At 69.7% G+C, this 54,803-nt stretch carries 55 protein-coding genes and 2 pseudogenes (2 of these 57 cut by a window edge); 31 read left to right on the top strand and 26 right to left on the bottom strand.

The window, feature by feature from the left end; all coding sequences use genetic code 11:
* The 4 genes from C461_RS12860 to C461_RS12845 all read right to left on the bottom strand — a co-directional run.
* A protein-coding gene (locus tag C461_RS12860; RefSeq protein WP_008001908.1) for a carbon starvation CstA family protein crosses the window boundary here: on the bottom strand, positions 1-1,187 show its 5' portion. Its footprint begins 667 nt before the window's first position; 1,187 of the gene's 1,854 nt are visible here — the first part of the coding sequence; the start codon lies at positions 1,185-1,187; its stop codon lies beyond the left edge, outside the window.
* Positions 1,188-1,413: 226 nt separating this feature from the next.
* Complete coding sequence (locus C461_RS12855; RefSeq protein ID WP_008001906.1) at positions 1,414-2,421, bottom strand: ArsA family ATPase; 1,008 nt, start codon at positions 2,419-2,421, stop codon at positions 1,414-1,416.
* The gene (locus C461_RS12850; protein ID WP_008001904.1) at positions 2,421-2,717 is read right to left on the bottom strand and encodes a hypothetical protein; all 297 of its coding nucleotides are present in this window, start codon (positions 2,715-2,717) and stop codon (positions 2,421-2,423) included. The genes C461_RS12855 and C461_RS12850 overlap by 1 nt, the downstream gene beginning before the upstream one ends.
* Before the next feature lie 91 nt (positions 2,718-2,808).
* The gene (locus tag C461_RS12845) at positions 2,809-3,012 is read right to left on the bottom strand and encodes a hypothetical protein (RefSeq protein ID WP_008001902.1); all 204 of its coding nucleotides are present in this window, start codon (positions 3,010-3,012) and stop codon (positions 2,809-2,811) included.
* A gap of 97 nt (positions 3,013-3,109) precedes the next feature.
* Here C461_RS12845 and C461_RS12840 point away from each other — a divergent pair, with 97 nt between their 5' ends.
* Positions 3,110-4,405 carry a CobW family GTP-binding protein gene (locus C461_RS12840; RefSeq protein WP_008001900.1) on the top strand — a complete coding sequence of 432 codons (1,296 nt, stop codon included), beginning with the start codon at positions 3,110-3,112 and terminating at the stop codon, positions 4,403-4,405.
* A 12-nt stretch (positions 4,406-4,417) separates the two neighbouring features.
* Here C461_RS12840 and C461_RS12835 read toward each other — a convergent pair whose 3' ends face one another.
* Complete coding sequence (locus C461_RS12835) at positions 4,418-4,744, bottom strand: hypothetical protein (protein WP_008001898.1); 327 nt, start codon at positions 4,742-4,744, stop codon at positions 4,418-4,420.
* Between the two features lie 58 nt (positions 4,745-4,802).
* Here C461_RS12835 and C461_RS12830 point away from each other — a divergent pair, with 58 nt between their 5' ends.
* From C461_RS12830 to thrC, 4 genes are all read left to right on the top strand, one after another.
* Positions 4,803-5,018 carry a hypothetical protein gene (locus tag C461_RS12830; RefSeq protein WP_008001896.1) on the top strand — a complete coding sequence of 72 codons (216 nt, stop codon included), beginning with the start codon at positions 4,803-4,805 and terminating at the stop codon, positions 5,016-5,018.
* A gap of 163 nt (positions 5,019-5,181) precedes the next feature.
* Positions 5,182-5,859 (top strand): uracil phosphoribosyltransferase, encoded by a 678-nt coding sequence (upp, locus tag C461_RS12825; protein WP_008001894.1) that lies wholly within the window; start codon positions 5,182-5,184, stop codon positions 5,857-5,859.
* 49 nt (positions 5,860-5,908) lie between these two features.
* The gene (locus C461_RS12820; protein WP_008001893.1) at positions 5,909-6,121 is read left to right on the top strand and encodes a DUF7569 family protein; all 213 of its coding nucleotides are present in this window, start codon (positions 5,909-5,911) and stop codon (positions 6,119-6,121) included.
* Between the two features lie 133 nt (positions 6,122-6,254).
* Complete coding sequence (gene thrC / locus C461_RS12815) at positions 6,255-7,538, top strand: threonine synthase (RefSeq protein ID WP_008001891.1); 1,284 nt, start codon at positions 6,255-6,257, stop codon at positions 7,536-7,538.
* Between the two features lie 14 nt (positions 7,539-7,552).
* Here the strand turns inward: thrC and C461_RS12810 are convergent, their stop codons facing one another.
* The 3 genes from C461_RS12810 to serA form a co-directional block, all read right to left on the bottom strand.
* Positions 7,553-8,869 (bottom strand): hydroxyacid-oxoacid transhydrogenase, encoded by a 1,317-nt coding sequence (locus C461_RS12810; protein WP_008001889.1) that lies wholly within the window; start codon positions 8,867-8,869, stop codon positions 7,553-7,555.
* Positions 8,866-9,672 (bottom strand): N-acyl homoserine lactonase family protein, encoded by an 807-nt coding sequence (locus C461_RS12805; RefSeq protein WP_008001888.1) that lies wholly within the window; start codon positions 9,670-9,672, stop codon positions 8,866-8,868. Before C461_RS12805 ends, C461_RS12810 begins: the two co-directional genes overlap by 4 nt.
* A 184-nt stretch (positions 9,673-9,856) precedes the next feature.
* Complete coding sequence (gene serA / locus C461_RS12800) at positions 9,857-11,461, bottom strand: phosphoglycerate dehydrogenase (protein WP_008001886.1); 1,605 nt, start codon at positions 11,459-11,461, stop codon at positions 9,857-9,859.
* Positions 11,462-11,656: 195 nt separating this feature from the next.
* Between serA and C461_RS12795 the strand changes: the two genes are divergently transcribed.
* Positions 11,657-12,949: a hemolysin family protein gene (locus C461_RS12795; protein ID WP_008001885.1), complete on the top strand. Its 1,293-nt coding sequence runs from the start codon at positions 11,657-11,659 to the stop codon at positions 12,947-12,949.
* Positions 12,950-13,035: 86 nt separating this feature from the next.
* On the opposite strand, the gene thpR is transcribed toward C461_RS12795, so the two are convergent.
* Both thpR and C461_RS12785 read right to left on the bottom strand, forming a co-directional pair.
* The gene (thpR, locus tag C461_RS12790; protein WP_008001884.1) at positions 13,036-13,647 is read right to left on the bottom strand and encodes an RNA 2',3'-cyclic phosphodiesterase; all 612 of its coding nucleotides are present in this window, start codon (positions 13,645-13,647) and stop codon (positions 13,036-13,038) included.
* A gap of 268 nt (positions 13,648-13,915) precedes the next feature.
* A pseudogene (locus C461_RS12785) lies at positions 13,916-15,803 on the bottom strand (excinuclease ABC subunit C).
* Positions 15,804-15,952: 149 nt separating this feature from the next.
* Here C461_RS12785 and C461_RS12780 point away from each other — a divergent pair.
* Both C461_RS12780 and C461_RS12775 read left to right on the top strand, forming a co-directional pair.
* Positions 15,953-17,587 carry a methyl-accepting chemotaxis protein gene (locus tag C461_RS12780; RefSeq protein WP_008001883.1) on the top strand — a complete coding sequence of 545 codons (1,635 nt, stop codon included), beginning with the start codon at positions 15,953-15,955 and terminating at the stop codon, positions 17,585-17,587.
* 56 nt (positions 17,588-17,643) lie between these two features.
* Positions 17,644-19,041, top strand: coding sequence for a cytochrome P450 (locus C461_RS12775; RefSeq protein WP_008001882.1), 1,398 nt, complete (start codon positions 17,644-17,646; stop codon positions 19,039-19,041).
* Positions 19,042-19,084: 43 nt separating this feature from the next.
* On the opposite strand, the gene C461_RS12770 is transcribed toward C461_RS12775, so the two are convergent.
* Together C461_RS12770 and C461_RS12765 are read right to left on the bottom strand one after the other, a co-directional pair.
* Entirely contained in the window at positions 19,085-19,708 is a 624-nt protein-coding gene (locus C461_RS12770) for a 2'-5' RNA ligase family protein (protein ID WP_008001881.1), read from the bottom strand.
* Entirely contained in the window at positions 19,701-19,898 is a 198-nt protein-coding gene (locus C461_RS12765; RefSeq protein WP_008001880.1) for a hypothetical protein, read from the bottom strand. The genes C461_RS12770 and C461_RS12765 overlap by 8 nt, the downstream gene beginning before the upstream one ends.
* A gap of 159 nt (positions 19,899-20,057) precedes the next feature.
* On the opposite strand from C461_RS12765, the gene serB reads away from it, so the two are divergent.
* The 5 genes from serB to C461_RS12740 all read left to right on the top strand — a co-directional run bounded on the left by serB (position 20,058) and on the right by C461_RS12740 (position 23,689).
* Positions 20,058-20,705, top strand: coding sequence for a phosphoserine phosphatase SerB (gene serB, locus C461_RS12760; protein WP_008001879.1), 648 nt, complete (start codon positions 20,058-20,060; stop codon positions 20,703-20,705).
* A gap of 112 nt (positions 20,706-20,817) precedes the next feature.
* The gene (locus tag C461_RS12755) at positions 20,818-21,621 is read left to right on the top strand and encodes a lycopene cyclase domain-containing protein (protein WP_008001878.1); all 804 of its coding nucleotides are present in this window, start codon (positions 20,818-20,820) and stop codon (positions 21,619-21,621) included.
* Complete coding sequence (locus C461_RS12750) at positions 21,614-22,663, top strand: Brp/Blh family beta-carotene 15,15'-dioxygenase (protein WP_008001877.1); 1,050 nt, start codon at positions 21,614-21,616, stop codon at positions 22,661-22,663. Before C461_RS12755 ends, C461_RS12750 begins: the two co-directional genes overlap by 8 nt.
* 58 nt (positions 22,664-22,721) lie before the next feature.
* Complete coding sequence (locus C461_RS12745; RefSeq protein WP_008001875.1) at positions 22,722-23,417, top strand: GNAT family N-acetyltransferase; 696 nt, start codon at positions 22,722-22,724, stop codon at positions 23,415-23,417.
* On the top strand, positions 23,414-23,689 hold the full coding sequence (locus tag C461_RS12740) for a DUF7861 family protein (protein WP_008001873.1): 276 nt from the start codon (positions 23,414-23,416) through the stop codon (positions 23,687-23,689). Before C461_RS12745 ends, C461_RS12740 begins: the two co-directional genes overlap by 4 nt.
* 61 nt (positions 23,690-23,750) lie before the next feature.
* Here the strand turns inward: C461_RS12740 and C461_RS12735 are convergent, their stop codons facing one another.
* Positions 23,751-24,641, bottom strand: a complete 891-nt coding sequence (locus tag C461_RS12735) for a YkgJ family cysteine cluster protein (protein ID WP_008001871.1) — start codon at positions 24,639-24,641, stop codon at positions 23,751-23,753.
* A 99-nt stretch (positions 24,642-24,740) separates the two neighbouring features.
* Entirely contained in the window at positions 24,741-25,337 is a 597-nt protein-coding gene (gene hisB, locus C461_RS12730; RefSeq protein ID WP_008001869.1) for an imidazoleglycerol-phosphate dehydratase HisB, read from the bottom strand.
* Between the two features lie 86 nt (positions 25,338-25,423).
* Here hisB and C461_RS12725 point away from each other — a divergent pair, with 86 nt between their 5' ends.
* Positions 25,424-26,875 (top strand): APC family permease, encoded by a 1,452-nt coding sequence (locus tag C461_RS12725; RefSeq protein ID WP_008001867.1) that lies wholly within the window; start codon positions 25,424-25,426, stop codon positions 26,873-26,875.
* A 2-nt stretch (positions 26,876-26,877) separates the two neighbouring features.
* Positions 26,878-27,741 carry a hypothetical protein gene (locus C461_RS12720; protein ID WP_008001865.1) on the top strand — a complete coding sequence of 288 codons (864 nt, stop codon included), beginning with the start codon at positions 26,878-26,880 and terminating at the stop codon, positions 27,739-27,741.
* Between the two features lie 24 nt (positions 27,742-27,765).
* Here C461_RS12720 and hisA read toward each other — a convergent pair.
* Positions 27,766-28,507 (bottom strand): annotated as a pseudogene (gene hisA, locus C461_RS12715) (1-(5-phosphoribosyl)-5-[(5-phosphoribosylamino)methylideneamino]imidazole-4-carboxamide isomerase).
* A 131-nt stretch (positions 28,508-28,638) separates the two neighbouring features.
* On the opposite strand from hisA, the gene C461_RS12710 reads away from it, so the two are divergent.
* From C461_RS12710 to C461_RS12690, 5 genes are all read left to right on the top strand, one after another.
* Complete coding sequence (locus C461_RS12710; RefSeq protein ID WP_008001861.1) at positions 28,639-29,934, top strand: thiamine ABC transporter substrate-binding protein; 1,296 nt, start codon at positions 28,639-28,641, stop codon at positions 29,932-29,934.
* Positions 29,935-29,943: 9 nt separating this feature from the next.
* Entirely contained in the window at positions 29,944-31,746 is a 1,803-nt protein-coding gene (locus C461_RS12705) for an ABC transporter permease (RefSeq protein WP_008001860.1), read from the top strand.
* Positions 31,727-32,998 carry an ABC transporter ATP-binding protein gene (locus C461_RS12700; protein ID WP_008001859.1) on the top strand — a complete coding sequence of 424 codons (1,272 nt, stop codon included), beginning with the start codon at positions 31,727-31,729 and terminating at the stop codon, positions 32,996-32,998. The genes C461_RS12705 and C461_RS12700 overlap by 20 nt, the downstream gene beginning before the upstream one ends.
* Before the next feature lie 344 nt (positions 32,999-33,342).
* Positions 33,343-33,603, top strand: coding sequence for a DUF7561 family protein (locus C461_RS12695; protein ID WP_008001858.1), 261 nt, complete (start codon positions 33,343-33,345; stop codon positions 33,601-33,603).
* Positions 33,604-33,925: 322 nt separating this feature from the next.
* Positions 33,926-35,038: a pyridoxal-phosphate-dependent aminotransferase family protein gene (locus C461_RS12690; protein ID WP_008001857.1), complete on the top strand. Its 1,113-nt coding sequence runs from the start codon at positions 33,926-33,928 to the stop codon at positions 35,036-35,038.
* Between the two features lie 117 nt (positions 35,039-35,155).
* On the opposite strand, the gene C461_RS12685 is transcribed toward C461_RS12690, so the two are convergent.
* The 4 genes from C461_RS12685 to mdh form a co-directional block, all read right to left on the bottom strand.
* On the bottom strand, positions 35,156-35,467 hold the full coding sequence (locus C461_RS12685) for a hypothetical protein (RefSeq protein ID WP_008001856.1): 312 nt from the start codon (positions 35,465-35,467) through the stop codon (positions 35,156-35,158).
* Between the two features lie 10 nt (positions 35,468-35,477).
* Positions 35,478-35,777, bottom strand: a complete 300-nt coding sequence (locus C461_RS12680) for a DUF424 domain-containing protein (RefSeq protein ID WP_008001855.1) — start codon at positions 35,775-35,777, stop codon at positions 35,478-35,480.
* Positions 35,778-36,695, bottom strand: coding sequence for a tetratricopeptide repeat protein (locus C461_RS12675; protein WP_008001854.1), 918 nt, complete (start codon positions 36,693-36,695; stop codon positions 35,778-35,780). It abuts the gene before it with no gap.
* A 243-nt stretch (positions 36,696-36,938) separates the two neighbouring features.
* A complete protein-coding gene (gene mdh, locus C461_RS12670; protein WP_008001853.1) occupies positions 36,939-37,853 on the bottom strand; it encodes a malate dehydrogenase in 915 nt (304 codons plus the stop codon).
* 121 nt (positions 37,854-37,974) lie between these two features.
* Between mdh and C461_RS12665 the strand changes: the two genes are divergently transcribed.
* The 3 genes from C461_RS12665 to C461_RS12655 all read left to right on the top strand — a co-directional run bounded on the left by C461_RS12665 (position 37,975) and on the right by C461_RS12655 (position 42,038).
* Positions 37,975-38,568 carry a DUF7474 family protein gene (locus C461_RS12665; RefSeq protein ID WP_008001850.1) on the top strand — a complete coding sequence of 198 codons (594 nt, stop codon included), beginning with the start codon at positions 37,975-37,977 and terminating at the stop codon, positions 38,566-38,568.
* A gap of 122 nt (positions 38,569-38,690) precedes the next feature.
* Positions 38,691-40,070, top strand: coding sequence for an MFS transporter (locus tag C461_RS12660; protein WP_008001847.1), 1,380 nt, complete (start codon positions 38,691-38,693; stop codon positions 40,068-40,070).
* A gap of 42 nt (positions 40,071-40,112) precedes the next feature.
* The gene (locus C461_RS12655; protein WP_008001845.1) at positions 40,113-42,038 is read left to right on the top strand and encodes a histidine kinase N-terminal 7TM domain-containing protein; all 1,926 of its coding nucleotides are present in this window, start codon (positions 40,113-40,115) and stop codon (positions 42,036-42,038) included.
* 50 nt (positions 42,039-42,088) lie between these two features.
* Here the strand turns inward: C461_RS12655 and C461_RS12650 are convergent, their stop codons facing one another.
* The 3 genes from C461_RS12650 to C461_RS12640 form a co-directional block, all read right to left on the bottom strand.
* Complete coding sequence (locus C461_RS12650; protein ID WP_008001843.1) at positions 42,089-42,832, bottom strand: DNA polymerase sliding clamp; 744 nt, start codon at positions 42,830-42,832, stop codon at positions 42,089-42,091.
* Between the two features lie 61 nt (positions 42,833-42,893).
* Positions 42,894-43,274 (bottom strand): hypothetical protein, encoded by a 381-nt coding sequence (locus C461_RS12645; protein ID WP_008001841.1) that lies wholly within the window; start codon positions 43,272-43,274, stop codon positions 42,894-42,896.
* 160 nt (positions 43,275-43,434) lie between these two features.
* The gene (locus tag C461_RS12640) at positions 43,435-44,814 is read right to left on the bottom strand and encodes a phosphoglucomutase/phosphomannomutase family protein (protein WP_008001839.1); all 1,380 of its coding nucleotides are present in this window, start codon (positions 44,812-44,814) and stop codon (positions 43,435-43,437) included.
* A gap of 153 nt (positions 44,815-44,967) precedes the next feature.
* Between C461_RS12640 and C461_RS12635 the strand changes: the two genes are divergently transcribed.
* From C461_RS12635 to C461_RS12625, 3 genes are all read left to right on the top strand, one after another.
* Positions 44,968-45,501, top strand: a complete 534-nt coding sequence (locus tag C461_RS12635; protein ID WP_008001837.1) for an NADPH-dependent FMN reductase — start codon at positions 44,968-44,970, stop codon at positions 45,499-45,501.
* Positions 45,502-45,606: 105 nt separating this feature from the next.
* Positions 45,607-46,179 (top strand): magnesium transporter, encoded by a 573-nt coding sequence (locus tag C461_RS12630; RefSeq protein ID WP_008001836.1) that lies wholly within the window; start codon positions 45,607-45,609, stop codon positions 46,177-46,179.
* A gap of 88 nt (positions 46,180-46,267) precedes the next feature.
* A complete protein-coding gene (locus C461_RS12625; protein ID WP_008001834.1) occupies positions 46,268-46,849 on the top strand; it encodes a magnesium transporter in 582 nt (193 codons plus the stop codon).
* 18 nt (positions 46,850-46,867) lie between these two features.
* Here the strand turns inward: C461_RS12625 and C461_RS12620 are convergent, their stop codons facing one another.
* Both C461_RS12620 and C461_RS12615 read right to left on the bottom strand, forming a co-directional pair.
* Positions 46,868-48,076, bottom strand: a complete 1,209-nt coding sequence (locus C461_RS12620; RefSeq protein ID WP_008001831.1) for a potassium channel family protein — start codon at positions 48,074-48,076, stop codon at positions 46,868-46,870.
* Positions 48,077-48,178: 102 nt separating this feature from the next.
* Entirely contained in the window at positions 48,179-49,246 is a 1,068-nt protein-coding gene (locus C461_RS12615) for a phosphotransferase family protein (protein WP_008001829.1), read from the bottom strand.
* Between the two features lie 245 nt (positions 49,247-49,491).
* Between C461_RS12615 and C461_RS12610 the strand changes: the two genes are divergently transcribed.
* Positions 49,492-50,712 carry an acyl-CoA dehydrogenase family protein gene (locus C461_RS12610; protein ID WP_008001828.1) on the top strand — a complete coding sequence of 407 codons (1,221 nt, stop codon included), beginning with the start codon at positions 49,492-49,494 and terminating at the stop codon, positions 50,710-50,712.
* An 87-nt stretch (positions 50,713-50,799) separates the two neighbouring features.
* Here C461_RS12610 and C461_RS12605 read toward each other — a convergent pair whose 3' ends face one another.
* Positions 50,800-51,324 (bottom strand): winged helix-turn-helix domain-containing protein, encoded by a 525-nt coding sequence (locus C461_RS12605; protein WP_008001827.1) that lies wholly within the window; start codon positions 51,322-51,324, stop codon positions 50,800-50,802.
* A 137-nt stretch (positions 51,325-51,461) separates the two neighbouring features.
* Here C461_RS12605 and hjc point away from each other — a divergent pair, with 137 nt between their 5' ends.
* Positions 51,462-51,983 (top strand): Holliday junction resolvase Hjc, encoded by a 522-nt coding sequence (hjc, locus tag C461_RS12600; protein ID WP_008001826.1) that lies wholly within the window; start codon positions 51,462-51,464, stop codon positions 51,981-51,983.
* Positions 51,984-52,056: 73 nt separating this feature from the next.
* The gene (gene rio1, locus C461_RS12595) at positions 52,057-53,001 is read left to right on the top strand and encodes a serine/threonine-protein kinase Rio1 (protein WP_008001825.1); all 945 of its coding nucleotides are present in this window, start codon (positions 52,057-52,059) and stop codon (positions 52,999-53,001) included.
* Positions 53,002-53,033: 32 nt separating this feature from the next.
* Here the strand turns inward: rio1 and C461_RS12590 are convergent, their stop codons facing one another.
* The gene (locus tag C461_RS12590) at positions 53,034-53,555 is read right to left on the bottom strand and encodes a GNAT family N-acetyltransferase (RefSeq protein WP_049906646.1); all 522 of its coding nucleotides are present in this window, start codon (positions 53,553-53,555) and stop codon (positions 53,034-53,036) included.
* Between the two features lie 159 nt (positions 53,556-53,714).
* Here C461_RS12590 and C461_RS12585 point away from each other — a divergent pair, with 159 nt between their 5' ends.
* Both C461_RS12585 and thsA read left to right on the top strand, forming a co-directional pair.
* Positions 53,715-54,257 (top strand): KH domain-containing protein, encoded by a 543-nt coding sequence (locus C461_RS12585; RefSeq protein WP_008001823.1) that lies wholly within the window; start codon positions 53,715-53,717, stop codon positions 54,255-54,257.
* A 276-nt stretch (positions 54,258-54,533) separates the two neighbouring features.
* Positions 54,534-54,803: the 5' portion of a thermosome subunit alpha gene (gene thsA, locus C461_RS12580; protein ID WP_080506295.1), read on the top strand. Its footprint extends 1,380 nt past the window's final position; only the first 270 of its 1,650 coding nucleotides appear in the window; its start codon is at positions 54,534-54,536; its stop codon lies off the right edge, out of view.

Below are 54,803 nucleotides of genomic sequence, written 5' to 3'. Positions count from 1 at the left end.
CCGCCCGCCTCGACGACGGTCGCGCCGAGTCCGGCGACCGCCAGCGTCGACAGCGCGAGCGCGGCGAGCAGTCCCTCACCGAGCATCCCACCGTAGCCGATCAGCCGGGCGTCGCTCTCTTTGTTCAGCTGCTTCGACGTCGTTCCCGAGGAGACGAGCGAGTGGAACCCGCTTATCGTCCCGCACGCGATGGTGACGAAAAGCAGCGGGAACAGCGGCCAGAGCCCGGCCGCTTCGAGCCCCCAGAAGCCCTGGAACGCGCCGAGCGAGGAGTCGACGACGAGCGGCTGGGAGGACGTCGCGAAGATCGTTCCCACGATGATCGCGATGATACCGCCGCCGACGCCCGCGTACAGCAGGAACGACGAGAGGTAGTCGCGCGGTTGGAGCAGCACCCACACGGGGAGCGCGCTCGCGATCCCGCCGTACACCATGATAAGCGGCACCCACGCCATCACGTTCGGCGAGAGCGCGCCGGGTACCCACTCGCCGGCGCCGAGCCCGAGCGTCTCCGCGAGGACGAGCGTCCCCGCCGGGTAATCGCCCGGGAACAGCGCGAACGGGTACTGGATCCCGACCCAGACGCCGGCGAACACGCCGGCGACGAAGAGGACCGTTCCCGGGATGAAGGGACCGTTGAGCTGGTACAGGTACACGCCGAAGGCGAGCGCCAACAGGATGTACACGAAGCTCGCGGTCGTCACCTGCGGATACGCGTTGAACACGATCCCGACGACGAGCGCGAACACGGCCACCACGAGGATGATCGTGAGGAACGCGAACCACAACAGCAGGTTCTTGCCCCGCTCACCCACGTACTGGCCCACGATGTACCCGATCGAACGCCCCTCGTGGCGGATCGAGCTCGACAGCGAGATGAAGTCGTGGACCGCGCCCATCAGCGGGTTGCCGATGGCGACCCACAACAGCGCCGGGACCCATCCCCAGATGGCCCCCGCGGTGATCGGGCCGACGATCGGCGCGCCGCCCGCGATGCTTGAGAAGTGATGCCCCAGTAGCACCGGCTTCTTGGCCGGTACGTACTCCTGTCCGTCTTCGTACTTGTGTGCCGGCGTCTCTCGCTCGTCGTCGAGGTCGACGAATCGCGAGAGGTAACGCGAGTACCCCATGTACCCCACGGTAAACGTGCTCAGCACGGCAACTACGATCCAAATTACGCTTGTCATAGGTTCCCTGCCTCGTGGTATCGATTCACGATTCTACACTTAAGTATTGTCTTCAATCGTGATGATCTCTCGAAAATCGTCCGCGGCGGCGGATTTTCGCGACGGATCGCCGTTTCTTACCCGATTATCGGTGTAAAATTCACCTTCGTGGCAGTCGACAGCGATCGCGCGCGCCCGCCGCCTACCCGCTTCCCGCATTGTTGCCTACCGGCCTCCCGCTCGTCGCCTACCCGCCTCCCGCCCGCCTCCCCTCGGCGTTCCCCTCCCCACCCGTCTCGCCGCCCGTGTCGACGTCGAGTTCGGCGGCCACCGCCGAGAGCACGTCGCCGCGCACTTCCGTCGTTCGCGACTCGATCTCGGCGATCAACGGCGGCTCGAACTCGTCGCGGACCTGCGCGATCCGATCGCGCTCCGTCGCGACCTTCTCCCGCAGGTAGCGCGCGCCTCGGCCGTCCTCGTCGTCGTCCGGCGACGGGGTGAGCTTGTTCGCGACGAGCCCCCGAACGCGGAGGTCGCGCTCGGCGAACCCCTCGATCGCCCGCCCCGTCTCGTTGACGGACAGCTGGTCCGGGTTCAACACGAGGTAGAACGCGGCGTCGGTCCGCATGGCCTCGCCGGCGAACTCGAAGAACTCCTTGCGCCGCTGGAGCCGCTCTAACACCGGATCACCCTCCATCAGGCGCCGCGGCTCCATGTCGCCGATCGCGGCCTTCTCGAACAGGTCGATCGACTGGCGCCGCTTGTACAGCAGCCGGTCGATCCAGTCGCCGAGGAACTCGGGAAGCCCGAGCAGTCGAAGGGTCGATCCGGTCGGCGCGGTGTCGAAGACCACTCGGTCGTACGGCTCGCTCTCGTCGCGCATCACCCCGACGAACGCGTCGAAGAGTGCGGCCTCGTACGCTCCCGGCGTCCCGTGTGACATCTCCAGCTGGCGGTTGATCTCCGAGACCATCGCCACCGACACCTGCTCTGAGAGCCCCTCGCGGATCTCCTGGAGGTGTCGCTGCATCTCGTCTTCTGGATCGATCTCCATCGCGTCGAGCCCGTCGACGCCCGCGACCGGCTCCGGGTCGTCGCCGAACTGCTGGTCGAACACGTCCGATACCGAGTGTGCCGGATCGGTCGAGACGACGAGCGTCCGCACGCCGGCGTTCGCACAGCGGTACGCGTACGCACACGAGACCGTCGTCTTGCCCACGCCGCCTTTTCCGCCGAAGAAGACGAACTGCTCCATCAGAAGTGGTACTGCTGGCCCTTCCGTTCGAGCAGGCTCTCGCGGTCCCACAGCCGGCGTTCCCACGCCTCGAACTCGTCTTCGAGGTACGGGAGCAGCTCGGCGGTGTAGTACGACACCGGCGAAGGGATCCCGAACGCGTCCGGGAAACACGCCAGCATGAACTCGTCTTCGGCGTCCTCGGCCTCCTTTTCGATCTTCTCGTAGGCCGGATGGGTTATCATCCCGTGGTACAGCCCGCGGAGCCACTCGTCGAGGGTCGCGCGAAAAGCGGCGATTCGGTCTGCGACTGTCATTATCCCTCATGTCGACGCGGGGTCGTTAAAAGCGTCGCGCCTGTGTCCCCCCGCCGCTCGCCGGTTCCGTCGTTTCCGGTCTCGTCGCCGCTCAGACCGAGTTGCCCTCGGCGAGCTCGCTCTGCGGTTCGGGCGACTCCTCGCCGTCGTCGAGCTCCGGCCGATCGCCGTCGTCCGGGCTCGGTTTGTGGGCGTCGTTTTCGAATCCGATCCAGACGAGGTACAGCATCGCAGAGACCATGAGTAACACGATGACGGTGCTGACGGTCCCGACGATGGACACGTACTCGAACATGTTCCGCCGTGGGTAGCGGTGACGTATCAACGTATCGGCTTCTGGTGGTCGCGGCCGCCGCCGGGGACTTGAAGGTCCCACCCGTCGACCGGTTCCCATGGACGATCGGATCCCGGTAACCGTGCTCTCTGGGAGCCTCGGGGCGGGGAAGACGACCCTCTTGAACCACCTCCTCACGAACGCCGGCGACCGCGAAATCGCGGTGCTCGTCAACGACATGGGGGACGTGAACGTCGACGCAGAGCTGATCGCCGAGGGGTCGGAAGTCGACGTCGAGGGCGTCACGGAGCTGTCGAACGGCTGTATCTGCTGTGAGCTGCAGGACGATCTCGAGACGGCCGTGGTCCGGCTTGCGAACGAGCGCTCCTTCGACGCGCTGATCGTCGAGTCATCCGGGATCTCGGAGCCCGCCCCCGTCGCCCGGCTGTTCACGACGGAATCGCGCGCGGCCGCCCGCTACCGCGTCGACGCGCTGGTGACCGTCGTCGACACGCGGCAGTTCCTCGACGCCTTCGCCGGCGCTGACGCCCCCGAGCGCCAGGTGGTATCCGACGACGCGACCGCGGACGACGAGACGCGCCCGCTCGCCGACCTCCTCGTCGAACAGATCGAGGTGTCGAATGTGGTGGTGTGTAACAAAGCCGACCTGTGTTCCGACGACGAGATCGCCGAGGCCGTCGATCTCGTGGGGGCGCTCCAGCCGGACGCCGAGACGATCGTCGCGGAGTTCGCCGCGGTCGACCCCGACCGGCTCCTCGACATCGGGGTGTTCGACGAGCGCGAGGTCGGGGACCTACCGGGGTGGAAGCGCGCGCTCGCGGGCGATCACGGTCACGACGAGGGCGGAGCAGAACACGGGCACGGCGAGGACGGAGCAGACGGCGACGACCACGCCCACCGCCACCCGGACGAGGTGTACGGCGTCACCTCGTTCACGTATCGCCGCCGCCGACCGTTTCACCCGGCGCGGCTCGCCGCGCTCCTCCGCGACCTCCCGGCCGAGGTCGTCCGCTCGAAGGGGACGCTCTGGGTCGCCGGTACCGACCAGCGCCAGCAGGTCGGACAGGCCGGTGCGTCCGTCCGCGTGGGCGCGCTCGGCCCGTGGATCGCGAGTCTCCCCGCGGTCGAGCGCGACATGCTCCGCTCGAATCGCCCCGAGATCGACTGGGACGACGAACACGGGGACCGACTGACTGAGTTCGTCGTCATCGGCACCGGCGTCGACGAAGCGTCGCTCGTCGACCGGCTCGACGACGCGCTCGTCACCGACGCGGAGTGGGACGAGTTCGCTGCGGAGGGAACCGACGCGCTCGATGAGACCGCCGCACTCGACGGGGCGGCGTTCCCGTTCCCGACCGAACAGGGCGAGGAGATCGCGGTTCGGGAGCCCTGACGGCGGGCGTGGTCACAACAGCGGGAGCGTCAGGCCGACGAGTGCGACGCCGACCCCGAGGGCGGCGTATAGCAGGCGCTCGAAACGCGGCCCCGGCGGGAGCGGCCCGGCGTCGATCGGCGGGGCGGACCTAACCAGTTGGACGTACGCGCCGAGGGTGAGCCCCGCGAACGCGAGCGTCGACAGCGCCACCGACCACGCCAGCGACAGCCCGTACGAGAGCCCGTACATCGGGCCGAACGACAGCGCGAACATGAACGCGAGCCCGACGGTAACGAGGAAGGGGACCGGATCGATCCGGTCACCGTGTCGGTTGTGAACGCGCAACTCGATCGCCATGCGACCGGTACGCACCGAACGGACAAGAGCTAAGTGGCGCTCACCCGGCGGTTGGCGTATGAGCGACGAGCCGGAGGGGATCCGCGAGGGCGTCGAGGGCTCGAAGGGCGACCCGCGGCTGCTGTTGCTGTTGAACGCGGTCCTGTCCGCGTGGTTCGCCTGGACCGTGTCGTGGGGGCTCGACATGCTCGATATCGCGTCGCTCACGACGACGAACGTCGGGGCGCTCGCGCTGATCATCTTCGTGCTGACGTACGTGTTGGTTCTCCGGTGACGTGCGCGCTGGTTTTTCCGGTGACGTGCGCGTTCGACAGCCGGTGACGCGCGCGTTCGGCGACCCGCTCGGGGTCGTCCGATCGCGTGCCGTCGCGCGGCCGCGACCGCCGATCCCGCGAGATCCGCCATCTTTTAAGCCGGACGCGACCGCTCTCCCGGTAATGGCCATCGAAGACCGCGACGACGCGTACCTCATCACGCACGCGCTGGCGAAAGACACCCTGTCGCGGCTCCGCGACGTCGAGACGGAGCAGGTCGCGTTCCGCAAGGGGCTCGTGAAGCTCGGGCGCATCTGCGGCTACGAGATCATCGACGGCGCGATGGAGACGGAGTACGTCCCCGTCCAGACGCCCCTTCAGGAGACGACCGGCGAGCGCGTGAAAGGGCTCGACGACGTCGTCATCATCAACGTCCTGCGGGCCGCCACCCCGTTCGTCGAGGGACTCTTAAAGGCGTTCCCGCGCGCGAAACAGGGCGTCATCTCGGCCGGCCGCGACGAGGAGGCCGGGATGGACGACGCGGGCGAGTTCCCGATCACCATCGACTACGTGAAGCTCCCCGAAATCCGCCCCGAGGACACCGTGATCGTCGCCGATCCGATGCTCGCGACCGGCTCGACGATGTGCGCCGTCCTCGATCACATCCTTGCCGAGGCGGACGACTTCGAGGACCTGTTCGTGCTCTCCGCGGTCTCCGCGCCCGACGGCCTCGTGCGCGTGAGCGAGGCCGTCCCCGAGGCGGACCTGCTGACGGTCGCCATCGACGATCGACTGGACGACGACGGATTCATCGTCCCCGGACTCGGCGACGCCGGCGACCGCGCGTTCCGGACGGTCTGAGGCGGCCGCGTCGACGTACTTTTAAGAACTACCCCCGCGAGCGATCGGTATGAGCGACGCGCCGACGACCGAACCCTGCGACGGCTGCGGCGAGCCCACGACGGACGCGCTCTCGCGGACGGTCCGGCTGAGCGTCGACCGGGCGAAAATCGACACCCAGCGGCTCTGTCCCGACTGCTTCGCCGACTGGATCCAGCGGTACCAAGACCGGCTGGGATCGGGCCCGGACGACAGCGACAGCTCCGAGATCATCATCGACTGAGCGGCCGGGACTGTCACTTCCGCCCACGCCCCGCCTACTCTCCGCGTACTTCTCGCCTACCGTTTATATACTCGTACGGCAACGTCCGTCCCGACCGCCCGGCTTAAGCCGCGCGGGCACGGACGGCGACGTAATGGATCTCGCCATCGACGCCCCGGCTCCGTCGGCGCCCGACTGCGCCGACGACGGGACGTGGCTCGCCTGTATCGAGTGCGACGAGACGTTCGCTCCCTTCGAGGCAGTCCGGTACACCTGCGACGAGTGCGACGGCCTGCTGGAAGTACGCTACGACGACCCGCCGACGTTCGGGGAGTTCGGCGCGGGCGCCCCCTCCGAGGGCCCCGACCGCGGCGTCTGGCGCTACCGCGAGGGGCTTCCCTTCGATCTGGGCGTGACCCTCCCCGAGGGCGGCACCCCACTCCACCGCGTCCCGCGGATCGAGGAGTCGGTCGGCGTCGAGGCGCTCCGGATCAAACACGAGGGGATGAACCCCACCGGCTCGTTCAAGGACCGCGGGATGACCGTCGGCGTCCGCGTCGCCAAGGAACTCGGCGTCGGCGCGCTCGCGTGCGCCTCCACCGGGAACACCTCCGCCGCGCTCGCCGCGTACGGCGGCCGCGGCGACATGGAGACGCTCGTGCTCCTCCCGCAGGGGAAGGTCGCGGCGGGGAAGGTCGCGCAGGCGAGTCTCCACGGCGCCCGCATCCTCGAAGTCGACGGCAACTTCGACGCCTGTCTCGACATCGTCCAGGAGCTCGCGGCCCGCGGCGAGGCGTACCTGCTCAACTCGCTGAACCCGTTCCGCTTGGAAGGGCAGAAGACGATCGGGTTCGAGATCTTAGAGGAGTTCCGCGACGAGTACGGGACCTTCCCGGACCGCATCGTCCTCCCCGTCGGCAACGCGGGCAACACCTCTGCCCTTTATAAAGGATTCCGCGAGCTGGTCCAGTCCGGCGCGCTCGCCGTCGACGAGGTGCCCAAACTGACCGGCGTGCAGGCCGAGGGCGCCGCGCCGATGGTCGAGGCGATCGAGGAGGGCAACGACGAGGTCCGCCGCTGGGAGGAGGTCGAGACGCGCGCGACCGCGATCCGCATCGGCAACCCGGTCAACGCGCCGAAGGCGATTCCGGGCATCCGCAACACCGGCGGCACGGCCGTCGCCGTCAGCGACGACGCGATCACCGACGCGCAGCGCCAACTCGCCGAGGAGGGCGTCGGCGTCGAACCCGCCTCCGCCGCGAGCCTCGCCGGCCTGAAGAAGCTCCGCCGCCGGGGCGTCGTCGGCGACGACGAGCGGGTCGTCTGCCTGACGACCGGGCACCTCTTAAAAGACCCCGACGCGGCCTACGAGGCCGGCGGCGACCCCGAACCCGTCCCGAACGACGTGGACGCGGTCGTGGAACACCTGCGCGACTGAACGGGCCGTCTTCGCTACGCCTCCCAGTTGTACAGCGCGTCGTCGAACACCGCTTTCACGTCCGCTTTCGTCACCGGCCGCGGGTTACACCGGAGGAGCCGCTGCTGGCTCTCGACGGTGCGTTCGGCGAGCGCCTCGGTGTCGTCGTCGGTGATCCCGGCCAGTTCGTTGAGGCCGCTCGGGAGCACGTTGAGGTCGCGCTGGAGGTGGACGAACTCCGCACGGGCCTCGTCGGCCGCCTCGCGGGTGCTCATCCCCGAGGTGTCGGCGCCGAGCATCTCGGCCACCCGCGCGAACCGCGGCGGGTCGCTGGCGACGTTGTACCCGAGCGTGCTCGCCGGCGTGAGCGCGGCGATCGTCTCGCCGTGGAACGTGTGGTAGTTGTTGCCGACGGGGTACGCCATCGCGTGCGCGAGGCTCGCACCGGCCGTGAGGCCGGCGATGGCGCCGAACAGCGCGCCTTTCAACATCGCGCCGCGCGCCTCGACGTCGTCGCCGTTGTTGACGACGCGCCGGACGTTCGAGGAGAGGAGGTCGATCGCCTGCTCGCTGAACATCTCCGTGAAGCCGGTCCGTCCGGCGTAGACGGGGCGGTCCGCGGGGTCCTCGGGGCGGAGCAGGTCGTCGTATCGGTGGGTGGTGTAGCCCTCGATCGCGTGGCCCAGCGCGTCCATCGCGGTCTTCGCCGTGAGATCCGGCGGCAGCGTCGTGGTGAGCGTCGGATCGAGCACGGCGGCGTCCGCTCGGACGTGCGTGCTGGAGATCCCCTCTTTGATCTCCTTTTCGGGCACCGAGAGGATCGCCACGGGCGAGATCTCCGAGCCCGTCCCCGCCGTTGTCGGCAGCAGAATCAGGGGCGGTCCCGACTCCGTGAGGTCCTCCCCCGCCCCGGTCGGTGCCGCCACGTAGTCGAGCACGTCGCCGCCGTTGGCGACGATCGCCCGCGTCGCCTTCGCGGTGTCCATACAGCTCCCGCCGCCGACTCCGAGGTAGAAGTCGTACCCGTCCTCGCCCATCTCCTCGCGGACGAAGCCGATGCACTCCTCGACGGCGCCGATGCTCGGCTCGCGCTCGACGCCGTCGTACACGTCGACGTCGAACCCGTCGGCTTCCAGTTCGTCGGCGACGCGGTCGACGTGGCCGAGCGACACGAGGTCCTCGTCGGTGACGATCAGCCCGCGGCCGTCGCCGCCGAGCCCCAACTGGCCGAGCTGATAGCCGAGTTCGTCGGCCGCGCCCGCTCCCACGCGGATCGCCGGCATTCGGACTTCCCAGACTGTCTCCGGGGACAGCTGGTGCGGGTCCGCCGAGACGGACCGCTCGTAGCTCACACCCCCCACCCCGGCTGGATCGCCTCGAACTGCTCGGGGTCGTGGCCGAAGACGACCTCGGCGTCGTGGCGCCGCTCCAACTCGCGGATGCGGTGCATGCTGTCGGCCCACTCCGTTTTCCCCCACACGAGGGGGCCGCCCAGCGGCGTCCCGTTCTCGTAGTTCTCGTCCATGTACACCTGATCACCGGTGAACACGACGGTGTCGTCGGAATCGAGGTGGATCACGGAGCCGGTGAGTCCCGGCGTGTGGCCGGGGAACCGGACGAACTCCAGATCGGCGAAGTGCTCCTCGCGATCGCGGTGGAGCACCTGCCAGTTCAGATCGTGGTCGAAGTCGTCGAGCACGTACGCGGCGCTCCCCTCGTCGGTCTTCGCGCTGTAGTAGGCGAACTTCAGCTCCTCCTCGTGGACGTACACCGGCGTGTCGGTGCCCGCGAAGAACTCCAGCCCGCCGGCGTGATCGAGGTGGAGGTGGCTCTGGAACACCGCGTCGATGTCGTCGAGCGAGTACCCCGCCGCCTCCAGGTCGTCGTCGAGCCGGTGCTCGCTCGCGTCGTGCGGATAGAACGCCTGCGTGAGCCCCTCAGGCCAGTGGCCGTCGGCGGCGTCGTGGTGAGAGCCCGTGTCCCAGAGGATCGTCGCCTCGGGGTGGTCGATGACGAGGTTCCACACCGGAATCTCGCCGTAGTCGGTGTCGGGGTTCGGCTCGTCGTGCGTCCCGATGGTGTTCGCCTCCATCATGTAGTTCATATCGCAGTACAGCCCGCCGCGGTCGATGACGTGGACGTCGGCGTCTACCATGCCGTTGCGTATCTATCATAATTGTTCATAAACATGTCTCCAAAACGGGGACGCGTTCGCCTCGTCTCACCCCGTCTCACCTCGGCTCACCTCGGCTCACCCCGTTTCGTCCCGAATCCGCGGCGCCACGGCTCGAGACGGTCACAGACAGCGAAAAACCGCGATCGAGAGTCCTCGCGTCGGTCTATTCCGCCGGCCGCTCTTCGGCCTCGTCCAGCGTGATCTCGGTCACTTCGACGATCCGATCGTCGGCCAGCAGCGTCTCCATGGCGGCGTCGGGCACGCCCTGGTCGAGGTTGTACACGGTGAGCGCCTCCCCGCCCTGCGTCTCGCGGGCGTTGTACATCCCGGCGATGTTCACGTCGTGATCGCCGAGCACGGTGCCGATGAGGCCGATGACGCCCGGCTCGTCGGTGTTGCGTGCGACGAGCATGTGACCGTACGGGACCGCGTCGACGCGGAACCCGTCGATACGGACGATACGCGGGTCCTCGCCGGCGAACAGGGTTCCCTCGACGGAAATCGAGTCCTCGCCGTTGTGGACGGTGACGCGAACGAGACTCTGGAAGTCCTCTGTCTGACGGGTCTTCGACTCGGTCACCTCGATGCCGCGCTCCTCGGCCAGCCGCGGCGCGTTCACCGCGTTGACCTGCCACTCCAGCGGCTCGAAGACGCCTTTCAGCGCCGACGCCGTGACGAGTTCCACGTCCTCCTCGGCGATGTCGCCCTCGTAGCACGTCTCGACGCTGGTGATGCGGCCGTCGAGCAGCTGCGCGGCGACCTTCCCGGCGGTCTCCGCGACGGCGATGTACGGTTTGATCCGCGGGAACGCCGTCTCGTCGACCGAGGGCGCGTTGAGCGCGGTGAGGACGGGCTCGTCGTTGAACGCCGAGATCACGGCTTCGGCGGTGTCGACGGCGACGTTCTCCTGGGCCGCCTCCGTCGCCGCGCCGAGGTGCGGCGTCACGACGATCTCCTCGACGTCGAGCAGCGGGGAGTCCTGCGAGAGCGGCTCTTCGGCGAAGGAGTCGAGCGCGGCGCCCGCGAGCACGCCGTCTTCGACCGCCTCGGCGAGGGCGTCCTCGTCGACGATGCCGCCGCGGGCGCAGTTGATCAGGTAGCCGCCTTCGAGCTGGGCCAGTTCGTCTTCGCCGATCATCCCCTCGGTCTCGGGCAGGAGGGGCGTGTGGATCGTCGCGAAGTCGCCGCGACCGAGCGCCTCGTGGAGGTCCTCGACGAGTTCGGCGCCGAGCCGATCGGCGCGCTCCTCGGAGATGTACGGGTCGTAGACGACCAGGTCCATCCCGAGCGAGTCGAGCCGCTTTGCGACCTCTTGGCCGACGCGACCGAGCCCGACGATGGTGAGCGTCTTGTTGTTCACTTCGGTGCCGAGGAACTCCCCTTTCGCCCACTCGCCGGCGAGGAGGCGACCGTGCGCCTGCGGGATCGATCGCGCGACGGCGAACGTCATCGCGACGGTGTGCTCGGCGGCGGCCCGGACGTTCCCCTCCGGGGCGTTGGCGACGATGACGCCGTGGTCGGTGGCGGCTTCGAGGTCGATGTTGTCGACGCCGATGCCGGCGCGCCCGACGATGACGAGGTCCGGGGCGGCCTCGAAGACGGCCTCGTTCACGTCGGTACCGGAGCGAACGATGAGCGCGTTGGCGTCACTGACGGCGTCGAGGAGCGCGTCGCCCTCGACGTCGTAGTTCGTTTCGACCTCGTGGCCGGCGTCTCGGAGTCGGTCCAACCCCGCGTCCGCGATGGGGTCGGTCACGAGTACCTTCATGCGCGTATCCACCGGCGGCGCGAGGTTAACGCTTTCCTCATCGCGCCGTTTTGCCGCGCATATCGATCCGTATACGTGCACATCCAACCCCCTCGTTTCCGGTGGAAACTGGTCGTTCGTGGGTACCCGCTCCCGTCGGCGCGGACGCGGTGCGATTGTCGGTACTCCCTTTGAGGCGCGGCCGAATGACCTCGTATGGACCTCACGATCGCGTTCGTCGGCGTCGCCGCCATCCTGGTGTTGACGGGGATAAGCGCCTTCTTTTCCAGTTCAGAGCTGGCCGTCTTCTCGGTGCCGAGCCACCGGATCGACTCGCTGCTCGCCGCCGACGTGCCCGGCGCACGGGCGCTCTCGGCGCTGCGCGAGGACTCGCATCGCTTTCTCGTCACCGCGCTGGTGAGCAACAACGTCGCCAACATCGCGGCGGCCTCGGTCGCGACCGCCGTCTTCGTCCGATTCGGGTTCTCCGCGGGCGGGGCGGCGACGGGGTCGACGCTCGTCACCTCCGTGTTCGTGATCGTCTTCGGCGAGATCGCCCCGAAGTCGTACGCGGTCGCGCACGCCGAGAAGCACGCGCTCCGCGTCTCTCGACCGGTCGTCGCGATCCAGCGGCTCGTCCGCCCCGTGCTGTACGTCTTCGAGGCGCTCTCCGGCGTCGTCAACCGGTTCACCGGCGGGGAGTCCGCCATCGAGTCGTACCTCACCCGCGAGGAGATCGAGACGCTCGTGCTCTCCGGGGAGGCGGCGGGCGCGCTCGACCCCGACGAGGGCGCGATGATCCGCGGCGTCCTCGACCTGGAGTCCACGCGGGTGTCCGCGGTGATGGTCCCCCGGACCGAGATGGTCGCGCTGCCCGACACCGCCACCGTCGACGACGTGCTCTCGGCGGCCGCGAACGAGGGGGTCACCCGGATGCCCGTCTACGGCGAGAACCGAGACGACGTGGTCGGCACCGTCGACATCCGCGACGCGCTCCGGGCCACCGATCGGGGCGAGACCCTCGCGAGCGCGCTCCACGAGCCGGTGTTCGTCCCCGAGACGCAATCGGTCGACGAGCTGTTCGCGGAGATGCGGTCGAGCGGGCTCCGAATGGCGGTCGTCGTCGACGAGTTCGGCGCGGTCGTCGGCATCGTCACGCTCGAAGACGTGATCGAGGAGGTCGTCGGCGAACTCGTCGGGCGTTTCGAGACCGACCACGTCGACGTGATCGCTCACGACACCGCGATCGTTCGTGGCTGGACCGCCGTCGCACACCTCAACGAGACGCTCGGGCTCGCGCTCCCGACGGACGGCGGCGTCGAGACCGTCGCCGGGCTGATCACCCAGCGTCTCGGTCACATCCCGAGCGAGGGCGACGCGATCGCCATCGGCGACGTGACGCTCACGGTCGCAGACGCGACCGAGACGCGGATCACCCGCGTCCGCGTCGAGCATCCGGGAGACGCCGCGGTCACCGACGCCGACAGCTCTGACGCGGCCGATCGGTGATACGGCCGATCGGCGATACGGCCGACTGGTGATGCGGCCGATCTGACGCGATCAACGATCCGATCCGGCCACCCCGCGCGCTTGCGTCACCCCAACGGGATCGTCGCCACGGTCTCGTAAGCCGGCCCCTCGCTCGTCAGCGTCGACGCCACGAGCCGGACCTCGGCGGCCTCGAACCGCCCGATCGCCGCCTGTCGCTCGCGGACGACCCGCCGAACCAGTTCCTTCCCGCGCGCGTCGTTCATCCGAGCGAGGGTGACGTGCGGCGTGAACGCGTGATCCTCGGGGTCGACGCCGAGCGCGGTCGTCTCCGCTTCGAGGGCTTCGTGGAGAGCGGTCAACTCCGCGGCCCCCGCGTCGACGCCGGCCCACACGACAGAGATGTAATCGAGACTCGGAAAGACGCCGAGTCCCGCGAGCGAGCACTCGAAGGGCTCGACGCCGGCCGTCTCGATCGCTCGTTCGCCGGCGGCGATCACGTCGTCGAGGGCCGGAGCGTCGGTGTCGGTGTCGCCGTCCGTCTCGTCGCTTTCGCCGATATCGTCGCTTTCGCCGATCTCACCGAGAAACTTCAGCGTCACGTGCGCCTGCTCGGGGTCGACGAACCGCAGGCCGTCGGCGCCCTCGAACGCGGCCTGCGCGTCGGCGACGGCGTCGGCGAGGTCGTCCGGCAGGTCGACCGCGAAGAACGCGCGCATAGCGGGTGCGACGTTGGTCGGGGGATTACTTATAAATCGTTGAGTGCGAGAGAAACGCCTCCAAAGCCCCAGCCGCCCTCGCGGCTGCCCCTTCGAGCCCCGCCCCGCACAGTACCGCACCTCACGCCTCCCCAGCCTCGTCGGTCGCCCATCGCTTCGCTCGGGGCGACCGACTCCCTCGCGCTCGGATTCGCGCCGCGTTGCGGCGCTCACCGGAGCGCGCCACCGCCGCTATTTATATACTCTCTCCGCTGCCGTTCGTGTCTGTTTATAAGCGCTCGCGAAGAGTCCGGGCGGTCGCGTCGCCGACGCCGTCGACGTCGGTGAGGTCGTCGGTCGAGGCCTCGCGCACGCTCTCGACCGAGCCGAACCGCCGCAGGAGTCGCCGCCGGGTCTCGGGACCGACGCCCGGCACGTCGTCGAGGACCGTCTTGACCTCGTCGCGGACGGTCTGGTGGTAGGAGACGGCGAAGCGGTGCGCCTCGTCGCGGACCCGCTGGAGCAGGTGGAGCTCGGCCGCGTCGTCGGGCCACCGCCGGGTGCCGGTCGGCGTCACGACCAGTTCCTCGGCCTTCGCGAGCGCGACGGCGGGCACGTCCCACCCCGTCTCCGCGAGGGCGTCGCGGGCGGCCCCCAACTGCCCGTCGCCCCCGTCGATGAGCAGGAGGTCGGGGTCGGGCCGGTCGTCGCGCCCCTCGACTGCGCGCTCGGCCCGCCACCGGACCAGCTCGCGCATGTTCGCGTAGTCGTCGTTGCGGTCGGTGAGCTTCTTCCGCCGGTAGTCGGCCGTCTCCGCGCTCCCGTCGACGAAGCAGACGTCGGAGCCGACGACGGCGGTCCCCTGCGCGTGGCTCACGTCGAACCCCTCGATCCGGGCGGGGCGGTCGATCCCGAGCCGCTCGCCGAGCGCGCCGACGGGGTCCTCGCGACCGCCGCGCTTGCGGGCGTTCTTCAGCGCGAGTTCGACGAGCTTCGCCTCGCGACCGGCGCCCGGCACCCGCACCGCGACGCCCTCGCTTTCGAGCCAGTCGACCACGTCCGGGTCCGACGGGCGCTCCGCCAGCAGCACCGCGTCGGGGAACTCCCGCTCGGCGTAGTACTGCGTGAGGAACGCCGAGAGGACGGCGGCTGGGGTGTTGGTCTCGGCGTCGTCGGTCTCGGCGTCGTCGGTCCCGGCGCCGTCGGTCTCGTCCCCGTCTTCTCCCACTGCGGCGGCGTCGAGCCGGTGCCGGCTCCGGTCGACGAGCTGGCCGCGCTCGCTGTGGAGCCGCGCCACCCGCGCGTCCTCGCCCTCGACGGCGGCCGCGAGCACGTCGACGGTCCGGTCGTCGCCGTGGTCGCTCACGGCCTCGCCGCCCTCGCCGTGGAACGCCTCGACGGCCTCCAGTCTGTCCCGCAGGTTCGCCGCGCGCTCGAACGCGGCGCTCTCGGCGGCGGCCTCCATCCGCCGGCGCAGGGGGTCGGCGAGGACGCCCGTCTCGCCCTCGAAGAACCGCCGGGCGGCCGCCACGTCCTCGGCGTACGCCTCGGGGTCGATCTCGCCGGTGCAGGGGGCCGAGCAGATCCCCATCTCGTAGTCGAGACAGGGGCGCTCGCGGTTCGCGTACTTGTGATCCGAACNGGTCGATCTCGCCGGTGCAGGGGGCCGAGCAGATCCCCATCTCGTAGTCGAGACAGGGGCGCTCGCGGTTCGCGTACTTGTGATCCGAACACCCGCGGAGCCGATACTCGTCGCGGATCGCCTTCACCACCGTCTCGACCCGGCCCTTGTTCGTGAACGGGCCGTACGCGACCGCGCCCTCCGCGGGGTCCCGAGTCACCTCGATCCGCGGCACCGGGTGATCGGTGAACGCGACGAGGGGGTACGACTTGTCGTCTTTCAGCCGGACGTTGTACCGCGGCTGCAGCCGCTTGACGAGGTTCGCCTCCAACAGCAACGCCTGCGTTTCGGTATCAGTGACCGCGAACTCGATCCGGTCCGCCCGCCCGACCATCCCCCGAATCCGCCCGGACCGGGGGTCCGCGTACGACCGCACCCGTGCCCGGAGGTCGACCGCCTTGCCGACGTACAGCGTGGTCTCGCCGGCCCGGAACTGGTAGACGCCGGGCTCGCTCGGGAGCGTCCCGGCCCGCTCGCGCACCGCGTCCGCGTCCATCGCCTCTGCGTAGCCGCCCGACGCGTTTGAACGCTGCGGGCACGAATCGTCCGCGCTCGACCCCGCGCTCGCGCGGTGCTCTCCGATTATCAAACGTGAATTCCGGGTGGGACCGTTTATCAAGGTGGTTCGGCGACGGTGACGTAGCTATGCGGGGACTTCGAGAGACGCTTCGTCGCGCGCTCGGGCGGGGAGGGGATTCCCGGTCGGTCCCGGACGGTGGCGTCGTCGTCGACAATCCGGATGAACAGGGGAGTGTAACTACCGGCGCCGACGGCGCCGACGCCGACGCGACCGCCACAGCCGACGACGAGGCGCACACGGTCACCGACGAACGGGGCGTCAACCGGGCCGAGACGCTCGCGGGAGCCGGCTTCGAACAGGTGTTCGACGCGACGAGCGTGCCGACGTTCATCCTCGACGCCGAGGGCAACGTCGCCGAGTGGAACGAGTCCATCGTCTCGCTCACCGGGACGGAGCGGGAGGACGCGGTCGGCCACAGTCACGTCTCCGAGCTGTTTTATCCCGACGGCCGTCGGGCCGACACGCTCGCCGACAAGGTGCTCGACGCGCCCGACACCGCCGACGCGGTCCACGGCGTCGAGCGCTGCGACTCGGCTCGGAACCGCTACCGCGACACCAGCACGATGGTCGACCGCCACGGCGACGAAAAGCACATCGAGTTCACGGCGACCCCGCTGTACGACGGCGACGAAGTCATCGGCGTCACCGAGGTCGTCGTCGACCGGACGGAGAACGTGACCCAGCGGGAGGCGACCGCCGCCCTGCTCGCTGAGGTCCGCGAGACCGCCGAGGCGATCGGTGACGGCGACCTCGACGCCCGAGCGCGGCGGAAGTCCTCCTTCGAGACCCTCGACGAGGACCGCCTTCGCGTAATCGAGGTGGTGAACGCGATGGCCGAGAACCTCGACACTCTCTCGACGAGCGTCCACGAACAGGCCCGCGAGATCGACGGTACCGTCCGGGAGGCCAGCGACGCCGCCGCGGACATCGCGGCGAACGTCGACGAGCAGAACGAGCTGTTAGAAGAGAGCGTCTCCGAGATGCAGTCCTTCTCGGCCGGCATGGAGGAGGTCGCCGCGACGGCCGACCAGGTCGACTCCGCGGCGGTCGCCGCCAGCGAGGCGGCCGACGAGGGGCTCGACGCCAGCGAGGACGCCCGCGAGGCGACCGAGGACGTCGTCGAGATCGGCGACGAACTCGTCGACAGCGTCGGCGCGCTCTCCGAGCGGATGGACGACATCGAGGAGGTGATCGAGGTGATCTCCGACGTCGCCGAGCAGACGAACCTGCTCGCGTTGAACGCCAACATCGAGGCCGCGCGCGCCGGCGACGGCGGCGACGGCTTCGCGGTCGTCGCCGAGGAGGTGAAGAAGCTCGCCGACGAGACCCGCGGGTACACCGAGGACATCACGGGAAGTCTCGACGAGCTGCAGGCGCAGTCCGACGAGACGAGCGCCGCCGTCGAGCGGTCACACGAGCGCATCGAGGACGCCGGCACGGAGATCGAGACGGTCCTCGACTCGCTCGAAGCGATCGCGGGCGCGGTCGACGAGGCGGCCGCGGGCGTCGCCGAGGTCGCCCGGACGACCGACGATCAGGCCGCCACCGTCGAGGAGCTCACCTCGTCGCTGGAGGCGGTCCGCGAGCGCTCCGACCGGACCGAGACGGCGACCGATCGCATCGTGGACGCGACCGACGAGCAGGAGGCCGCCGTCGACGAGCTGATCGCCCGCGTCGAGCGGCTCGACGCGAACCAGTAGGATCCGAGCATCCCCCGGCGCCGAACGTTTAACCCCGACGAGACCCTGTTTCTCGTATGTCCGCTACGCCGCCCGGACCCATCGGGGACCTCCTCTTCGGTAACGGCCGCCAGTACGCAGACGACCCGTTCTCGTTCCTGCAGGCCTGCGCCGACAGCTACGGCGACGTCATCCGCTTCGACCTCGGCCCGCGCGAGACGTACCTGCTCACGAACCCGGCCGACATCGAACGCGTCCTCGTCGCCGACGCCGAGCGTTACCGCAAGCCGCAGTTCGGCGACGACGCGATAGACACCCTGCTCGGTCAGGGGCTCCTCATGAGCGAGGGCGAGACGTGGCAGCGCCAGCGCCGGCTCGCCAGCCCCTCGTTTCACAACCGCCGGATCGGCGCGCTCGCCGGCACGATGGTCGAGCACACGCGGTCGCAGATCGCCGGCTGGGAGGACGGCGAGGTCGTCGATATCCAACTAGAGATCGCCCGGCTCACGGTCAAGATCATCGTCTCGGCGATGTTCGGCGCCGACATCACCGACGAGGAGGTGAAGACGGTTCAATCGGAGCTGGAGCCGCTCGGCGCCCGGTTCGAGCCCGACCCGCGCCGATTCCTGATCCCGAACTGGGTGCCGACCCGCGAGAACCGCGAGTTCGACGCCGCCATCGACACCCTCGAAGCCGTGATCGACGGGATCGTCGAGCGTCGGCGGGGCACCGAACGCGACCCCGCGTTCGACCCCGCCGGCTCCGAGGGCACCGCGGTTCGCGGGCCGTCCGGCGACCCCGAGGGCGACCTGCCGATGGACCTGCTCTCGGTCCTCCTGCGCGCCCACGACCGCGGCGAGCAGACCGACGCGAACCTCCGCGACGAGCTGGTGACGATGCTGCTCGCCGGCCACGACACGACCGCGCTCGCGTTGACTTACACGTTCTACCTGCTCTCGAACCACCCGGCGGCCCGCAAGCGGGTCGAGCGCGAGGCCGACGACGTGACCACCGCCGACGACGCGCCCACCGCCGCCGACGCCCGCGAGATGGCGTTCACCGACCGCGTCCTCTCCGAGTCGATGCGGCTGTACCCGCCGGTCTACACCCTGTTCCGCGAGCCGAAACTCGACGTGAAACTGGGGGGGTACCGGATCCCCGACGGCGCCGCGCTGATGCTGTCGCAGTGGGTCGTCCACCGGTCGCCGCGCTGGTACGACGACCCGGAGACGTTCGACCCGGGCCGCTGGCGGCCGGAGCGCCGGAGCCGGCGGCCGCGATTCTCGTACTTCCCGTTCGGCGGCGGCCCGCGCCACTGCATCGGGAAGTCGTTCTCGCTTTTGGAGGCGAAGCTCATCCTCGCCGAGGTGTGCTCGCGGTACGAACTCGACTACGAGGGGCCGGAGCTGTCGCTGCGCGGCTCGCTGACGATGCACCCCGACCACCCGGTGCCGATGCGGATCCACGAGCGGTGAGCGGCGCCCGGTTCGTCTCGCCTCCCGCGTGACGGTCGGTTATTTATAAGTCGATCGTCGCGGCGACCTCGCGGTACTCGGGGTCGTACAGGTCGAGCGCGTGGACCCGCCACCGGATCGGCTCGACGTCGGCGGCGACGAGATCCGCGACGACCCCCGGATCGGGGTTTCCGCCCCGCGCCAGCGTGACGTGCGGGACGTACGCGTCGCCCTCGATCCCCGAAATCGCGCCGTAGACCGCACAGAGCCGGCGGTGGAGTCGGACGAGCGCGTCGCTCTCGACGGCCAGGTACACCACCGGTCGCGAGCCAGACGCGGGCACGTCGAAGGTTCGGATCCCGACGACGGCGACTTCGAACGGGCCGGTCCTCGACACCGACCGGCGGAGGTCGTCGCGGAGCGTCGCCAGCGCGTCGTCCTTCGGGGGTCGCCGTCGATCGGCGCCGAACTCGGAACCGGACTCGGAACCGGCGCCGAAGTTGGAACCGGCACCGTCGATTCCGCCCGTACCGTCGCTTCCACCCGCGCTGCCGATATCGTCGACGCCGAACCGCTTACACACCAGCGTGTGCCGGTCGCGCACCCGGTCGAAACCCGACAGTTTCGGGTGGAGATCGGCCGCGAGCCGATCGATAGCCGGCGGAAGCGGAACGTTGAGGCTAAACACGGACCGCCCCCGTCCCCCTCGCTGTCATGCGGTTCGGGTGCTTTCGGGCGCCGATCCGGACGCGTTTGTCGGACAATCTCGCGTCAGTGTGTGCCACGTTCACGCCGTCGGCGGTTCCACGCGAAACCACGCGTTCGACCGCCCGTACGCCGGCCGCGACGACGCCCGACGAGACGGTACCGCGCTCCATACCGATCGCAGCCGCCCGGCGGACAAAACCGCATCGCCGCGGTCGGCGGGGGTCGTTTTGCCCGAGGGGTCGTTTTGCTCGACGGGTCGCCTCGCCCGACGCTCACCGTCTCGTTGCGCGATCACGCGACTAAAAACCCCTCCGGGACGAACGGGGCGTATGAGCCTCATCGCGTTCGACTTCGACGGCACGTTGTCCGACTCCGAAATGACGGTCCTGCTCGCCGAGCGGGCCGGCGTCGCCGACGAAGTCGCGGCCATCACGGAACGGGCGATGAACGACGAACTCAGCTACGCCGAGAGTCTGTACCAGCGCGCGGAACTGCTCTCCGGACTCGACGAGGACGCGGTCGCGGCCGCGTTCGACGAGGTGACGCTGCGGCCGGGCGCCGCGGCGCTGATCGAGCGCCTGCAGGCCGACGGCCACCACGTCGCCGTGCTCACGGGCGGGTTCGAGCGCGGCGTCGAGCGCGCCCTCCAGAAGGAGGGCGTCGAAGCCGACACCATCGTCGCCAACCGCCTGCCGATGGCCGGCGGGCGGCTCACCGGCGACGCGGAGGGACCGCTCATCGAGGGGACGAAAGACGACGCGCTGGAGGCCCTCGCAGACGACCTCGGCGTCCCGCTCGCGTCGACGGTCGCGGTCGGCGACGGCGCGAACGACCTCCCGATGCTGGAGGTCGCCGGACTCGCGGTCGGGTTCGTCCCCAAGGACGCGGTCCGGCCGGTCTGCGACGCGGTCGTCGCCTCGATGTTCCGGCTCGGAAAGGTGTTGGAGGGCCACGGCGTGTTGTCGCCCGAGGAGTGAGACGGGCGCCCGGCCAGCGCTCCGGGTTCGATGGGTCCACACTGTCTGGACGAACCCTTAATCAGTGACGGAGCGAAGGCCGGGACATGAACGGTGTCTCCGAGGTGCGTCGATGCTCCCCGCGCTGACGTACCTCCAGTTTCACCTCGTCTTCAGCGTCCCGGCGGTGGCGCTGTTGTGGTTCCTCGCGCCGCGATACGACGACGCGGTCCGCCGCCGGCGCTCGGCGATCGCGATCGCCGTCCTCGTCGCGATCGCGTACGCGTACACCACCCCGTGGATCAGTTACATGATCCGCCGCGGGGCGTGGTGGTACGCCGACGGCGCCGTGCTCGTCCGGGCGCTGTCGATCCCGCTCGGCGAGTACCTCTTCTTCGCCATCCAGACCGTGGTCACCGCGTTCGCCCTCCACGTGATCGGGTTCGATCCGACGTACCGCGACGGCGACTTCGCTCGCGCGCCTCGCGTCGCCGGCGTCGTAGTCGGGGTGGCGATGCTCGTCGGGGGGCTCTGGCTGGTCGCCCTCGATCCCTCGTTCCTCTACCTCGGCGGACTGATCGCGTGGGTCGGTCCCGTCGTGGCGCTCCAGTGGGCCGTCGGCGGCGGGTACCTCGCTCGGACCCCGCGGACGTGGCTCGCGGCGACGCTGTTGCCCGCGTCGTACTTCTGGGTCGTCGACCGGATCGCGATCGGGATGGGGACCTGGTCCATCTCCTCGGAGCTCACCACGGGGGTCGCCGTCTTCGGCCTCCCGATCGAGGAGATACTGTTTTTCACCGCCGCCGGACTGATGGCGGTCAACGGACTCGTGCTGTTCGAGTGGGTGCTCGACTGGAACGACCAACGGGCGGCGACCCTGTCGGAATCGGCGTCGAGTCGGCCCCCGAAACGCGACTCCGAGACCGTCGATGACTGAGGGGATCGCGCGCGCACGAGTCGACCGCTGGACCGCCCTGTACCCCGCGCTCGCGCTCGCGGCGCTGCTGCCGATCGGCGCCGTAACCCCCTTGTTTCCGGTGGAACTCGGCGTCGCGACGTTCGCGCTCGGCACGCTCGTCATCGGGATGGCGCACGGCGCGGTCGACCACCTCGTTCCGCTTCGGGCGGCGCCCGAGGTGTCGCTGCGTCGCTCTATCGCCGTCGTCTCGGTCGCGTACGCGGTGCTGGGCGGGGCGGTCGTCGCCGCGTTCTTCCGCGCGCCGGTCGCCTCCTTCGTCGGGTTCATCGCGCTCACGTGGCTCCACTGGGGGCAAGGCGACGTCGCCGCGCTCGCCGTCGCGGGCGTTGAGCACCTCCCCACGTCGGCGGAGCGCTGGTTGAGCCTCGTCGTTCGCGGGGGGCTCCCGATGGCCGTCCCCCTGCTCTCGCATCCCGCCGAGTACCGACTGGTCGCCGAGTGGATCGTCGGGCTGTTCGTCGTCGACGCGCCCGTGGCGGCGGCCGCGGTCGATCCCCTCTTCACGTCGACGACGCGGCTCGGAGTCGGCGGGCTCATGGTCGGGGCGACGGCGCTGTCAGTCGGACTGGGGTACCGGCGCGTCCGGACCGGCGCCGCTCGGCGTGGCTGGCTCCGCGACGTCGGCGAGGTCGCCGTCCTCTGGGCGTGGTTCCTGCTGGCCGCGCCCGTGTTCGCGATCGGGGTGTACTTCGCGCTCTGGCACGCGCTGCGACACGTCGGTCGGCTCCTCCTCGTCGACGCGTCGGCCGCGGCGGCGGTCGCGACCGGCGACGCGCGCGGTGCGATCGCTCGCTTCGCGCGGGACGCCGCCCCGCTCACGCTCGGCGGGTTTCTGGTCGTCGGAGGCGTCGCGCTCGCGGCCCCGTCCGGCGTCGCCGCGCCCGGCGATCTGCTCGCGGTGTCGCTCGTCGCCATCGCGGCGCTGACGCTCCCGCACGTCGTCGTCGTCGCGTGGCTCGACAGGCGGCAGGGGGTGTGGCGGCCCGGAGTCGGCGGATAAGTCTCATCGGGGGCCGGTACCGCGCCCCTATTGTCGACGGGGCCGTACCATCCGACGAATGGACGAGATCGCGATCCGCGACCCGAGACCGGGCGACGCCGACGAGTTGGCGGCGCTCATCACCGCGCACTTCAGCGAGGGGAGCACCTACGACGTCGACCTCGGGCTCGACGACCCGACGTACCACGTCTTGGTCGCCGTGGCGGTGGACGGCGACGACGACGCGGAGGTGGACACCGGCGACGACGCGGAGGTGGACACCGGCGACGACGCGGAGGTGAACACCGGCGCCGACACGGCCGCCGGGAGTGACGGAGACGGCCCGATCCTCGGCGTCATGGCGCTCCGCGAGTTCGCCGACCCGGCCGCTGTCGCCGACGAGATGTACTTTTTCGACGACCCCGGCCTGATCCCCGCCGCCGATCGGTACGGCCACCTCGAAATGGGCTACGTCAGGGACGACGCGACCGGCCGGGGGATCGGGAGCCGGCTCCTCGAACGACTGCACGATATCGGCGCGGAGCGCGGCGTCGACCTGTTTCTCGCGGACTCGTGGTTCCACGGCGGCGACGACTCCCCGGAGCGGCTGTTCGACCGCCACGGCTACGAGACGATCCACCGCGAGCCGCTCGACCGGCCCGCCGCGGAGTGCCCGAAGTGCGAGGTCGAGTGCACCTGCGAAGGGGCGATCGCAGTGCGGCGCGCTGAGCGGGACGGAGACGAGCACGAGACCGCGAGCGGAGGTCCCGCGTGAACCACGACCGGATCCACGCCAGAGAGCCGTCACACCACGTCGACCGGTGGTCGGTCGGGGTGATCGAGTCGATCGCCGAGCGCGACGGCCACTGCGTCGTGACCGTTCGACCCAAACCCGAGGTGGACGACGGCGCCGAACCCCCTCCGTCCACGACCGTCGAACTCGTCGTCACGCTCGCGGTCCGCGACCTGTTCTCGCGTCGGCTCCCGATCGCCGAGGGGGAGTCGCCCGTCGGCGAGCGCGTCTGGTACCGCAAGCACGGCGGGTGATCGCGGAGCCACGGTCGCTCCGGCTCGGCCGTCGTCTCTCGGTCCCGCCCTCACCCCCGTCTCACCATCCCGGCGTCTCGGGCGCGCCCGCGTCGTCCTCCAGTTCGCGGACCAGTCGCTCCCGCGTCTCGGAATCGGCCTCGACGAGGCTCGCCTCCGTCCCGGCGCGCTCCGTCCACGCCCGCACCGCCCGTCCCGCCCACGAGTCGGCGTCGCGGGCGGCGGCCCGGGCGTCGGCCGTCCGATCCGGATCGACGGTCAGCGAGCCCGGGCTGGAGCCGACGGCGGCGCCGACGAACCGGGCACGGTCGGCCGCGGTGAGCGTCCCGTCCCGGATCCGGTCGACGATTCCGGTGCCGTCGAGGGCGTCCACGTCCGGGTACGCGAAGACGGTCGTGCCGAGCGCCTGCGGGCCGAACGCCGGCGGCGGGAGGTCCGACGGCGGCGCGTCGTCGAGGAGGCGGTCGCCGCCGCCGGCGGCCTCGACGCGCTCGCACTCCGTCTCGGCGTCTAACGCGAGGTTGTGGCCGGGATACGTCGAGCAGGTCCGCGGGTAGCGGTCCTCGTCGTGGATCCGGCACTGGAGGGTCGTCGGATCGAGAAAGACGCAGGCGTCGAGCCAGCGCGGCTCGTCGGTACCGATCGGCGCCACCGGCTTCGGCGGCTTCCGGAGCCCGATCACGAAGACCGGGCGGTCGCCGACGGCCGCGAGGTCGACGCCGTCGACGGTGACCGTTTCGTCGCGGTCGTCGGCCACGAACAGCCGGGGCGTGAGCACGTCTCCGAGGCCGTCGTCGACGAAGCCGGCGACCTCGTCGCGGGTGAGCGACACGAGGTCATAGGCGTCGTCGAGCGGGGGGCGGCGTCCGGCGCGGTCGGAGCCGGCGGCGTCCGGCGCGAGCGGCCGCCAGTCGACACAGCAGCCGGCACAGCCCTCGCAGTGGAGGTCCATCGTGTCTATGAGAGACAACGACACGCATGCTTATAAGCGATCGCCGGCGGACGGCGTTAGCGTATAAAAGGGCGTGCGGTCGCCGATCGCACTCTCCGGCTACAACTCGCCTTTCGTGCTCGGGGTGTCGCTGCGCCGCTCGTCGAGACGGGTCGCGTCGTCGAGCGCCCGGGCCAGCGATTTAAATAGTGCCTCGACTTCGTGGTGCGCGTTGTCGCCGCGGACGACCTCGGCGTGGAGCGTCAGCCCGGCGTTCTGCGCCAGCGACATGGCGAAGTGGTCGGCCATGACGCTCGTGAACTCGCCGACCGACTCCTGTGAGAACTCGCCGGTGAACTCGTAGTAGGGGCGCCCGGCGACGTCGACGACGACGCTCGCGACCGCCTCGTCCAACGGGACCCGCCGGTCGGCGTACCGCCGGATGCCCCGCTTGTCGCCGAGGGCTTCCTCCAACGCCTCGCCGAGGCAGATCGCCACGTCCTCGACGGTGTGGTGGTCGTCGATCTCCAGATCGCCGTCACAGCGCACCGTCAGGTCGAAGAGGCCGTGTTTGGCGAACGCCTCGAGCATGTGGTCGAAAAAGCCGATCCCGGTGTCGACCTCGCTGTCGCCGTCGCCGTCGATCGCGAAGGTGAGATCGATCGTCGTCTCGCTGGTCTCGCGGGAGACGGCCGCGGTCCGATCGTGGTCGCTCATACGGTCCGGTCGTCGGGGGCTCGTAAGTGAATTGCGGGTGGACGGGCGGTGGCTATTTGCGCCCGCCGGGTGTGATCTCACCCGGCATGGACGCTCCCGACCCGTCGGCTGCGCCCGACGCCGACCCTGATCCCGACGCCGGCGTGACCGCCGACTCGCCGCCCGCGCCCGGCAGCGACCCGATCGCCGACGTCGTCGACGCCGACACCGGCGAGGGGGAACTCGAACGGACGATCGGGCTCACCGGCGGCCTCGCGATCGGTATCGGAACGATGATCGGCGCCGGGATCTTCGTGTTCCCCGGTCTCGCGGCCGAGAACGCCGGCCCGGCCGCCTCGCTGTCGTTCGCCATCGGCGCGGTGGTCGCGCTGTTGGTCGCGCTGCCGACTTCGGAGCTCGCGACCGCGATGCCGCGCAGCGGCGGCGGCTACTTCTTCATCTCCCGCGGGCTCGGCACCGCTCCGGGCGCGATCGTCGGGCTCGGGCTCTGGCTCGGACTCGTGTTCGCGTCGGCGTTCTACCTCGTCGGGCTCGGCAGCTACGCCGGACAGGTGTTCCTCGAAGCCGGGATCGCGCTGCCGGTGAACCCGGCGGTCCCCCTGGGCGTCGCGTTCGGCGTCGGACTCACCGTGCTCAGCCTCTTCGGGACCGAGAACACCGCGTCGCTGCAGAACGCGATCGTCGTCGTCCTGCTGATCATCCTCACGCTCTTTTTAAGCTACGGCGGGCTCGACGCGTTGGGAGTGTTCGGCGCGGAGCGCACGCCGGAGCGCTTCTTCCCGCCCGGCGGGCTGCTCCCGGTGCTCCAGACCGCCGCGCTCGTGTTCACCTCGTACCTCGGCTTCGCGCAGGTCGCGACGGTCGCCGGTGACATCAAGGAGCCGTCTCGGAACCTCCCGCTGGCGATGGTCGCCTCCGTGCTCGTCGTCGGGGTGTTCTACGTCGCCACCATCTTCGTCGCGACGAGCGCGTTCGGCAGCGCTCGCCTCGGCGAGTTCGGCGAGACCGCGATGGTCGAGGTCGCCCGCGAGTTCGTCGGGTTCCCGGGGGCGATCGCCATCGTCGTCGCGGGGTTGTTGGCGACGTTCTCCAGCGCGAACGCGTCCATCCTCAGCGCCTCGCGGGCGGTGTACGCCGTGAGCCGCGACGACCTCATCCCCACCGCTGCGAGCCGGCTCAACCTCCAGTACGGGACTCCGCACGTCGCTTTGGGGCTCGCCGGCGGCCCGATCGTCGTGCTCGCCGCGACCGGGCAGGTGGAACTGCTCGCGGAGGTCGCCTCCTTCCTCCACCTCGTGATGTACGGGCTGATCTGCGTCGCGCTGATTCAACTTCGCCGCGAGCAGCCGGACTGGTACGCGCCGTCGTTCCGGTGTCCGGCGGGTCTCGCGGTCGCCGGCGCCGGGGCGCTCGCGAGTTTCGCGCTCATCGCGTTCATGCAGCCGGCGTCGATCGGGGTCGGTGCCGCCGTCATGATCGCCTCGTACGGGTGGTACCGCTACTACGCGGCCGACGTCGAACTCAAGGGAGACTTCTGAACATGACAGATCCACGCACGCCGACAGACGGGGGACAGCCGCCGACGGGAGACGAACAGCCGGCGACGGACGACAAACAGCCGGCGACGGACGACGAACAGCCGCCGGCGGGCGACGAACAGCCACAGACCGACCGGCCGACGGTCCTCGTCCCGCTGGAAGTGCTGGAGGGCGAGTCGCTCCCGGCCGGCACCACCGAACTCCTCGCGAACGCTCACGTCGTCCTGTTGGGGTACCACGTCCTCCCCGAGCAGACGGCGACCGAGCAGGCGCGCGAGCAGTTCGGCGAGACGGCGATGTCGAAGCTCGGCGAGTTCGCCGGCGCGCTGGAGGCCGTCGGCGCGACCGCCGAGACGCGACTCGTGTTCACGCACGACAAGCAGACGACGGTCGATCGGCTCATCTACGAGTACGACTGTCTCGCCGTGCTGGTTCCGAACAGCGCCGAGCGCGTCGAGTCCGTTCTCGTCGCCGTGCGCGGGACCGTCGGCGTCGATCGCATCGCGCGGCTCGTCGCCGGGCTGTTCGCCGGCACCGAGATCGCGGTGACGCTCTACCACGTCCTCGGCGAGGGAGAGACCGACGAAGACGCCGAGACGCTCCTCAACGGAGTGCGAGCCGACCTCGTCGAGCGCGGGATGGACGCGGACGCCGTCGAGATTCTCATCGAAGAGACGGAGACTCCGGTCGACGCGATTTCCGGCCGCGGCGAGGCGCACGACGCGGTGATCATGGGTGAGACGGACCCGTCGGTCACCACGTTCGTCTTCGGGATGCCCGCCGAACAGGTCGCGGAGCGGTTCCTCGGACCGGTGCTCGTCGTGCAGCGAGAGCGACCGGAGGCCACAGACGCGTCCGCGGAGTGACCGCGGCGATTCAACTCGTGCGGCTCAGACCTCGTCGGCCGCCGCCTGCGCCTCTCGCAGCGTGAATCGGCCCTCGTACAGCGCCGTTCCCACCACGACCGCGGCCGCGCCGGCCTCCTTCAGCGCGACCACGTCGTCGACGCTCGCGACGCCGCCGGAGGCGATCACCGGGATCTCGACCGCGTCGACCACGGCCGCCACCGCCTCGCGGTCGATCCCCTCCAGTTGGCCCTCGACGTCGACGTTGGTAAAGAGGACCGCACCGGCGCCCAGCTCTTCGTAGCGGGTGGCGGCTTCGGCCGGATCGAGCCCGGTGCCCTCGGTCCCTGTCTCTTATACACATCTCTGNGTCCTTCGCGTCGAGGCTGACGACGACGCTTCCCGGGTGCGTCTCGTCGACGTCGGCGACGATCTCGGGCGTCTCGACCGCCGCGGTCCCGAGGATGACGCGATCGAGTCCCAGATCGAGGAGGTCGCGGGCGCCCTCGGCGGTGCGGATGCCGCCGCCGAGTTGGAGGCCGACCGCGTCGGGGACGTGATCGACGACCGCCTCGATCGCCGCGGCGTTGACGCGCTCGCCCTCGAAGGCGCCGTCGAGATCGACGAGGTGGAGCGTCTCGGCGCCCGCGTCGATCCAGCGCTCGGCCGCCTCGACGGGGTCGCCGTACCGCTTGCCGGTGCCGCGCTCGCCGCCGACCAACTGGACGACCTCGCCGTCCTGCACGTCGACGGCCGGCACGACCTCGAACTCGGGGAAGTGGCTCATACGGTCTCGGAGTCGCGGGCGCCGATTAAACCGGTCGGTTCGGGGGTGCGTCGTCGTCGCCGCTCGTGTTGCTGATCGGGGCCGACAACGACACCGATCGCTTATGTACCACTCGGTGTAACAACCAAGTAATGACCAACGACGAGGCCGCGGCCGATCGACGGAATCAACGCGATCAGGACGCTCGACGCTCCAAGGACGCTCGACGCTCCAAGCCCGCTCGAAGCCCCCAGCACACCCGCCGGCGATTCCTCGCGCTCGGCGGCGCGGCCGGCGCCGTCGCGCTCGCCGGTTGTAGCGCGGAACGGACCGGCGACGGGGGTAACGACGGCTCCGGCGACGACGAAACGGACGGCGACGGCTCCGGAGACGGCTCAAACGACGAGGGGGGTGACGACGACGGCTCCGGCGACGGGGAGGCGCCGACCCTGACGGTCGCGACCTACAGCAGCTTCATCGACGCGCCGTCGGTGAGCCCGGGCGAGTGGCTCAAAGAGGAGTTCGAATCCCGGTTCGACGCGGAGCTCGAATGGGCGACCCCCGACAACGAGATCAATTACTACATCGAGCGCGCGCAGTCGGACGCCGAGATCGACGCCGACGTCTACGTCGGCTTCAACACCGAGGACCTGGTCCGGATCGACGCCGAGCTCGACGACGGGCTGTTCGCCGAGGCGGGCGACATCGACGGGCTCGACGACGTCCGCGACGGCCTGCTGTTCGACCCGGCCGACCGCGCGGTCCCGTTCGACACGGGGTACGTCAGCCTCGTCTACGACGGCACGGCGACCGAGGCGCCCGAGACGTTCGAGGGGCTCCTCGACGAGGAGCACGCGGGCGCGCTCATCGCGCAGAACCCGGGCGGATCGGCGACCGGTCGGGCCTTCCTCCTCCACACCGTCCGCCGGTTCGGCGACGGTCCCGACGGCGCCGTCGAGGGCGAAGACGGCGACGCCGATTACGACTACCTCGACTACTGGGCCGATCTCCAGGACAACGACGTCCGGGTGCTCGGCTCGTGGGAAGACGCGTACACGGCGTGGAGCGGCGGTGAGGCGCCGATGGTCGTCTCGTACTCCACCGACCAAGTGTTCGCCGCCGACGCGGGCGAGGACCTGGAGAAACACCAGATTCGCTTCCTGAACGATCAGGCGTACGCGACCCCCGAGGGGATGGCCGCGTTCGCCGACGCCGACGAGCCGGCGCTCGCTCGCGAGTTCATGTCGTTCATGCTCGACCCGGCGGTCCAGGGAGAGATCGCCCAGCGCAACGTCGCCTTCCCGGCGACGGACACGGCCGAGCTGCCGGACGACTACCGCGAGCTCGCACAGGAGCCGGCCGATCCGGTCACGTTCACGTACGACGAGCTCCAAGGGTCCCTCAGTGAGTGGATCTCCGACTGGGAACGACAGTTCGCCGGCAACTGAGGCCCCGTCGTGAGCGACTCCCGTCGCGGTCGGGGCGCTCGCTCCCTCCGCGACCGCCTCGAAGGGCGTCTCCTGACGCTGCTCGCGGTCGCGACGAGCGCCGCGCTCGTCGTCGCCTTCTACTACCCCGTCGGCACCGTCCTCGTCGAGGCGGTCCGCGTCGACGGCGCGGTCACGCTCGGCGTGTTCGCGGAGATCCTGCGCGACCCGTTCTACTTCGGCGAGCTCGCGCGCCTCTTCGCGGGCGAGTCGCCGATCGCGGTCGCCAGCGACCTCGCTTCGCCGGACCGCCGGCTCGGGATCGTCGGGTTCACCGCGTACCAGGCCGCGCTGTCGACGGTCGCCAGCGTCGCGCTCGGGCTGCCGGCCGCCTACCTGCTCGCGCGCTTCGAGTTCCCCGGCCGCCGGACGCTGCGGTCGCTAACGATCGTCCCGTTCGTGCTCCCCTCGATCATGGTCGCGGTCGGGTTCGTCGCCACGTTCGGGCGCAACGGGACGCTGAACGCGGTCCTCGGCGCGCTCGGCCTCCCGCCGGTCGACCTGCTGTTCACCCTCGAAGCGATCGTCATCGCGCACGCCTTCTACAACGCCCCGCTCGTCGCCCGGGTGACGACCGCGGCGTGGGAGTCGGTCGACGCCCGCGCGGTCGAGACCGCTCGGAGCCTCGGTGCGGGGCCGCTCCGCGCGTTCTACGACGTGGTCGCGCCGCAGCTGTACCCTGCCGTGTTGACGGGGGCGGCGCTCACGTTCGTGTTCACGTTCGGCACCTTCCCCATCGTCCTCGCGCTCGGCGGGTTCCAGTTGGCGACCGTCGAGGTGTTCATCTACCGGCTCGTCCGCGACCTGAGCTACGCGGAGGCGGCCGCGTTGGCGATCATCGAGCTCGTCATCTCGCTCGGCGTCCTGCTCGCGTACCTCCGCTACGAGGCGCGCAACACGGTGCGGTCGCGGGGCGCGCGGCCGCTCCCGCGCCACTCTCTGTTGCCGTCCGCGCCGACGGCTCGGAAATTCCTCCCGAGAGTCGGGCTCGCCGCGTACCTCGTCGTCGCGGGGCTCGTCTTCCTCGCGCCGATCGCCTCGATGATCCTCGCGAGCGTCACCGGCGGCGACGGGGCGCTCACGCTGGAGCACTACCGGTTCCTCCTCGACCGCCAGCAGACGGGAGCGGCGTTCCAGGTGCGGCCGTGGCCCGCGATCCGCAACTCGCTGCTGTTCGCGACCGGGGCGACGCTATTGGCGCTCCCGATGGGGGTCGTCGTCGCGGTGTTGACGACCCGGCGGTACCGCGGGCGGAAGCTGGTCGACGCGGCCGCGATGGCGCCGCTCGCGGTGTCGGGGATCGTCGTCGGACTCGGGCTGTTGCGGGGGCTCGTCTTCGGGATCGAGGTGGCGGGGTGGCGGATCGCGGTCGCCGGCTCGGTCGCCATCGTCCTCGCGCACGCCATCGCGGGCTACCCGTTCGTCGTCCGGACGGTGGCGCCGGGGCTGGAGGGGCTCGACCGCTCGCTGATCGAGTCGGCGAGAGCGCTCGGCGCCTCGCGACCGCGGGTGATCCGCGACGTGGAACTCCCCCTCGTGTGGCCGGCGGTCGTCGCCGGCGCGGCGTTCGCGTTCGCCATCTCGATCGGCGAGTTCACCGCGACGGTGGTGCTCGCGACGGGCGCCGACGCGTACACGATGCCGGTCGCCATCGAACGGTTCATCGGGAGGCGGCTCGGACCGGCGACCGCAATGGGCGTCGTCTTACTCGTCGTCACCGGGCTCAGCTTCGTCGTCATCGAGCGGCTGGGGGGTGAACACCGTGGACTTTGAGGAGGCGGCCACGGGCGCCGCCGCGGCCGCCGCGACTACCGACCACGCTCCCCCCGCCGTCGAACTCGACGGCGTGAGCAAACGCTACGGGGAGACCGCCGCCGTCGACGACGTGAGCCTCCGAGTGCGCGAGGGCGAGTTCTTCACGCTCGTCGGCCCCTCCGGCTGCGGGAAGACGACGACGCTCCGGCTGATCGCGGGCTTCGAGGAGCCGACCGCGGGGACGGTCCGCTTTTCCGGCGAGTCGGTCGCCGGGGTCCCGCCGGAGGACCGCGACGTGGGCGTCGTCTTTCAGAACTACGCGCTGTTCCCGCACATGAGCGTCGGCGAGAACGTCGGGTACGGGCTCAACTTCGCCGACCCGCCCGGCGGCGTCACGCGCGACGAGCGCGTCGCGGAGCTGCTCGAACTGGTGGATCTCCCCGACGCGGCCGACCGCGACCCGGAGAGCCTCTCCGGCGGTCAGCAACAGCGCGTCGCGGTGGCGCGCGCGCTCGCGCCCGGTCCCGACCTGCTGCTCTTGGACGAGCCGATGAGCGCGCTCGACGCGCAGCTCCGCGAGCGCCTCCGGGTGCAGGTGCGGCGCATCCAGTCGGAACTCGGGATCACGACCGTCTACGTCACCCACGATCAGGAGGAGGCGCTGGCGATTTCCGACCGCGTCGCCGTGATGCGCGACGGCGCGCCCGAGCAGGTCGCGCCCCCGCGGACGGTGTACCGGGAGCCCGCGACCCGGTTCGTCGCCGAGTTCGTCGGCGACAACAACGTGTTCGCGGGCCGGGTGGTCGACGTGGCGGAGGGCGGCGCGGTGGAGAGCGACACGGCAGAGGGCGGCGCGGTGGAGAGCGACGCGGCAGGGGACAACGCGGGCGGCGACGGCGCCCCTCGAACCGTCGGCGTCGACATCGGCGGTGAGACGCTGCGGGTCGCCGTCGCCGACCGCGACGCCCCCGACGACCGCGACGTCCCCGACGACCGCGACGTCCCCGACGACCGCGACGTCCCCGACGACCGCGACGCCCCCGCCGTCGGTGACCGCCTCGTCTTCTGCGTACGGCCCGAGGCCCTCCGGATCGACGGCGGCGAGAACCGGCTTCGGGCGACCGTCGCGAGCGCCGAGTTCCTCGGTGAGACGACGCGCGTGACGCTCGACTGGGGCGGTCGGGACCTCCTCGTTCGGACGCGCGACCCGCTCTCCGGCGAGGTCGTCGTCGGCTTCGACCCGGGAGACGCGCACGTGATCGACGATTGACGGGGCGTGACGGACGGTAATTTATAAGTAAACGATGCGGTGGCGTCGCCGGCGCTCCGCGCCGGCTGCAAGCGAGAGCCTTGCTCTCGCCCCGCGCTCCGGTGAGCGCCTGTTAAAGGCGCGAGCCGAGCGCGAGGGACGCCGCGAGCGGAGCGAGCGGCGAGGTTGGGGAGGTGTGAGGTGCGGAGGCGGGGTTTTCGAGGTAGCCACAACCGATCGCTCTCTCCATTTATAAGCGAACAGCCGGGACGACGTCGACGCCGACGCGCTCCGCGCCGTGGAACCCCTCAACGACGCCCGCCACGTCCCGACACGCATTAGCGCACGGAGTCGCTACCCCGCCTATGGCCTCGGAGTCGTGTGACGTCTGCGAGCGGTCCGTCAGGATCGCCGGCGGGATCGGCGACCTGTGGAACTTCGCGTTCGAGTCGACACAGGGGATGACGGTGGAGCTCTCGGACGGCTCCGAGTTCTTCCTCTGTTTCGAGTGCATGGAGGCGCTGCCGGACGACCACGAACCCACCGCGGACGACGTCGCCGACCTCCGTGAGCGGACCGACCCGGTCGAGGGCGGCGGCCGCGATCACTTCTGGCACTGGGGCTAGGCGGCCGCCGGCGAGGTGAGCGGCGTCACCGTCCCGATCGATCGCTTATAAATCGTTGCTGGCGCAGTGAGCACTTCTACAGCTCCGCGCCGTCCCGCGCCGCCCCGCACCTCACACCTCCCCAGCCTCGTCGCTGGCGCCGACGGCGCCAGCGACTCCCTCGCGCTCGGTTCACGCCGCGTTGCGGCGCTCACCGGAGCGCGCCACCGCGACAGCCCTCGTTCGCTTATAAAAACCACCGCCCGTCCACGTTGCCGCTTTTTGAACGTATCACAAGGACCATACCGTCGCGCGTCGCGCTATTAACCAACAGGTGGACCCAGTGACGACAAAACGCGAATACCGAGACGACTACACGGACAAGACGCTGTACATCCCCGGGCCGACGGAGGTCCGCGAGGACGTCATCGAGGCCATGACGGAGTCGCCGTTCGGCCACCGGATGGACCGGATGACCGACCTCTACACGACGATCGTCGAGGACACGAAGGAGTTCCTCGGCACCGACAACGACGTCGTCATCCTCACCGCGTCCGGCACGGAGTTCTGGGAGGCGTCGACGCTCAACCTCGTCGACGAGAACATCCTCGTGCCGACCTGCGGGAGCTTCAGCGAGCGCCACGCCAACGTCGCCGAACGCCTCGGCAAGGACGTCGACCGACTGGAGTACGAGTGGGGCGAGGCCGTCAAGCCCGAGGACATCCGCGAGACGCTCGAATCCACCGACAAGCACTACGACGTCGTCGCGACGGTGATGAACGAGAGCTCCACCGGCGTCCGCAATCCGATCGAGGAGATCGGCGACGTGATCGCCGACTACCCGGACACCTACTTCGTCGTCGACGCCGTCTCCGCGCTCGGCGGCGACTACGTCGACATCGACGACCACAATATCGACGTCATCTTCGCCTCCACGCAGAAGGCGTTCGCGATGCCGCCGGGGCTCGCGGTCTGCGTCGTCAGTCAGGACGCCTACGACCGCGAAGTCGAGAAGGGAACCTCCTCGTGGTACGGCGGCTTCCGCCGGACGATCGACTACTACGACCGCAAGGGTCAGACGCACTCGACGCCCGCCATCCCGATCATGTTAGCGTACCGCAAGCAGATGAAACACATGCTCGACGAGGGCCACCGCGCCCGCGACGAGCGCCACCGCGAGATGATGGCGTACGTCCACGACTGGGCGGACGAGCACTTCGCGATGTTCCCCGAGGAGGGCTACGAGTCCCAGACGGTCGCCTGCATCGAGAACACGCAGGGGATCGACGTCGCCGCGACGATCGACGAAGTCAGCGAGAAGTACGACATGGCCTTCTCGAACGGTTACGGCTCGCAGCTCGGCGAGAAGACGTTCCGCATCGGCCACATGGGTGAACACACCGTCGAGAGCGTCAAAGAGCTGACCGACGCGATCGAAGACGTCGCGGACCTCTGAACCGGCCGTCGCCACGCGTCGCGCTGCGTTCTGACTCTCGTTCCGCTCCGCATTCCTCGTTCCGCTCCGCATTCCTCGTTCCGCTCCGCATTCCTCGTTCCGCCCCGCGCTCCCCTCTCAGCCGGTGCGCCGCGGTTCGACGAGTTCGATCCGATAGCGCCGACCGCCCGATCGCGTCTCCTCGACCGCGACGACGACGAACGAGTGCTCGGCGAGGTCGATCATGTCGCCCGGCGAGAGCGGCCCGTCGTCGCCCGTCTCGCCGCGCCGTCTCCGGTTCTCTCGCGCTCGGCGGTCGGTGTCGCCGACGACCTCGGGGCCGACGCTGATCGTTCCGATCTCGGCCGCGACTGCGCGACTCCAGAAGGCGTCCGCCGGCGGTCGCGGCCCCACGCGCTCGGCCAACTCGGCTCTCGTCAGTCGCTTCATCGGCGATCGCTCACAGCCAGAGCAGCTGTGCGTGTCGGGTGTCGTCGAACTCCAAGACGGTCTCCTCGTCGACGAGGCCGGCCTCGACGGCGACGCCGACCGCCTCCGTGCCGACGATGTTGGCGACCTGCGCGCGGTGGAGCCCGGCGACGACCTCCTCGGCGGTCGCCTCGACCGCGTCCTCGCCGCCGTAGAACTCCTCGCTGACGGTGATCGTGGCCCGACCGTTGTCGTACGTCTCACCGAGGCAGTCGGCGTCACAGACCGAGACGAGCCGGCCCTCGGGCGTCTCGCGCTCGCGGAGCAGCATTTAGAAGCCCTCGGGACCCTCGCCCTGCAGCTCGCGCTCCGGCTCGTCGCCCGAACCGCCGCGGGCGCCGCGCCCCGCTCCGCCGCGCCCCGCTCCGCCGCGCCCCGCCCCACCGGGCTCGCCGGGCTGTCCGCCCATCCCGCCGCGGCCGCCTTGGCCCATTCCGCCCTGCGCCGCCTGCTCTTCGACCATCTGGCCTTCCGCCTCGCGACGGATCTCCTCGGCGCGGTCGGCGACCTCCTCGGCCTGCTCGTGTTCGCCCGCCTCTTCGAGCGCGCGGGCCTTCTCCTCTAAGACGCCCGCGCTCCGGTAGCCGAGGCGGATCGCGTTGTCGAAGCAGGTGACGGCGTCCTCGGCGAGCCCGCGCTCGACCAGCAGGAACCCCCGGTTGAACCACGCCTCGGCGAAGCGCGGGTCGGTCTCGACGGCGCGCTCGGCGTGTTCGAGCGCCTGCTCGGTGCGGCCGAACTCCCAGAGCGCGTACGCGAGGTTGGTCTCGGCGGTCGCCGCGTGCTCGGAGTCGTCGTCGATCCGCAGCGCCTCCTCGTACGCGCCGATCGCCTCGTCGAACTCCTCTAACTCGGCGTGGGCCGCCCCCTTGTTCACCCAGGCCTCCTGGGCCTCCAGCGAGTCCTCCTCGGCGAACTGCGCCGCGCGCTGGAACGTCTCCGTGGCCTCCTCGTAGCGGTTGATCCCCATGTACGAGAGCCCCACGTCGATCAGGCGCTCCACGTCGATGGCGTCGCTCTCGACGTTCCGTCGGTCGAGGATGTCGGTGAGGACGCGGGAGTCGACGGGGTCGACCGTGTTAGGGTCGGCGTCGATCTCCTCGGGGTCGAGGGTGAACTCCTCGTAGTCGGCGTCGACGCCCTGCCCGGCGGAGAACTCGTGGCGGTCGTCGTCGCGTTCGTCGGTCATATACCCTGTTTTGACGGTCACGACGCGTAAGGGTTGCGTCAGCGATCGTACGGGACGCGGCGATCGTCCCGTCTCGTTACACGGTGGCCCCGTCTCGTTACACGGTGGCCCCGTCTCGTTACACGGTGGCCCCGTCTCGTTACACGGTGGCCCCGTNCGTTACACGGTGGCCCCGTCTCGTTACACGGTGGCCCCGTCTCGTTACACGGTGGCCCCGTCTCGTTACACGGTGGCCCCGTCTCGTTAGGCGATTTTCTCGTACTGCTCGGAGAGCTTCTCGGCGGCCTCGTCGAGCAGTTCCGTCTCGTACTCGTCGAGCTCCCACTCGACCACTTCTTCGACGCCGTTCGCGCCGAGCTTGGCGGGCACGCCGAGGGCCGTGTCTTCGTAGCCGAACTCGCCGTCGAGCACGACCGAACACGGGAGCACCTCGCCGGTGTCGTTCAGCACCGCCTCGACGGTGTGGGCGACGCCGGTGGCCGGCCCCCACTGCGTGGCGCCCTTCCGGCTGATCACGTCCATCGCGGACTCTTGGAGGTCGGCGAGGATCTGCTCTTTCTCGTCGGCGTCGAAGCTCGGGTCGCGGCCGTCGACGCGCACCTTCGAGAAGACGGGCGCCTGCGCGTCGCCGTGCTCGCCGAGGATCGTCGCCTCGACGTTCTTCACGGGCGCGTCGAAGCGCTCGGAGAGGACGTAGCGGAAGCGCGCCGAATCGAGCCGCCCGCCGAACCCGATCACCTGGTGGCGGTCGCGGTCGCCCGCCTCGTACAGGTGTCGGTTGAGGAGGTCGACGGGGTTCGAGGTGGTGACGGTAACGAAGTCGTCGTTGTACTCGGCCAGCGACGAGCCGATGTCGGCCATGATGGGGGCGTTGTCGCCGGCCAGATCGAGTCGCGTCTGGCCCTCCTGCCGCGGGATCCCGGCCGTGATGACGACGACGTCCGAGCCGGCGGTGTCCGCGTACTCGCCCTGCCGGACGGTCGTGTTCGAGTCGTAGGCGACGCCGTGGTTCGTGTCGGCGGCCTGCCCGATCGTCGTCTCGCGCTGGTCCGGGATGTCGACGAAGACGAGCTCGTCGACCACGTCGCGCAACGCGAGGTTGTAGCCGGCCGCGGCTCCGACGGTCCCCGCCGCACCGATGACGCTGACTTTTGTCATACCGTGTGCAGTCGGGACCGGACGGCGAGTAAACGTTTCGAAAACATCACGAACGTATATAACTATCTCGGCGGATCGCGTCGCGAAAACCCTAACTCCGGCGGCGACGCACACTCGCTCAGTGCCGACGTTTCGCTACCCGTGTCCCGGCTGTCGGACGACCAACAGCCTCCACGACGCCGACTGCGACTTCGAGGGCGTGAGCTGGCCGACCATCGAGAAGGCGTACACGGACCTGTTGACGGTCCTCACCGCCGAGCCCGACGGGATGGCGGAGTCCACGCTCCGGGAGGCGGTCCACGGCGAGTGGGGCGGGCTCCACAAGGCCGCGCTCGGCGCCTTGGAACGCGAACAGCGCGTCGTCGAGGACGGCGACCGGCTCCGGCTGCTCACCGCCGCGGAGTTCAAAGAGCTGGTCTCCGAACCCACCCGCGACCCGATGCGCACCGTCTACGAGCACGGCTCCGTCCCGGGCTGTCACGACAACGCCGTCTTCGCGATGGTCGCGTGGTACGAGATGGTCGGGCTCTCGTGGCCCGAGACTCGCGAGAACGTCGTCGAGTGGCTCCGCGAGTCGGGCGCGTGGGACCGCGGCGGCTTCGAGGAGTCCACCCCCGAGGAACTCGTCGACTCGAAACGCCACGTGTACGACGAGGGCTACGGCTGGAAGGAGAAGGGACAGGCCGCGAAGCGCGTCATCGAGCGGCATCTGTAGATCGCTCACCCCGCCGGGATCGCGGTGACCGCGCCGACCGCGGAGAACGCGACGACTCCGCCGTCGGCGGCAGCGATCTCTCACGTCCCCCTTTTTAAGTTTCAGCGCGACGTCTCGCCACCGTGACACACCCGGAAGCCGGAACGGCGTCGCTCGGGCCGGCGGGCGGCGAGCCCACCGATCGCCCTCCGGCCGTCTCGAATCCCCGCCGCGCGCTCGCCGTGGTGATCGGCGTCGTCTTCATCGACCTCGTCGGCTTCGGGATCGTGATCCCGATCCTCCCCTTTTACGTGCGCTCGTTCGGCGTCAGCGACGCCTTCATCGGGCTGCTCGCGGCGTCGTACTCGCTCGCACAGTTCCTCGCCGCGCCCACGCTCGGGCGGATCTCAGACCGGATCGGCCGCCGACCCGTCCTGCTCGCGTCGCTCGCGACCGCGGGGGTCGCGTGGGTGACGTTCGGCTACGCCGGGGAGTCGGGCGCGCGCTTCGGGACGACAGCCGCGCTGGCGACGCTGTTCGCCTCCCGGACGCTCGCGGGCGCGATGGGCGGCAACATCGCGGCCGCGCAGGCGTACGTCGCCGACATCACCCCGCGGGACCGCCGGGCGGGCGCGCTCGGGCTCGTCGGGGCCTCCTTCGCGCTCGGGTTCGTCTTCGGGCCGGCGATCGGCGGCCTGCTCGCCGCCGACCCCGTGGTCGCCCGCGCCGACGCGCTCTTTCCGGCGTTCATCCCGGCGACGCCGTACTCGCTGCCGAGCTTCGCCGCCGCGGGGATGAGCTTCCTCGCGGTCGGCGTCGGCGGCCTCTTCCTCGAAGAGCCGACGCGCGACCGCTCGGACGAGCCCACCGCCCGAACGACCGCCATCGGTCAGTTCCGCGGGGCGCTCGCCTCCGCGGCGCTCCGCCCGCTCACGGTCGCGTACTTCCTCGTCGCCGTCGCGTTCGCGGGCGTGCAGGTGATGTTCATCCCGTACGTCGCCGACGCGTTCGGCTACGACGCGACGGCCGCCGCGTTCCTGCTCACCTACGTCGGCGTCCTCGGCGCGGTGAACCAGGGCGTGCTCGTCGGCCGGCTCTCGCGGATCGTCCCCTCTCGAACGCTCGTCGCCGTCGGGTCCGTGATCCTCGGCGGAGCGCTCGTCGCAATCCCGACGACCGGGCTCGTCGACCGCGCGGTCGGCGGCGTCGCCCTCGGCGGTCCGGCGTGGCTCACGCTCCCGCTCGTCGCGCTCCTCGTCGCGCTCGCGATGCTCTCGTTAGGCAACGCCCTCGTCAACGTCTCGCTGGCGACGCTCGTCTCGGCGTCCGCCGGCGACGCCGAACAGGGGGCCGCCTTCGGCGTCACACAGGGCGCATCGAGCCTCGGGCGGACCGTCGGTCCACCGCTGATGGCGGTGTTGTACACGGTCGCCGTCGCCTCGCCGTTCCTTATCGGGGCCGTGCTGCTCGTCCCCGTCGCCGTCGCGTTCGCGCGGCGCTCCGCCGCCGAGACGACCGCGTGACCGCGATAGGTTTACGCCGCCCGTCGCCGTCGTAGCCGACGCATGGTCTTCGACGTCGTCCCCGCGTGGCCTGCCGTCGTCTCCGTCGCTGGTGGGATGGGGGCGCTCACGCTCGCGTGGACGATCCGCGAACACCGCGGTCGTCCGGGCGTCGACTGGTTCCTCGGCGTGTTCGCCGCGCAGGCGATCTGGTGTCTCTCTTACGGCGTCGGCCTTCTCGTCACCGACCCGACGCTCCGGCCCCTCTTGGAGGCGGCGACGTGGCTCGGGATCGTCTGGACCGGGGTCGCGTTTCTCGGGTTCGCGCTGGAGTACACCGGCCGGAGCGACGTGATTCGGGGACGTCTCTTCGCCGCCGTCGTCGGGTTCGGACTCCTCTCTACTGCCGTTCTCGCCACGAACCCGATCCACGGGTGGTTCTGGACCGGGTTCCGTCTCGACCCCGTTTTCGACGTCGCGACCGTCTCGTACGCCTTCGGCCCGTGGGCGTACCTCGTCGTCGCCGTGGAGACGGTGCTCGTCGCCAGCGCGGTGTTCCTGCTCCTCGACACCCTCCTCAGCTACGGCCCGCTGTACCGCCGCGAGAGCGCGGCGGTCGCGTTGAGTTCGCTGCCGCCGGGGCTCGCGCTCGTCGCGTGGACGCTCGAACTCGGTCCCGTCCCGCAGCTACAGCTCGCGCCGATCCTGTTCGTCCCGCACGTCTTGCTCGACGCCTACGCGTTCGGCCGCGCAGAGATGTTCGACCGGTACCCGACCACCAGCCGCGCCGCGGAGCGCACCGCGCTCGACGACCTCGCCGACCCCATCGCCGCGCTCGCGCTTGACCACCGCATCGTCCGGCTCAACCCCGCCGCCGAGTCGCTGCTCGGTGTCGACGCCGAGACCGCGCGCGACCGCCCGCTCGACGCGTTCGTGACGGTACCCGGGCTCGACGACGACCGCCCCGCCGCCGAAACGGACGGGAGCGACGGTCACGGTGACGACCACGGCAACGGTCACGGTGACGGTCACGGCGACGGCACCCGCGAGACGGTCACGGTCGAAGCCCGGGACGGCATCGCTCGGCGCACGTACGCGGTGTCGACGTCGCCGCTGACCGACCCCAACGGGACCCACGTCGGGTACACGGTCGTCTTCTCGGACGTGACCGAGCGCGAGCGCCGCCGCCAGCAGTTGGAGGTGCTCAACCGCATCCTCCGGCACAACCTCCGGAACGACGCCGGCGTCGTCCACGGCTACGGCGAACTGCTCGCGGAGCGGCTCGACGACCCCGAACTGGCCCGGATGGCGGACGCGATCGAGCGCCGAGCCGGCGCGCTGGCCGCGCTCGGCGAGAAGGCCGGCACCGTCGAGCGGTTGGTCTCCGGGAGCGAGCCGAGCGCCGTCGCGGTCGACGACACCGTCGCGTCGGTCGTCGACGACGCCCGCGACCGCGATCCAGACGCGACCGTCGACCTCGCGATCGAGGCCCGCAACGTCGACAGCGGCGGCAGCGTCGACAGCGCCGCCGATCACGGTGAGGATTGGACGGCTCGGCTCAGAACCGACGCGCTCCGCGCGGTCGTCGAGAACACCGTCGAGAACGCCATCGATCACCACGACGGCGCGGGGACCGAGCGCGCCGACGGCGGGCCGTGGGTCCGGGTGTCACTCCGGCGCGAGGCGGGCGAACGCGCCGACGGCGGGAACGCCGAGGACGGAGCCGACGCCGATGGGGGGAACGTGGAGGGCGGGACCGGCGCCGACCACTTCGTCCTCACCGTCGCCGACGACGGGCCGGGAATCCCCGACCACGAGGTTACGGCGGTCGAGTCCGGCCGTGAAACGGCGCTCGAACACGGCTCCGGGCTCGGGCTCTGGGTCGTCGAGTGGGGGGCCGCCGCGCTGGGCGCCGAGGTCGACTACGCCGACCGGGAGCCGCGCGGGACGACCGTGACGGTACGGATTCCGGTCGTCGCTGAACAGTAAGCGAATTTTACGTACGATTTAAAAGCCCCGAAACGCCGTATTCGGCCGCGTTAGTCGCTCTGGATGCGCGGTGCGAGCATGAACGTCACTTGCCCGAGCCCCTCCGCGAACCCGTAGTGGAGCTTGACCGGGAACTCCTCGCCGAGCTCGATGGTGACCTCGGCGTCGGAGGCGATCGCTTTGTTCATGTCCTTGAGGTAGTCGAGGCTGAACAGCGAGTCCGCGGGGCCGGCGGTGAGCGCGATGAGGTCCTCGCGAGTGAGCGCGAGGTCGACGTCGTCGGTGTCGCCCTCGGCCTCGATGTAGAAGATCTCGTCGGCCTCGTCGACGCGGAGGCGGATGTGGTCGGAGACCATGTCGGCGGCTTTGATCCCGCGGTCGATCTGGGCGCCCTCGACGACGATCTCGGCGGCGAGATCGAGGTCCGGGATGTCCGGCTCTTGACGGATGGAGTCGGGGTCGATGAGCGCGAGGGTGTACGAGAGCCCGTCGATCTCGATGTGGAGCTTGCGGGTCTCCTCGTCGAGTTCGAGGTGGATCAGGTCGCCCGAGTTGGCCATGCCGGCGATGTCCTCCAGACGAGCGAGGTTGACGCCGATGACGCCGCCGTCGGCCTCGTAGGACTCGAACGCCGCGGCTTCGAGGGTGAGATCGACCATGCCCACGTTGGCCGGGTCGACGGCCCGGATCGAGAGTTCCTCCTCGTTCAGGCGGATCTTACACTCGTCGACCAGCACGCTCACCGAATCGAGCGCGTCCTGAAACGTCGACGCGCCCACGATGGCCTTGAACATATACGTTCGGCTAGGGCGGTATCACCTAAAAAGGCACCCGATCGGAGCGGCGCGGAACCGCTCAAAGCGACCGGATCAACCGGCCGACGACGACCGCGAGCGTCACCAGCGTGCGCCACAGTCGAAGCCGCTCTAGCCGGTACGCGAGGGGCTCGGAATCCGTCTCCGCTCGGTCGCGGTCGTCGTCGTCGGATTCCGGGGACGATGCGTGCCCGTCGGACCCCGGGGGAGGATCGTGGTCATCGGCTCGCGATTCGTCCCCGGCTGTCGGCCGGTCCTCGTCCGCCGATCCGTCCCCGGCTGTCGGCCGGTCCTCGTCACCCTGTCTCTCCCCGGCTGCCGGCCGATCCCTCTCTCCCGGTGCCGTCGATCTTTCGGCGGCGGTCTGCGGTTCGTCGGATTCGATACCGTCGGCTCTCGCAGTGTGTGGATCGTCCTGCATGGCTGAGACGCGGCCGGGCCACGGGCCGCACGTGACGATACAACGTTAATTTATAAATATTCGAGCCGAATCCAAGGCGAAACTGAAAGTCGTCCGCCGTCGTCGACGCTCCCGACACGCCCGACGCTCCGGGGCCCCCGACACCCTCGGCCTCTCGCCCTCAGATGAGCGGCTCGACGATCTCGCGTCCCTCGGCGAGGAGGGTGTCGACGGCGTCGTCGCTGTCGGCCTCGGCGTACACGCGGAGCTTCGGCTCGGTACCGGACGGGCGGACGAGCAGCCACGACCCGTTCTCCAAGAGGAGTTTGAACCCGTCGAGGGTGACGACCTTCGCGACCGCGTGACCGGCCACCGACTCGGGGATGTGGTCTTCCAGGTCGGCGAGGACGCCCGCCTTGCGGTCGTCGGGGCAGTCGAGCGACACCTTCCCGGCCGCGATGTGGCCGTGCTCGTCGAGCAGGCGGTCGACCCGGTCGTCGAACGGCTCCGCGGCGTGGGTGCCCGCCGCGAGCAGCGCCATCAACACGCCGTCCTTCTCCCGGACGTGCCCGCGGAGCGTGAACCCGCCCGACTCCTCGCCGCCGAACAGCGCGTCGTGTTCGCCCATCGCCTCGGCGACCCACTTGAACCCGACCGGGGTCTCGTACACGTCCTCGCCGTGCGCTTCCGCGATGCGATCGACGAGGAACGTCGTCGAGACGGTGCGGACGGCCGGTCCCGAGTCGTCCTCCAGCAGCCGGTCGTAGCAGGCGGCGTAGAAGAGGTTCGCGTCGAGCACGCCGCGTTCGGGAGTGACGACCGCGATCCGGTCGGCGTCGCCGTCGTTGGCGACTCCGAGATCGACGTCGCTGTCCGGATCGGTCACGAGCGCGGCCAGCTCTTCGAGGTGCGCCGCGCTCGGCTCGGGCGAGTCGCCGCCGAAGGTCACGTCGCGCTCACAGCGCAGCCGAACGATCTCCGCGCCGGCGGATTCGAGGAGGGCGTCGGTGACGCCGCGGCCGCTCCCGTGCATGGCGTCGTACGCGACCGTGAGCCCGTCGAGGTCGGCGCCGACCAGCTCGCGGGCCGCCTCGGCGTGGGCGCTCACGAGGTCGACTCGGGAGATGTCCCCCCGCTCGCCCTCGGGGAGCAGATCGGGCTCGGCGAGCCGCTCGACGACGTCCTCGGTGACGTCGGGGAGCGCGGGCGCGCCGTCGCTCGGGATGAACTTCACGCCGTTGTACTCCGGCGGGTTGTGCGAGGCGGTGACCATGCAGGCGCCGGCGAGCCCGCGGTCGACGATCGCGTACGCGATCACCGGCGTGGGGGTGTCGCGCTCGGGGAGGATCACGTCGAAGCCGTTGCCGGCGAGCACCTCGGCGAGGCTCTCGGCGAATCCCTCCGAGGTCTCGCGGGCGTCGTAGCCGACCGCGACCGGCTCGTCGTGGCCCGCCGCGTCGAGGTGGTCGGCGACCGCCTGCCCGACGATCCGGACGCGGTCGTCGGTGAAGGTGTCGAGCGTCGCCCGCCAGCCGTCGGTGCCGAAGGAAATCTGATCCATACCGGTCACGTCGGCGGGGGAGACAATAAGGCTCGGTGTCCGTCGCGATCCTTGCGCGACGGCGGAGCCGATCGGTCGCCGGCCGAGCCGCCACGGACCGAGCCGTCGCCGCGGACCCGTCGCGTTTTTGGGCTCGACCCACGAACCGGTCGCATGACGCGAATCGTCGCCATTTCCGGCAGTCGCCGGACGGAGAGCACGACGCGGGCCGCGCTCCGTGTCGCGCTCGACGCCGCGGCCGACGCCGGCGCAGAGACAGACCTGCTCGATCTCGGGACCGTCGACCTCCCGCTGTACCACCCGGACGAGGACGCGCAGGGCGACAGCGAGCGGCTGACGCGGCTCGTCCGCGAGGCCGACGGCGTGCTCGCCGGCACGCCCGTCTACCACGGCTCCTACTCCTCGACGTTCAAGAACTTCCACGATTACTGCGGGTTCGACGAGTACGAGAACACGGCCGTGGGGCTGCTCGCGACCGCCGGGGGCGGGTCCTACGGCGGGACGCTCGAACACCTCCGATCGACGTTCCGGAACGTGCACGCCTGGACGGTCCCCCACGAAGTCGGGATCCGCGGTGCCTCCTCCGCCATCGACGCCGACGGTCGGATCCGCGACGAGGACCTGTTGAAGCGCACCCGGAAGCTCGGCCGCATCGTCACCGAACACGCAGTGCGCCTCAACGACTGACACGGCGGTTCCGCGGCCGCTGCGGTGGGTCCGCGATCGACGGGAGATTCACCGCCAGGGGGTTCCTTCCGGTAGTTTTAACAGAAATATCGATCAGTACCATCCATGGGGGTTCGCCGCGATTTTTGGTCGATTTACCGAGAGGCGCTCCCCGTCCTCGTCGTCGCGCTCGGCGGCGGGCTGTTCGCCGGCCTCGTGCTCGAAGGCATGCTCGAGAGCGCCGAGCGGTTCCCCGGCCTGCTCGTGATGGTGCCCGTGTTCCTCGCGACTCGCGGGAACGTGTACGGAGCGCTCGGGGGGCGGATATCGAGCGGACTCCACCAGGGACTCATCGAGCCGCAGTTCGAGCGAAACGAGCGGCTGACGAACGCGATCCTCGCGTCATTTATCAACGGAATCGCGATCTCGATCGTCATCGGCGTGCTCTCGTGGGTCGCGCTCGTCCTGCTCGGACGCGAGTCCGCGCCGCTCGTCGAACTCGTCGGTATCATGCTCATCGCCGGGTTCTTTACCTCCTTTATCATGATCTTCGGGCTGCTCTTCGTGATCTTCGTCGGCTACAAATACGGCCACGACCCCGACAACCTCGTCGGACCGATCGTCACCACGCTCGGCGACGTCTTCGGCATGGCGTTCCTGTTCCTCTCGGTCGTCGTCGTGGAGGTGCTCGTCGGATGACCGTCGCCGCGGCGGGGGCTCGTCAGACGATCGGCGTTGCGGAGGGTGCGAGCCACCCGACGGCCACCGCCTCGGGGGTACCGATCTGATGGTCGACCCGACCGGCGACTCGCTCGGCTCGTGGCACGCGCGCCGGATCGTCCGGAACATGTTTCCGCTCTTAGTCGTCCTCTGTACCATCGTGCTGTGGGCGGGCATCACGCTCGAAGACGCCGACGCGCTGCTCGATCAGTACGGTCTCCTCGCCGTCATGGTGCCGACGATGGTCGGGATGGGCGGCAACCTCGGCGCCATCATGAGCTCGCGGCTCTCGACGCGGATCCACCTGGGGACGACCGAGTTCGACGCCCGCGACCGGGTGTTCTGGGCCAACGTCGCGGCGGTGCTCGGGCTCGCGGCGACGATCTTCACCGCCCTCGCGGTCGGGGCGTGGCTGCTCGGCCACCTGATCGGCGCGCCGATGGCGCTGTCGACGCTGCTCACTATCTCGCTCGGCAGCGGCATGGCGGTCGCGGCGATCGCGGTCGTGCTGTCGGTCGCGGCGACGTACGGCTCCTACCGGCTCGGGATCGACCCCGACGACACGACGATCCCGATCGTCACCAACGTCGTCGACGTGTTCGGGATGTTCATCTTCCTCGGCGTCTCGGCGTCCGTGCTGGGCTTTTAAGCGCTCGCTCCGACGCGCTCAGGGCGTCGCGAGCTCGACGAACGCGGCCGCGGCCGTCCGGGTCCCCTTGGCGATGACGATGTCGCCGCCGCGGAGCTCGGTGTCGGCGTCGGCGACCAGCAGCCACCCCTCGCCGGGGCGGCGGATCGCGATGACCGACATCGTCACGTCCTGTTCGGCGACCCCGTTCGTGACCGTCGAGCCGTCGAGCGCGCTGTTCGCGACGACCTCGACGCGGGTGAGGATCTCGTCGCTCTCTTGGACCGCGAGCCGCACGACCGGGTGGACGTCGATGTCGCGGCGGACCCCCTCGCTGATGTCGAGCGCGGCGTCGCTGATGACCTCGGTGCTGGTACCGAGGTGGATCAGCCCGCGGAGCGCGACCGGGTCGTCGGCGTCGGCGGCCGCCTGCAACACCCACGCCTCGAACCGCGACTGGAGCCCGTCGACCTCGACTTCGAGGTTGGAGACCTCCTCGGCGAGCTCCGCGTCGTCGAACAGGACGCTGCTGTAGGCCAGATCGACGGCTAACTCCGAGAGGTTCTTCATGTGGATGATCGTGTCGACCGCCCGCTCCAGGTCGGCGATCGAGTCGTCCTCGGGAACGACGGATTCGTAGGTGTCGCCCGTCAGCTCCTCGTAGACGGCGCCGATCTCGGAGTCCGGGCCTCGGAGGAGGGCCACGTCGTCCGCGTGAATCGCCGTCTCGGGGCCGGGATTGAGCAGCCAGTCGTCGCCGCGCCGCAAGGCGATCACGCGCACGCCGGTCTCGGATTCCAAGTCGATCTCGCCGAGGGTGCGGTCGACGTACGCCGAGTCGGTGGCGGCGATCCCTCGGAGGAGGGTCTCGACGGCCTCGGGGAGCGCCGCCCGCATGGCCTCCGGGAGCCCGATCTCCTCTATCAGGATCTTGGCGATGTCGCCGGCGGCGTCGCTGATCTGGTCGGTGGCGGAGACGATGTTGAGGACGGGCGCCAGCCGCTCCGCGTCGGACGGGTTCCGGGCGGCCATGAGGAGGCTCATGTTCGCGCGCAGCTCGAGGTAATCCATCCGTCGCTCCAACCGGAGCACCTCCGCCGCGAGCTCCTCGTTGCGGTGTAACACCGCGGAGTACGAGAGGTCGATCAGCAGCTCGGCCGTGTCCTTCATCTCGACCAGCACGTCCTTCACGCTGACGGGCTCGTACTCGATCGGCGTGGCCGATGCGTCGTCCTCCGGTGAGTCCATGTCCGACCGCTCTCGCGGGGGGCATTAAAGCGTTCGCCGATCCGTCGACCCGTCTCTCGACCGGTGCGCCTCGCGCTCAGGCCGGATCGAACCCGCGGGGACTCACAGCCGGTCGGTCTCGCCCTCGACGTACGCGAGCGCCCGCGCCGCGAGCGCGGGTACCTGCGTCCGCATCTCCGGGTACAGCGGGTCGTCGCTGTCGTCGTTCAGGTATCGCGCGAGGAACATCTCTCCCAGCGCGGCCATCTTGTAGGCCGCGAGCGCCCGGTAGAACCGCTCGTGGGCGAACTCGCGTCCCGTCGTCGCCTCGTAGCGATCGATCAGCGCCGCGCGGGTCGGGTACCCCTCCCGCGAGGTGAACGTCGACATCAGCTCGGGCATCGCCGGGTCCGGATCGCCCTCGTCGTACCAGAACAACAGCAGCCAGCCGAGGTCGGCGAGCGGGTCCCCGAGCGTCGACAGCTCCCAGTCGAAGACGGCGACGACCGACGGCGGCATTCCGGGACCGTACATCACGTTGTCGAGCTTGAAGTCGCCGTGGACGAGCGTTTCGGGGTGCTCGTCGGGAACGTTGTCGGCGAGCCACTCGCCGACGGCGACCAGGTCGGGGACGTCCCTGACGGCCGTCGTCGTCTCGAACGCCCAGTCGAGCTGGGCCGTCCAGCGCTCGACCTGTCGGGCCGTGTACCCCGCGGGGCGGCCGAACTCGCCGAGACCGACCGCCTCGTAGTCGACCGCGTGGATCGCCGCCAGCGTGTCGACGAGCTCCGTCCCGATCCGTTCGCGGGCGGCCGGATTCGCGAAGCGCTCGGGCTCGGCCTCTCGGAGGACGTCGCCGTCGGCGCGCTCCATGAGGTAGAAGTCGCTGCCGAGGACCGCGTGGTCGTCGCACGCGCGGAGGGTCTCCGGGACCGGGACGGCGGTGTCGCCGAGCGCGTCGACGACGCGGTGCTCCCGAAGCACGTCGTGGGCCGTGTCCGCGGTCTCGCCGGGGGGCGGCCGTCGGACCACCAACTCGCGGTCGCCCCACGCGACGAACAGCGTCTCGTTGGAGTGGCCCTCGGCGTGCCGCTCGACGGCGAACCGCTCGGCGGGGCCGAACTCGGCGGTCAGGTACGCCGCGAGCGTGTCGTCGTCGACCAACCGATCGAGGTAGTCGGGGTCGCTCACTCGCGACCCGCCCCCGGTCGGTCCGCCTCCGATCGGCTCACTCCCTGTCGGCTCACCCCCTGTCGGCTCACCTCCGGCCGGCCCGCCTCCGCCCATTCACGGTCCGAACGGCTTTCACCGCTTACGGCACATCGGTCTAACATTGTAAATCAACTTGCGTTGAATAAGGGGTTATCTTCGGACAGTATAGCCTTTTGGGGGGCAATAGCCGGAACCACTATTTACATTGCTAAATAAGAGTCGCCATGGAGTACGACGACATCGGGCGCGGGCCGGAGATCGCCGAGGCCGTCAGGGAGTTCGTCGACGAGACGGTGCTTCCGGTCGAACGGGAGTGGCTCGGCCGAGGGCCGATCCCGGCGGCGGAGATCGAGGCGCTGCGCGACGCCGCGCGCGACAGAGATATTTACGCCCCGCAGGTCGCGGCGGAGTACGGTGGGCTCGGACTCGGGTTCCGCGAGATGCTGCCGGTGTTCGAGGAGGCGGGTCGCAGCCTGCTCGGGCCGACTGCGCTCCGGTGTGCGGCGCCCGACGAGGGGAACATGCACACCCTCGAGATCGCGGCCACCGACGCGCAGAAGGAGCGCTGGCTCCGCCCGCTGGCGGCCGGCGAGATCGACTCGGGCTTCGCGATGACCGAGCCGATGCAGGGCGGGGGGTCGGACCCGAAGATGCTCGCGACGACCGCCGAGAAAGACGGCGGCGAGTGGGTCATCGACGGCCACAAGTGGTGGACGACCGGCGGCGTCGAGGCGGACGTGCTGTTGGTGTTCGCCCGCACCGACCAGGAGGCGCACCCGTACGCCGGCTGTTCGGTCATCCTCGTGCCCGCCGACGCCGACGGCGTCGAGGTCGTCCGGAACATCCCGCACCTCGGCGAGGGGCTGGTCGGGACGACGCACGCCGAGATCCGGTTCGACGGCGTTCGCGTTCCGGTCGAGAACACGCTCGGCGAGGAGAACGAGGGGTTCACCCTCGTCCAACAGCGGCTCGGTCCGGCCCGGCTCACGCACTGCATGCGGTACGCCGGGATGGCCGACCGCGCGCTCGACATCGCGACCGCCTACCTCTCCGAACGGGAGGGGTTCGGCGAGCCGCTCTCGGAGAAACAGGGGCCGCGGTTCCGGATCGCCGACCGTCGCACGGAACTCCACGCGGCCCGCACGATGGTCCGACACGCCGCCGGGCGGATCGCCGACGGCCACGAGGCGCGCATCGAGGTGGCGATGGCGAAGACGTTCGCGGCGAACGTGGTACAGGAGGCGATCGACGACGCGCTCCAGTTCTGTGGCGGCAACGGGATCGCCTACGACCTGCCGATCGCGCGCTTCCACGAGAACGTCCGGCAGTTCCGCCTCGTCGACGGCGCCGACGAGGTCCACCGTCGATCGATCGCGCGCGACGCCTTCGAAGACCCGCCGACTGAGGAGCTTGCGTCGGTCACGCGGTTCGGCGAATTCGACTGAGCCGAGCGCGGTGGCGCTCCCGGGAGCGGCGCCCGCCGATCGCTCCTCAGCGGCGCCCGTCGCTCATCTCTCCCCGACGCCCGTCGATCACTCCTCGTCTTCCTGGAACACTTCGAACAGCTCGGGGTCGGTCCCGAACTTGAGGACGTTCGTCACGACGGAGTTGCGGAGGTTGTTGACGAGTTCGCCGTGTTCCTTGTAGAACTCGTGGATCCACTTCGACTCCTGTTCGCGGTCCTCGAACATCATGATCGTCTTCCACTGGTAGTCGCCGTCCGAGAGGAAGTACATGAACGTGTGGCGGCTCGACCGGACGTGTTCGAGCGCGTCCCGCCAGTGCTCGTCGAACCCCTCGGGGTTGAACTGGAACTCGAACAGCGAGAAGAAGAGGTGCTCTTCGTTGGGGACCAACGCTTCGCGGAACACGCCGTCGGCGCGCATCCGCCGGATCGACTCGTTGACGGTGACGTGCGAGACGTCGATGTCGTGCTCCTCGGCGAGGAGGTCGCGGAGCCCGCGGGAGGTGAGTTGGGGGTCGCGCGCGAGCTCCTGGAGGATGATCGTGTCCCGCTCGGAGAGGTTCCAGTCGGGGATCGGCTGTTTCTCGGGCATTCTCTCGATGAACGTGGACGCGTCACGGTAATCAGTATTTGGACCGGGAACCGCGGCGGTCGAGGCCGGCGCCGAGAGCGTCGACCCGCCGCCCTTTTGACCGGCTCCCGCCTACGACTCTTCGATGACCGAATCGGGTGACGACGACCGTGTCCGCTAACCGGAAGGGCGACCGCCGCGAGCGCGAACTGGTGAACGCCCTCGACGAGGCGGGCTTCGCCGTGATGCGCGCGCCGGCCAGCGGGGCCGCGACGGAGCGAGAGCTGCCCGACGTGCTCGCCGGCGACGGCGAGACGTTCTACGCGATCGAGGCGAAATCGAGCGCCGGGAACCCGATCTACCTCACCGGCGAGGAGGTCGAGGCGCTGCTGTTTTTCGCCCGCAACTTCGGCGCGAAGGCGCGGATCGCGGTCCGTTTCGACCGCGAGGACTGGTACTTCTTCCACCCCGGCGAGCTGTACACCACCGACGCCGGGTCCTACCGCGTGAAAAAGGAGACGGCGCTCGCCGACGGCACCGACTTCACCGAGTTCGTCGGGCGGACGGAGAAGGTGACGCTCGACGAGGTCGGCGTCGACCCCGACGAGGAGCGTCGCGAGATCCTCGAAGCGGTCCGCGACGGCCACATGCCGGTCGAGGACGCGCTCGACGTGTTGTGAGCGCGTCGGGAGCGCGGAGCCGTCGCCCGCCGACCCCCTCGCTTATCCCTCGCGGCGTCGAAGTCGAGAACGAATGAGCGAGGAGTTCGTCCTGCTCGAACCCGAGGATCAGCCCGGCGACGAGTGGGAGCAACTGGACGTCTCCGACACGGAGGCCGACCGGATCGCCCGGCGGCAGGACCGGGAGTTCGACGAGTTCCGCAAACGGATCAAAGACACCGAGCAGTTCAAACTCCAGGAGTCGGTGTTCGACGACGCGACGCTCGCGGCCGTCTACAAGCTCGTCCAAGACGGCTACGTCGACGCCTTCGGCGGGCCGGTGTCGACCGGCAAGGAGGCGAGCGTCTTCGAGGCGCTCGGCGGCGAGGCGGGCGAGCGTCCGGAGCCGGGCTCCGCGGCCGCCGCCGACGAGCACGCCCGCGAGGTCGCGGTGAAGGTGTACCGGATCAACTCCTCGAACTTCCGGCAGATGCGCGACTACCTGGAGGGCGACCCCCGCTTCGACGGGATCGCGAGCGACAAGAAGGCGGTCGTGCTCGCGTGGACCCGCAAGGAGTTCGCGAACCTCGAACGCGCGCGGAAGGCGGGCGTCCGGGTGCCCGAGCCGATCGCGGTCCAGCGGAACGTCCTCGTGATGGAGCTGGTCGGGCACGCCGAGGAGCGCGCCCGGCGGCTGAGCGAGGTCGACGTCGAGAACCCCGAGACCGCCTATGAGGTCGTCCGCGAGTACATGCGCCGGCTCTTCCGCGCCGGGCTCATCCACGGCGACCTCTCGGAGTACAACATGATCATCCACGACGGCGAGCTGGTGATCATCGACATGGGGCAGGCCGTCACCGTTCACCACCCGAACGCCGGCGAGTTCCTCGACCGCGACTGCGAGAACGTCGCGACCTTCTTCACCCGACAGGGGATCGACGTCGACCCCGACGACCTCCGCGCGTACGTGACGGAACCCGAGCCCGACCCGAGCGGCGAGCCGGAGGAGGCGTCGGAGCGGGGAGCGAACGAGGAGTAGCGCGGCCGACGATTCGGTCGGGCAGTCGGGGGTCAGACCTCGCGGGCGTAGACCGCGAGCGAGTACGTTTTGCCGGCGATCTCACGTTCGATTCGGTCCACTCGATCGAATCCCCGCGCCGTATAAAACCGAGCGCCAATCTCGTTGTCGGCGAAGGCTTCGAGTCGAACCGTCTCCACGCGATCCGGCAGCGTGTCGAGGCCGCGGTCGAGCAGCGCCGTGCCGATCCCCTCCCCCCACCACTCGGGATGGACGTAGATCGCTTTCACGCCGGCCTCGTCGGGGCCGACGAACGGTTTCGTGTTTTCCTCGCCCCAGCGCACGTCGACGAACCCCCGGACCGTCCCGTCGACGACGGCGACGAAGACGGCGGTGCGACCATCGCCACCGAGCCCCTCGCGCCACTGCACGACCTCCTCCGGGGTCGGATCGACCGTCATCTCGGCGAGCACCGCGTCGGGAAGTATGTCGTCGTAGGCCTCGCGCCACGACAGCCCGTGGGCGCGGATCAGCTCGGCGATGTCGGCGTCGGTCTCGGGAGGGCGGAGCTCCATGCGGAACGGGTCGCGGACGCCTCTCAAAAACCCTCGGTCGGTGCGTGATCCGGCGTCGCTCGGAAACACGGCGACCAATCGTCCAGAGAGCCCCGTCACGCGGCCGCACACTGGTGCCGGCGGAACATGTTTAAAAGGCTTCGCCGGGTATCCACCCGTATGCAACACGTGACGGTTCCGCAGGACCGTATCGGCGTCGTCATCGGCGCCGGCGGCGAGACGATGCGAGAGATCGAGGAGCGGGCGAACGTGCGGTTAGACGTCGATTCGGAGTCGGGCAGCGTCGCCATCGAGGAGCGCGACGATCCCGTCGCCGCGATGGTGGCGCCCGACGTGATCAAGGCGATCGGCCGCGGATTCAAACCGGAGACGGCGCTGTCGATCCTCGACCACGACCTCCGGACGTTCGATCTGATCGACCTGTCCGAGCACACCCGCAACGACAACGACCTCCAGCGCAAGAAGGGTCGGATCATCGGCGAGAACGGTCGGACGCGGGAGCTGTTAGAGGAGCTGTCGGGCGCGAACGTCGTCGTCTACGGGTCGACGGTGGGGGCCGTCGGGCAGCCCGAGGAGCTGGAGGTCGTCCGCCGGGCGGTCGGGATGCTGTTGGACGGCGCCCCGCACGGCGCGGTGTACTCGTACCTCGAACGGATGTCGAACGAACTCGACGACGACGTGAGCTTCAACGCGCCGCAGTAGGCGGCGTTCGGCGCCGGTGTCGTCGGCGCCGTTGGCGTTGACGGCGGTGTCGGCGTTGGCGTCGTTCATTTATAAGCAACCTCTCTCTTTATAAGCAATCCATCTTCCAGCGCTCGATCTGTCGTTCTATATAAACACCCATGTGAAAGCACCGCATACGAGTTGTATAGTCCGTACCGTGTTGCGGTTTCACACGACACGAGCAAAAGGTTTATATAGAATCACAAACAATCAAAGGTTGATATGTCCCAGCGACAGCGGATGGGTAACCAGCCGATGATCGTACTTTCCGAGGAGTCGCAGCGCACCTCCGGAAAGGACGCCCAGAACATGAACATCACGGCCGGCAAGGCGGTCGCGGAGTCCGTCCGCACCACGCTCGGCCCGAAAGGGATGGACAAGATGCTCGTCGACTCCGGCGGGTCCGTCGTCGTCACGAACGACGGCGTCACCATCCTCAAAGAGATGGACATCGACCACCCGGCGGCCAACATGATCGTCGAGGTCTCCGAGACCCAGGAGGAGGAAGTCGGTGACGGCACCACC

Origin of the sequence: Halorubrum aidingense JCM 13560 (genome assembly GCF_000336995.1) — an archaeon.
Lineage (GTDB): Archaea > Halobacteriota > Halobacteria > Halobacteriales > Haloferacaceae > Halorubrum > Halorubrum aidingense.
The sequence above is the reverse complement of the archived record's forward strand: the minus strand, read 5'-3'. Positions and strand labels throughout refer to the sequence as shown.

What these genes read in the sequence shown, in the direction of transcription:
- thrC (WP_008001891.1), top strand. Translation starts at nt 6,255, where the DNA reads ATGGATCTCGCCATCGACGCCCCGGCTCCGTCGGCGCCCGACTGCGCC.
- upp (WP_008001894.1), top strand. Translation starts at nt 5,182, where the DNA reads ATGGCCATCGAAGACCGCGACGACGCGTACCTCATCACGCACGCGCTG.
- hisB (WP_008001869.1), bottom strand. Translation starts at nt 25,337, where the DNA reads ATGAGCGACCACGATCGGACCGCGGCCGTCTCCCGCGAGACCAGCGAG.
- rio1 (WP_008001825.1), top strand. Translation starts at nt 52,057, where the DNA reads ATGAGCGAGGAGTTCGTCCTGCTCGAACCCGAGGATCAGCCCGGCGAC.
- C461_RS12685 (WP_008001856.1), bottom strand. Translation starts at nt 35,467, where the DNA reads ATGAAGCGACTGACGAGAGCCGAGTTGGCCGAGCGCGTGGGGCCGCGA.
- C461_RS12735 (WP_008001871.1), bottom strand. Translation starts at nt 24,641, where the DNA reads ATGGACCTCCACTGCGAGGGCTGTGCCGGCTGCTGTGTCGACTGGCGG.
- C461_RS12680 (WP_008001855.1), bottom strand. Translation starts at nt 35,777, where the DNA reads ATGCTGCTCCGCGAGCGCGAGACGCCCGAGGGCCGGCTCGTCTCGGTC.
- C461_RS12675 (WP_008001854.1), bottom strand. Translation starts at nt 36,695, where the DNA reads ATGACCGACGAACGCGACGACGACCGCCACGAGTTCTCCGCCGGGCAG.
- C461_RS12750 (WP_008001877.1), top strand. Translation starts at nt 21,614, where the DNA reads ATGACTGAGGGGATCGCGCGCGCACGAGTCGACCGCTGGACCGCCCTG.
- C461_RS12835 (WP_008001898.1), bottom strand. Translation starts at nt 4,744, where the DNA reads ATGGCGATCGAGTTGCGCGTTCACAACCGACACGGTGACCGGATCGAT.
- C461_RS12645 (WP_008001841.1), bottom strand. Translation starts at nt 43,274, where the DNA reads ATGCAGGACGATCCACACACTGCGAGAGCCGACGGTATCGAATCCGAC.
- C461_RS12695 (WP_008001858.1), top strand. Translation starts at nt 33,343, where the DNA reads ATGGCCTCGGAGTCGTGTGACGTCTGCGAGCGGTCCGTCAGGATCGCC.
- C461_RS12630 (WP_008001836.1), top strand. Translation starts at nt 45,607, where the DNA reads ATGGGGGTTCGCCGCGATTTTTGGTCGATTTACCGAGAGGCGCTCCCC.
- C461_RS12755 (WP_008001878.1), top strand. Translation starts at nt 20,818, where the DNA reads ATGCTCCCCGCGCTGACGTACCTCCAGTTTCACCTCGTCTTCAGCGTC.
- C461_RS12775 (WP_008001882.1), top strand. Translation starts at nt 17,644, where the DNA reads ATGTCCGCTACGCCGCCCGGACCCATCGGGGACCTCCTCTTCGGTAAC.
- C461_RS12610 (WP_008001828.1), top strand. Translation starts at nt 49,492, where the DNA reads ATGGAGTACGACGACATCGGGCGCGGGCCGGAGATCGCCGAGGCCGTC.
- C461_RS12585 (WP_008001823.1), top strand. Translation starts at nt 53,715, where the DNA reads ATGCAACACGTGACGGTTCCGCAGGACCGTATCGGCGTCGTCATCGGC.
- C461_RS12780 (WP_008001883.1), top strand. Translation starts at nt 15,953, where the DNA reads ATGCGGGGACTTCGAGAGACGCTTCGTCGCGCGCTCGGGCGGGGAGGG.
- C461_RS12720 (WP_008001865.1), top strand. Translation starts at nt 26,878, where the DNA reads ATGACAGATCCACGCACGCCGACAGACGGGGGACAGCCGCCGACGGGA.
- C461_RS12655 (WP_008001845.1), top strand. Translation starts at nt 40,113, where the DNA reads ATGGTCTTCGACGTCGTCCCCGCGTGGCCTGCCGTCGTCTCCGTCGCT.
- C461_RS12650 (WP_008001843.1), bottom strand. Translation starts at nt 42,832, where the DNA reads ATGTTCAAGGCCATCGTGGGCGCGTCGACGTTTCAGGACGCGCTCGAT.
- thpR (WP_008001884.1), bottom strand. Translation starts at nt 13,647, where the DNA reads ATGCGCGCGTTCTTCGCGGTCGACCTGCCGGACGACCTCGCCGACGCC.
- serB (WP_008001879.1), top strand. Translation starts at nt 20,058, where the DNA reads ATGAGCCTCATCGCGTTCGACTTCGACGGCACGTTGTCCGACTCCGAA.
- C461_RS12590 (WP_049906646.1), bottom strand. Translation starts at nt 53,555, where the DNA reads ATGGAGCTCCGCCCTCCCGAGACCGACGCCGACATCGCCGAGCTGATC.
- C461_RS12625 (WP_008001834.1), top strand. Translation starts at nt 46,268, where the DNA reads ATGGTCGACCCGACCGGCGACTCGCTCGGCTCGTGGCACGCGCGCCGG.
- C461_RS12830 (WP_008001896.1), top strand. Translation starts at nt 4,803, where the DNA reads ATGAGCGACGAGCCGGAGGGGATCCGCGAGGGCGTCGAGGGCTCGAAG.
- C461_RS12845 (WP_008001902.1), bottom strand. Translation starts at nt 3,012, where the DNA reads ATGTTCGAGTACGTGTCCATCGTCGGGACCGTCAGCACCGTCATCGTG.
- C461_RS12840 (WP_008001900.1), top strand. Translation starts at nt 3,110, where the DNA reads ATGGACGATCGGATCCCGGTAACCGTGCTCTCTGGGAGCCTCGGGGCG.
- C461_RS12765 (WP_008001880.1), bottom strand. Translation starts at nt 19,898, where the DNA reads ATGGAGCGCGGTACCGTCTCGTCGGGCGTCGTCGCGGCCGGCGTACGG.
- C461_RS12820 (WP_008001893.1), top strand. Translation starts at nt 5,909, where the DNA reads ATGAGCGACGCGCCGACGACCGAACCCTGCGACGGCTGCGGCGAGCCC.
- C461_RS12855 (WP_008001906.1), bottom strand. Translation starts at nt 2,421, where the DNA reads ATGGAGCAGTTCGTCTTCTTCGGCGGAAAAGGCGGCGTGGGCAAGACG.
- serA (WP_008001886.1), bottom strand. Translation starts at nt 11,461, where the DNA reads ATGAAGGTACTCGTGACCGACCCCATCGCGGACGCGGGGTTGGACCGA.
- C461_RS12635 (WP_008001837.1), top strand. Translation starts at nt 44,968, where the DNA reads ATGACGCGAATCGTCGCCATTTCCGGCAGTCGCCGGACGGAGAGCACG.
- C461_RS12725 (WP_008001867.1), top strand. Translation starts at nt 25,424, where the DNA reads ATGGACGCTCCCGACCCGTCGGCTGCGCCCGACGCCGACCCTGATCCC.
- C461_RS12605 (WP_008001827.1), bottom strand. Translation starts at nt 51,324, where the DNA reads ATGCCCGAGAAACAGCCGATCCCCGACTGGAACCTCTCCGAGCGGGAC.
- C461_RS12640 (WP_008001839.1), bottom strand. Translation starts at nt 44,814, where the DNA reads ATGGATCAGATTTCCTTCGGCACCGACGGCTGGCGGGCGACGCTCGAC.
- C461_RS12745 (WP_008001875.1), top strand. Translation starts at nt 22,722, where the DNA reads ATGGACGAGATCGCGATCCGCGACCCGAGACCGGGCGACGCCGACGAG.
- C461_RS12850 (WP_008001904.1), bottom strand. Translation starts at nt 2,717, where the DNA reads ATGACAGTCGCAGACCGAATCGCCGCTTTTCGCGCGACCCTCGACGAG.
- C461_RS12710 (WP_008001861.1), top strand. Translation starts at nt 28,639, where the DNA reads ATGACCAACGACGAGGCCGCGGCCGATCGACGGAATCAACGCGATCAG.
- C461_RS12805 (WP_008001888.1), bottom strand. Translation starts at nt 9,672, where the DNA reads ATGGTAGACGCCGACGTCCACGTCATCGACCGCGGCGGGCTGTACTGC.
- C461_RS12795 (WP_008001885.1), top strand. Translation starts at nt 11,657, where the DNA reads ATGGACCTCACGATCGCGTTCGTCGGCGTCGCCGCCATCCTGGTGTTG.
- mdh (WP_008001853.1), bottom strand. Translation starts at nt 37,853, where the DNA reads ATGACAAAAGTCAGCGTCATCGGTGCGGCGGGGACCGTCGGAGCCGCG.
- C461_RS12620 (WP_008001831.1), bottom strand. Translation starts at nt 48,076, where the DNA reads ATGGACTCACCGGAGGACGACGCATCGGCCACGCCGATCGAGTACGAG.